Below are 57,303 nucleotides of genomic sequence, written 5' to 3'. Positions count from 1 at the left end.
GGCCGGTGGCGCCGCGGAAGCCACCAGAGCGAGCATAGGTGCGGACGAACTCCGTGGTATCGGCCTGGGTGACGGCCGGGGCGACCACGCCGAAGGACGGGTAGAGGTGGCCGGCGATGAAGTCAGATTCCCTTCCGGTGAAGAGAGTTTCGGGAATCCCGGGGGTCACGAGCGCGCCGATGTACCAGGCGCCACCCTTGGTCACGTCAGCCAGCCGTTCCGCACCGAATCCCGCCAGACCTGTCTCGACACCGGTGAGGCTGAGCACATCCTCGGGGTGAGTGGCCGACAGCCGGAAGACGACGCCGCCGCTGATGTCTTGACCGAGCACGTGCATCGGTCCGACCGCGAGGTGGTCGATCAGATGGTGAAGGGCGTCCGCTGCCAACGCGCCGTTGTAGTCCCCTTCGGCATTGTCCGAATCTCCGAACCCACGCAGGTCAACGGCGTAGACCCGATGTTGTCCGGCCAGTAGCGGAATCAGCTTGTGGAAGGCCCACCACGTCTCGGGGAAGCCGTGGACGAGCAGAATCGGAGAGCCACCCTCGCCGGCGGATACGACGTGTTGCCGGGCGCCGTCGATCTCGACGAGATGGTGGCGGACGACCGGAATGGTGGCTCCGGTGGGCGACGTGAGAGTCATGCAGTCTCCTCAGAGTAGACAACGCGGTTGTCGACAACATAGACAATTAGGTTGTCGACGTCAACTCGTCCGATAGGCTGCGGCGTGTGAGTCGATCCGGTGCTGATCTCGCTTTGCTCCTACTTGGCGGCTTCCGTGTCTTGGCCGATCGTGCGAGTGCCGAACTCGCTGTCCGCGGATACGAGGACGTGCGTCCGGTGCACGACTTTGCGTTGCGGGCGATCATGTCCGGGGCAGACAGTGCCTCCGAGCTGGGACGGCGCATGGCGGTAACGAAGCAGGCGGCCGCCAAGACAATTGCCACGCTCGAGGAACGCAACTACGTACTGCGCGAGGTAGATCCCTTGGACAAACGGTGCATGCGCATCCGGATCACCGACCACGGGCTCGCCCTGCTGCGCACAGGCGAAGAGCTCTTCGATGAAATGCGCGCGCAGTGGGAGGCCGAATCAGGAGCCGACACCATTGCTGCGGTCGAGAACGCGCTTCGTCGCCTGGTCGGTGTCAACGCTATTCGGATCGACATGCCGGGCTGGGACGCGCGCGACCTGTGAGTCACGCCGGCCTGCCCTGGCCCTGGCCTCGTGGGGCCGATGTTCGTCGACACCTCGCAAGCGGGCACCCGTCGATGCTGCGGCATGATCGAATGCGGTAGCAATGCAAAAGGTCGCAGCCTTCCGAGCCCGGCGCCGTGCCACAACGGGTCGTCGAGGTCCGCCTCGGGTGAAACCCTGGTGCGTCGCTTCTGCATCGACATATCGCCGACGTCGGCGGCGCAGGTCCACTACGGGATCTCGACCGAATCCCTAGGTGACTGAGCCTTCGGCGGCGCCATCTGACGCGAGACCGTGAAGGTAGGTGGACAGGATGCGCTTGCAGGTTGCGTCCCAGCCCGGGCCGTGCGATCGCGGTTGAGCGAGCATCGCGCCGAGCGCGACGATGTCACGCGGGCTGACGTCGGCCTTGATCGTGCCGTCTCGACGGCCACGGTCGATCAGGCACTGAACAGTGCGGTGGACTTGGTCGCGAACGGCAATGGTGGCCTCATCCGTGACCGGCGGGCCGCCGTGCAACGGCAGGACGAGCTGATCCCGCAATGCGATCGCGGCCTCGATGAACTGCCGCAGAGCGTCGCTGCCGGTCGATCCGAGATTCTCGGCCGCCGTTGCATTGGCCAGGACCATCTCGAAAGATCGGTGCGTGAGGTAGTTCAACAGGTCCTCGCGGGTTGCGAAGTGTCGGTAGAGGGTCCCGATGCCGACACCGGCGTCTTCCGAGATGGTCGACATTCGCACGCGTAACCCCTCGCGATGTACCGCCGCTATGGCCGCCTGCACCAGGGCGTCACGATTGAGAGCGGCGTCGCTGCGCTGCTCACGCGCGCTCCGTGGGATCGGAAGGTCCATGAGTTCATCTAACCGCCGTTTCTGCTTCCGAGGTCGTGAAGTATGCTCGGCCCGCCCGGAGGAAATCCTCCGGTTAGCAGCCACCTAAGAGGAGCGGCCCGATGCGAGTGCTGACTATCGGTGCGACCGGCCAGTTCGCGGGCCTCGTGGTACCGACGCTCGTTCGCCGAGGCATCCAGGTTCGGGCCTTGATCCATGACCCCGACAAGGCGGGCCGACTCGCGGACACCGGAGCCACAGAAACAGTCTTTGGCGATCTGCGAGATCCGGTCAGCATGGGCGCGGCGCTCGACGGTATGGACGGCCTCTTCCTCGTCTTGCCCGCATTCGCCCCGGATACCGCCGAACTGGGGACCGCCATGGTGGCTGCCGCTCAAGCGGCCGGTGTCCGGCGCGTGGTCTTCTCCGGCGTCTACCATCCCTCGCTATCGCTGGTGAACCACGCAGACACCCGCCGGATCGAGGAAGCTCTCTTCAACTCGGACCTCGAGTTCACCGTGCTGCAACCCGCGATGTTCATGCAGGGCATCGTGTCCGGCTGGAGATCGGCCGTCCGCGACGGCGTATTCGCGATGCCCTACTCGAAGGACTCGGCGATGACATTCGTCGACTACCGCGACGTGGCCGAGGTCGCGGCGATCGCCTTCGCCTCCGACCGCCTCGTCAACGGAACCTTCGAGCTGGCCGCCGGTGGAATGGTCACACGCACCGAGTTGGCCTCGCTCATGAGTCGCCACGCGGGGCGGGACGTCGCGGCCGTCGACGTCGAGCCTGACGTCGCATTGCAGGGCATGCCCGACGGGGCGATGCGCGAGGGACTGGCGGCAATGTTCAGCGCCTACACCGCCCACGGGTTCCACGGCGGCAACAACCTCGTACTGGCCAGCATTCTCGGTCGCGCGCCCCGCACGCTCGACGCATTCTTCGCCGAGCTCGAGCACTGACCGGTGGCACGGTCGCCCATCAACTCCATTCCATCGCCGATCCGCACCACGGCCGATCTGTACCACCGCTGAGGAGAACCGTGACCGATCACGCTGCCCCCGTGCCACCCGACGACCACTCTCGCGCGTTGACCATTGCGCGCCCGGACCAGGATGAACGCCTGCCGCACATCGGATTGGTCGGCGACACGTACACGATCCTCGTCAACGGGAGCGAGACCGCCGGCAAGTACACGCTGATCGACATGCACGTCCCACCAGGTGGAGGTCCCCCACCCCATCGCCATGACTTCGAAGAGATGTTCACCGTCCTCGACGGCGAGGTCGAGGTGACCTTCCGGGGTGAGACTATCGTTGCCCGCCAAGGCGAGACGATCAATGTGCCGGCGAATGCCCCGCACTCGTTCACCAACTCCACCGACGTACCATCGCGGCTGCTCTGCTTGTGTGCACCGGCCGGACAGGAGGAGTTCTTCACCCTCGTCGGCCAAGCCGTCGCCACTCGCACACAGCCCCCGTTGCCACTGAACCCCGACGAGCAGAAAGCGTTCATCGAGAAGGCCCAGGCGCTCGCACCGCAATACAAGACCGAATTGCTTCCGCCCCCCGGCACCACCCAGGAGAAACAACGATGACGTTCTCGATGGATCCCCAAGTCGACGCCGTGCTGGCCGCGGCGTTCGCATCCAACGGCCCGCCGCCGGCGCCACCCGCGGGTGATGTCCAGGGCCGCCGCGCCGCACTGAACCCGATGCTGGATTACTTCAACAACCAGGCCCAGACCGCGCCCGACGGGGTCGAGATCTCCGACCACCAAGTCCTGGCCGCCGACGGCACCGAACTCTTGGCCCGCTGGTATCGCCCGTCGGCGGGCGGCAGCGGCGCGGCCGTGCTCTACCTCCACGGCGGCGGAATGATCCTCGGCTCGGTACCGATCTTCGACGGCCCGGTCGCGCGGTACGTCGCCGGAAGTGGCGTGGCCATGCTGTCCATCCAATACCGGCTCGCTCCCGAGCACCCTCACCCCACACCCGTCGAGGACGCCTACGCCGGGCTGACGTGGCTGGCCAACCACGCACCACAGCTCGGCGTCGACCCGGACCGGCTCGCCGTGATGGGAGACAGCGCGGGCGGCGGTCTGGCCGCCGCCCTGGCGATCCTGACCCGCGACCGCCGCGGCCCCCAACTGACCCACCAACTACTGATCTACCCGATGCTCGACGACCGCAACACAACCCCGGACCCGCAGATCGTCCCCTTCGCCGGCTGGTCCTACGACGACAACATCACCGGCTGGGACGCGCTTCTGGGGGCTGGACACGAACACCGCGACATCGACACATCCGCTGCCCCCGCCCGGATCACGGACGCCACCGGACTCCCACCGGCGTACATCGAGGTCGGGCAGTTGGACATCTTCCGCGACGAAGACGTCCGGTACGCGCTCACCCTCAGCCAGGCCGGCGTCCCCGTCGAGCTGCACCTGCACCCAGGCGTGCCCCACGAATACGACGCAATCGCCTCCACCTCTGACGTGGCCCGCCGGGCACAATCCGACCGCGAGCGGATACTCCGCAGCCTCTGAGCACCTCGATTCACCGGACATCGCAACCTATGCCATCGGAGGAACCCGAGAATGACCGCAGCACCCGGGAATCAGAACGAGCGGATCATCGCCGAATTCCGCGAAAAACAACGGACAGGTCGGCGGCAACTTCGCCGGAGCGCCGCTACTGCTCCTGCACACCGTCGGCGCCCGCAGCGGACAACCGCGCATCAACCCGATGATGTACCTCGAGGACGGCGACGCATTCCTCGTCTTCGCCTCGAAAGCCGGATCGGACCGGAATCCTGACTGGTACTGGAACCTGCGCGCGTCCCCTGACGTCACTATCGAGGTAGGAACCCAAACGATCGAGGTCCACGCCACCGAGCTGGTCGGCCCGGAGCGCGATACGAAGTTCGGCATTCAAGCCGCCCGGTATCCAGGGTTCGCCGGTTATCAGCAGAAGACGAACCGGGTCATCCCAGTCATCAAACTCCAACGGCGAGTTCCCTGACCCCGCAACATCCGAAGGGATCACCGAAGCCGAGACGGCGATCCCGACCGTCATCCACCTGGTCACAGTCCGTTGGCCAGACGCGAAGATCCTTGTGCACCTGAGTGATCGTCAATGATCCGCTTGAGTGTCGGGTGTCGCGACGGGACGAAGCAGGCGCTCGATTGCGGTTCGGATGGTTGCTCGACGTGCAGCCAGTTCCTGGCCCCCCAGTTCCTGGAACACGTCAGCCGGGATCGCCCATGCCAGCAGCAATGCGAACATGAGCGCGAGTAGGTGGTCTGCGGGGAGTCCCGCGGTAGCCGCTGCGCCGGCGGCCTCTACCTGCCGGATCATCTCGCGGTAGGTCGCATCCTCTGAGGCCGGTGTTGCGTTGAGTTCGATATTGCGCCAGGAGAACAGCCGCAACGAGGTTGAGTTCTGCATCCAGTAGTCGAACAGCGCGACCGCGTAGTCAGGCAAGGAGCCCGGCGTGAACGGTACCGCAGCGGCGACCCGCTCGACGTTGTCCGCCAGGACCGCGTCGAACAGGCCTGCCTTGGACGTGAAGTGGTCGTAGATGAGTCTCTTGTTGACGCCCGCCGATGCGGCGATGGCATCGATTCGTCCCCCGGCGAAGCCGTTTCGCTGAAATTCCTCCCGGGCGGCCTCGAGCAGCTTCTGCCTGGTCGCGGCGGCGCGATCGGCACGAATCCCCATCAGAGGATGCCCCGGCAGTTCGGGCTAAGCGGCAAGCTGATCAAGGACGCTCTTGTTATCGACCCGTACATACTCCTCGACAAGACGCCCCTCGTCGTCCATGCGGAAGATGTTGATGAGATCGAAGATCACTCGCTTGCCGTTGGGCGGGAGCGGACCAGCAGGGGACTGGGTGAACTCCCGGACGAAGGTGCCCTCGATCCAGGTTTGGCAGGCGATGTCGTTGCCCTCCACCAGGATGATTCCTCGCCGGATCGAACGGTCATCGAACGCGGCGCGCACCGACTGGAAGTACTCGCTCAAGCCTGCGAAGTCGGACTCGAACCCGCCCGGACCATGGAACCGAAAATCAGGGCTGAAATAGTCCGCCACCTCCTCCGGAGCCTCACCTGAGACCTCGAGCTCTCCCGCTCGCACAAGGCGGGCAACCAGCTCATCACGGCTGTACTGCTGTGTCATTGGTCTTCACTTCTCCTCGGCGGCCGAGCGGCCGTTCGGTAACTGACTGGATACCCAGGACACTACTCCTCCGGTAACCAGATAGTTACCGAAACCCATGGTGTCGACGATCAGATCGACCCTGGACCAGTCAGAGGGCGCTGTGCCACCTCGCTGGGCGCTTCACGCTGGACGAGGTCGCCGACCAGGTGGCGCTCACCTCGGGGACGGCGCACCGGTCCGAACTGGAGCAACTCGCTGTCGGCTTTGGCATCCTCCGACCTGGGCCGCAAGGTGACCTCGAAGGACGGTGAGCTGTTCCTGCATACTCTGCTGGCGACATTCCGGGAATCGAACTCCTAGCGGACTCTGGACCGCCCTCGATCTGGACGCCGACTCCCTCCCCCGACAGCAGGGACCCCGACCATGCGCTTGCTCCTGAACATCATCTGGCTGGTCCTGTGCGGCTTCTGGATGTGGCTGGCCTACATCGTGGCCGGCCTGGTCATGTGCCTGTTCATCGTCACCATTCCGTTCGGTCTCGCCTCCTTCCGGATTGCCAGCTTCGCGCTGTGGCCGTTCGGGCGGACCGCGGTCAACCGGCCCGGCGCCGGCGCCCCGTCGTTCGTCGGCAACGTCATCTGGTTCTTCCTCGCCGGCATCTGGCTGGCCCTCGGGCACGTCATCACGGGGCTGCTACTCATGATCACCATCGTCGGAATCCCCTTGGCCCTGGCCAATTTCAAGCTCATCCCCGTGTCGCTGGCGCCGCTGGGCAAGGAAATCGTTCCAGTCTGAGCGCCGGGCAGCTTCGCCGATCACCACGCACCAATCGTCGCGCTGATCAATCCGTCCCGTTTCCCGGGGTTCCTGTCCGAACCCCGGCCGTGGCGCTTTCAGGCCGCAGACTCACGGTTCCCGAACCACCCCGCGCGATTTCCGAGACACTGCTGCATCCCTGGCCCGAACAGCAACAGAGCCGGTCCCGGACATCCCGGAACCGGCTCTGACCTGCGGTGATGATGGTGGGCGATCGGGGTTTCGAACCCCGGACCTCTTCGGTGTGAACGAAGCGCTCTCCCACTGAGCTAATCGCCCGGGAACCGGTGGGAAGTCCTCGGCTCACGGATGCACCCGCTTCGGTGCAGGAATCACGATACCCGAAGCGCAGGCAGCCCCAAACCCGCCGGTCCAGCGGCCCCAACCGTCGCCTCCCGGGCCCCGAGGGTAGGCCGACCGGGTGAATCTGATAAACCAGCGTGACAGCGCCCAACCGCCTACGTCTCCTTGGCAACGAACCAGAGGAAGAGCAGACCAGCGGATCCCCCCGCCAGCCCGCCGTCCAGATCGACAGGAGCAACAGAATGGCAACCCAGCCGACCGCCATCCGCCACCACTCGGTGATCGCCAGGACTGGCATGACACTGATCGCCGAGGCGGGCGACATCGAGGTCGACGCGGAACTGAGCTTCCACAGCCGCGACCCGTTCGCGATCCGCGTCCTCTTCTCGGTGGCGTCGGCTCCGGCCGTCGAGTGGGTCTTCTCCCGCGATCTGCTGATCGACGGGCTCAGCGTTCCGGCCGGGGCCGGCGACGTCCAAATATTCCCGTGCCACGCCGGCATCGTCTTCGAGCTCAGCTCCCCCAGTGGCCGCGCCCGCCTCCTGGCCGACCCCGAGGTGTTGACCACATTCGTGCAGGACACCCTGGGCGCCGTCCCGCGGGGTGCCGAGTCCAGGTACTTCGACCTCGACCTCGAGATCGCCCTGCTGGCCGACCTGCAACTTCCCGGGACGCCGCAAAGCTGATCGGTTCGGTCGGCGGGTCCTCTGCCGAGGGGTGGACCCGCCGACCGGACCGACCCGAACGAGCCGGTTTGGAACACGCCTCGCGGTCGGCTAGAGTTTCTAACGCGCCCCGAGAGAGCGAAGAGCTTGCGAGAGCAGATCTTCAAGGATCGGGGAACGTGCGAACGTAGCGCAGTTGGTAGCGCATCACCTTGCCAAGGTGAGGGTCGCGGGTTCGAATCCCGTCGTTCGCTCGATGCAGGCCCGCATCCGAAAGATGCGGCAGCCTTGCTCGGTGGGATGGCCGAGAGGCGAGGCAACGGCCTGCAAAGCCGTGTACACGGGTTCGAATCCCGTTCCCACCTCACACCAGCTCCATCCGGTGGATCCGGCCCCGACGGATCCAGCACACCCGGGCGATTAGCTCAGCGGGAGAGCGCTTCCCTGACACGGAAGAGGTCACAGGTTCAATCCCTGTATCGCCCACTCTCTGACCTGCGGAAGCAGGCAAGATTTCGAGTCACGCGGCTCGGAGCGCGTCACGAGGCCTCCCGCGGCGGTCAGATTTCGACCCGCAGACATCCCTCCCCCTGGACACCAGAAGGCCCCCTCACCGACGTGGTGAGGGGCCTTCTGCGTCCCCGGGGCGGGGGTGGTTACGTCAGGTCCGGACGGTCGGCCGGGTCGAAGCTCCGGCCGCGCTCGTCCTGGAAAACGATGTTGTCCGGCGTGTGGGCCTCCGCCCAGGCAAGGACCTCACCGAACGAGGCGAACGTCGGCCCGTGGACCGGTTCCGACTCCCGATCGGCCACGTAGGTCACATGCCAGCCTTTTTGAGGGTCCGGCAGTTGCTCGACGGCGTTGGGTCCCATGATGTTGGTTTCGTCGAGGTACCCGATCCAGGCCCGCGAGCCGGAAAGCACGCATCGGGCGACAGGGGGATCTCGTCGGCGGTCACCGGGGTCACCGCGTCAGATCGTCGGCTCATACACGGCGGTCGTCCCGCCCGCTGCGCCCATCGTCGACGGTACTCAGGCGTGGACGCTGCCGCCCGGTCTGGTTGCCGCCGGTGACGCCTACCACGCCGTACCGCCCGGCGAGGATGCCGACGATTCCCATGATCGGGACGGTACGCCGACGGCCCGCTCCGAGTCCCGCAGCAGGCTGATCGCCATCACCACCGCGCCGATCCCCAACAGCAAGCCACCGGCCAGGACGGCACGGCGCGCACACCGAGCAGGAGCGGCCCGATGATGCCGGCCGGGGATCGGTTTGCACGCCGCATGCTTACCGGAGGCCGATGTTGACGTAGTAGGTCTGTCCGTCGTCCAGGGTGACGCCGACGCGCCAGTAGCTGCCGGCCTGAGTCTTGTCGGTCTTCCAGTTGTATTGGTACTGCGTGCCGTCCCAGGTGTAGGTGCCGCCCACGGTCTCGGTAGCGGTGTACGTCATCTCGTTGACCGCCGCGGTCATGGCGCTGCCCTTGACTGGGTTGAGCCACTTCGGCGCGCTGCCGGCCTGGATGACCGTGCCGGCGGCGTTCTTCAGCTGGAACTTCATCGGGATGGTCTGGCCGGCGTTGAAGACGCTTGTTGACAGGCCGGTCTGGTGGGCGGTGTCGTTGACCGGCTGCAGGAACAGGGTGCTCCCGTAGCCATAGACAACCGTGTAGGTGACTGTGGCCGTGCCCGCATTGCCGGCCTTGTCGGTCGCCGTCGCGGTGTAGGTGAAGGTGCCGACGCCGTTCGCGGTGCCGCCGGTCCGGCTGCCGGTGGCGGGGGCGGCCAGGCCGCTGGTCCCGTCGGTGGCGCTCGCCGTCGCGGTCGGGACCGCTCCGACGGTGTAGACGGCGCCGTCCTTGACCCCGCCGACGGTCACGCTCGGGGCGACCGTGTCGACGTTGATGCTGCCGACGGTGGTGGTGCCCTTGTTGCCGGCGTTGTCGACTGCGGTGCCCGTCGCGTTGTTGGCGCCCTGGGCGGCGAGTGTCGCGTCCGGCTGACAGCTGGCGATCCCGCTGAGCGCGTCCTTGCAGTCGAACTGGATCGTCACCGCGCTGCCGTACCAGCCGGCAGCGTTGGGGCTGGTGGTGGCCTTGCCGGTGATGGTCGGCGCCGTCTTGTCCACCAGGACGGTGGCTGTGCCGGCAGTCTCGGTGTTCCCGGCGTTGTCGACGCTCCAGTAGGCGACGTTGTGGATGCCCTCGGTGGTGATGCTGACCGTCGTGCCGGTCTGCTGCGCTCCGCCATCGAGCGTGTAGTACGTGCTCGCCACGCCCGACAGGTTGTCGGTGGCGCTGAGCTTCACGGAGACGTCGCTGTTCTGCCAGCCGCTGGGGGCGGTGGCGTTGGTGCTCGGGGCGTGCCGGTCGATCTTGACGCCCGTGACGGTCGTGCTGACCGTGTTGCCGGCCTTGTCGCTCACCGAGGCGCTGGTCGACAGGGCGTCGCCCTCGCTGGTGATCGTACTGTCGGCCGGGGTGGCTCCATCGATGCCGGAGAGAGCGTCAGCGGCGGTCCACTTGACGGTGACGTCGGCGCGGTACCAGCCGTTGCTGTTCGGGGCCGCTGCGGCGGCGCCGCTGAGGGTCGGGTCGGTCTTGTCGACGTTGACGCCCGTGATGCTGAAGGCGTCGCTGACGTTGTCAGCCGCGTCGGTGGCGGTGCCGCCGGCGCTCTGGTTCGCGCCCTCCGCGAGGGTCTTGGCGGCGGGACAGGACAGGATTCCGGAGAGTCCGTCCTGGTCGGCGCAGGTGAACGTCGCGGTGACGTCCGCTTTGAACCACTTGTTGGCGTTTGCCTCGGCCGACAAGGTGCCGGTGACCGTGGGTTTGGTCTTGTCGACATTCACTGTTGTCTCATCGGTGGCCGAGTTGCCGGCCTTGTCCGTCGCGGTGCCCTGGACATTCTGCGCGGCGCCCTCGCCCTTGGTGACGGGGGCCGTGCAGCTTGCAAGGCCGGAACCGCTATCGGTGCAGGTGAAGGTGACCGTGACGTCACTGTTGTTCCAGCTCCGGGTGTTCGCGGCCGGCGCCTGGGCGTGACTGATGCCGGGAGCGGTCTTGTCGATCTTGACGGTGACGTTCTTCTGGGCCTCGACGTTGCCCGCGACGTCCACGCTCCACACCTGGAGGGTGTGGGCGCCCTCGCTGTCGATGGTGACGCTGGTGCCGTCCCCGACCGGCTGGCTGTCGAGCTGGTAGTGCGTGGCCGCGACGCCGGAGAGGTTGTCGCTGGCGGTGAGCTGCACGGTGACAGCGCTATTGCTCCAGTCGGAGATGTCGGAGACCGTCGTGGTCGGGGCGGTCCGGTCGATCTTGACCGGGGCGCTCTTCGTGGAGGTCTCGTTGCCGGCCAGGTCACGGACCGAGGTGCCGGCTGTGAGGCCGGTGCCCTCGCCGTCGATGGTGCTGTCTGCCGGCGCCGCGCCGTCAAGGCCCGAGAGGGCGTCAGCGGCGGTCCACCTGACGGTGACGTCGTCGTTGTACCACCCGGCCCCGTTCGGGGCGGTGGTGGGGGCGCTGCTCAGCGTCGGAGCGGTCTTGTCGATGTTGATCGGGCCGACCGTGGCATCCGTGCTGTTGCCGGCGGTGTCGGCCGCGGTGCCGTTGACCGCTTGCGCCGTGCCCTCGCCGAGTGTGGAGGGGGCCGGGCAGCTGGCGATTCCGGACAGCGCGTCGTCACAGCGGAAGCCGACCGTGACGTCGCCGGCGTACCAGTTGTTGCTGTTGGCCGCCCGGTCGGGCGTCCCGGTGATGGTCGGCTTAACGGTGTCGATGCTGATCATGGCGTTGTCCGTGGACGTGTTGCCTGCGTTGTCGACGGCGGTCCCGGGGACAGCCTGATCCTGCCCGTCGGTGCTGACCTTGGCGTCTGGGGAGCAGGTCGTGACGCCGGAGAGCAAATCGTTGCACTGGTAGGCGACGATGACCGGCTGGTTGTTCCAGCCCTTGCCGTTGGGGGCCGGGGTGACCGTGTGGCCGACGGTCGGCTTGGTGAGGTCGATCTTGACGGTGGCCGTCTGCGGGGCCTCGGTGTTGCCGGCCTGGTCGACGCTCCAGTACATCAGGGTGTGGACACCTTCCGTGTCGATCGTCAGCGAGGTGCCCCGGACAGCGGGACCCTTGTCGACCGCGTAGTAGGTCGCGTCGACCCCCGACAGGCCGTCGGCCGGGTGCAGGCTGATCGTGACCGCGCTGTTGTTCCAGCCGCCCGGCGCGTCGGCGCCGGTGGTCGGGGCGGTGCGGTCGATGTTCACCCGGGCACTGTCGGCGGTGGTGCTGTTACCGGCCTTGTCGCTCACCGTCGCCGTGTCCTTCAAGCCGGAGCCCTCACCGGTGATGGTGCTGTTGGCGGGAGCGGAGGCGACGCCGGAGCGGTCGTCGGCGGCCGTCCAGGCAATGGTGACGTCACCGGTGTACCAGCCGTTGCTGTTCGCGGCGACAGTGGGCTTGCCGGTCAGCGTCGGCGCGGTCTCGTCGACGTTGATGCCACCGACGGTGGTGCCGGCCGAGTTGCCGGCCGCGTCGACCGCGGTGCCATCGATCGACTGGTTCGTGCCCTCACCGAAGGTCTTGTCAGCGGTGACCGTGTCGATCCCGGACAGCGTGTCCTGGCCGTCGAAGTGGGCGGTGACGTCGGTGTTGGTCCAGCCGGACCTGTTGGCGGCCGGGGTGCGGCTGCCGGCGATGGTCGGCTTGGTCTTGTCCAGGCTCACCGTGGCCGGGTCGGTCGCGGTGTTGCCGGCGTTGTCCGTCGCGTTGCCGGGGACCGGCTGGTCCTTGCCCTCGGCACTGACCGTCTGCGGTGCGGTGCAGCTCTTCACACCGGACAGACCGGGTTGGTCGGCGCAGGTGAAGGTAACCGTGACGTCGGCGTTGTTCCAACCATTGCCGTTGGCCGCCGGGGCGAGCGTGTGGCTGATGGTCGGTGCCGACTTGTCGATCTGGACCGTGACGGTCTTGGCGATCTCGGCGTTGCCCGCGAGGTCGGTGCTGCCGTAGGAGATGGTGTGTGTCCCCTCGGCGGTCAGCGTGACCGTGGTGCCGACCTGCTGCGCTCCCCCGTCGACGCTGTAGTGCGTCGTGTCGATGCCGGACAGCGCGTCGTGGGCAGTCAGGGTGACGTCGACGCTGCTGTCGACCCAGCCGCTCGGTGCGGAGACGTCAGTGCTGGGCGCTGTCTTGTCGATGTTGACCGGTGCGCTGGTGGCGCTGGTGGTGTTGCCGGCCTTGTCGCTGACCGAGGCGGAGGCCGTCTGGCCCTCACCTTCGGTGGACAGAACCGAGTCGGCCGGCGTGTCCGCGAGGCCCGAGAGCGCGTCGTCAGCGGACCAGGTCTGGGTGACGTCGGTGTTGTACCAGCCGTTCCCGTTCGGGCTGGTGGTCGGGGCAGCGCTAAGGTTCGGTGCGGTCTTGTCCACGTTGATGCCGGTGACGGAGGTGCTGGCGCTGTTGCCGGCGTTGTCGGTGGCGGTGCCGTCGACCTGCTGGCCGGCGCCCTCGCCGAGGTGCTGTGGGCCGGTCACCGTGTCGATACCGGACAGGCTGTCCGTGCCGTCGAAGGAAACGGTGACGTCGTCGGAGTACCAGCCGGCGGTGTTGGCCACCCGGTCGGGTGCGCCGGTGATCGTCGGTGCGGTCTTGTCCAGGTTCACGGTGGCGGTGCCCGTGATGCTGTTGCCGGCGTTGTCGGTGGCGGTGCCGGTGACCTTCTGCGCCTTGCCCTCGGTGGTGACGTTCTGGGGGGCGGTGCAGTCCTTCAGCCCTGACAGCGCGGTCTGGTCGACGCAGGAAAAGCTCACCGCAACGTCGCTGTTGTTCCAGCCGTGCGCGTTCTGCTCCGGCGACTGGCCGGGCGTGATGCCCGGCGAGGTGAGGTCGACCTCCACGGTGAAGCTTTGCGCTGCCTCCCGGTTGCCCGCGTTGTCGATCGAGTAGTAGCTGACGGTGTGGACGCCCTCGACGCCGACCGAGACGGTGTCGCCCTTGGTCGCGGTGGTCGCGCCGTCCACGGCGTAGTAGGTGCTGTCGACGTCCGAGAGGTTGTCGCTGGCCTTCAGGCCGACGGTCACCGGCGCGTTCACCCAGCCGGCGGGGACACCGGTAGCCGCGGTGGTCGGAGCGGTGCGGTCGACCTTGATGCCGTCGACCGTTACGGAGGTGGTGTGGCCGGCCCTGTCGGTGACGCTGGCGGAGGCGGACAGGTCGCTGCCCTCGCCCTTGACAACCGTGTCGAGGGGGCACGCGACGACACCGGACAGGTTGTCGGCGCACGTCCAGTGGATCGTGACATCGCCGGTGAACCAGCCCTTGCCGTTCGGTGTGCCGAGGACCGTGCCCGTGATGGTCGGGGCGGTCTTGTCGACGTTCACCGCCGGGGTGGTCACCGACCCGCTGTTGCCGGCGGCGTCGGTCGCGGTCGCGGTGTCAGTCTGAGCCGCGCCCTCGCCGAAAGTGTGCGCCTTGTCCTGGATCTTGATGCCGGACAGGGCGTCGGACGCAGTGTAGGTAGCTGTGACGTCGTCGCCGTACCAGCCGTTGGCGTTCGGCGCCGGCAGGGGGTCAACGGTGATGATCGGCTTGGTCTTGTCGATGCTCACGGCAGCCGGGTCGGTCGCGGTGTTGCCCGCGTTGTCCTTCACCGTGCCGGTGACGGCCTGGGCCGTGCCCTCCGTGGTCACCGTCTGCGGGCCCGTGCAGCTCGCGACGCCGGACAGTGCGTCGGAGCAGGTGAACGTCACGATGACGTCCCCGTTGTTCCAGCCGTCCACGTTGGCAGCCGGGCTCTCGGTGTGGCCGATGGTCGGCGAGGTCTTGTCGATGCCGAAGCTGACCGTGTGCGCGGCCTCGGTGTTACCAGCGGCGTCCGTGCTCCAGAACGTCAGCGTGTGGTTGCCCTCGGCGGTCACCGGCACGCTGGTGCCGGCGGTTTGCGCGCCGCCGTCGAGCTGGAAATAGGTCTTGTCCACTCCCGAGAGCCCATCGTTGGGGACCAGGGTCAGCGTGACGTCGCTCTTGTTCCAAGCCGGCGGCGCAGTCACGGTGGTGTTCGGGGCGGTCCGGTCGATCTTGACGGCCGCGGACTGCGCGTTCGTCGAGTTGCCGGCCTTGTCGGAGGCGGTGGTGCTCGCGGTCAGCGCTGTGCCCTCACCGGTGATCGTGCTGTTGGCCGGGTTGGTGGTACCCGACAGCGCATCGGCAGCGGTCCACGCGACGATGACGTCGCCGTGGTACCAGCCGGCCGCGTTCGGGTCGGTCGTCGGCTTGCCCGACAGGGTCGGGGCGACCTCGTCGATGCTGATGCCGCCCACCGTGGTGCTCGCGGTGTTGTCGGCGTTGTCGGTGACCGCGCCGGTGACCGACTGGTTCGCGGCACTGGTGCCGAGCGTGGTGGGGTCGCTGGATCTCTTGACACCCGAGGTCGCATCGCTCGGCGCGAAGGACACGGTGACGTCGGTGTTGTTCCAGCCGTTCGCGTTCGCGGTCGGGGTGCGGGAGCCCGTGATGGTCGGAGCGGTCTCGTCGAGCTTGACGGTCACCGGGGCCGCAGTCGCCGTGTTGCCGACGTTGTCGGTCACCGTCGTGGTCCTGGTCGTGATCCCGTCGGCGGTGACGGAGTCCGTGGCCGGGGCGACGCTCCTGACGCCGGAGCCGCCGGTGTCCGCGCCGGTCCACGTGACCGTGACGTCGGCCTTGTTCCAGCCTGCGCCGTTCGGGGCCGGGCTGAGGGCGCCGGTGGCGGAGGGGGCGGTGTTGTCGAGCGTGTAGGCGGCGGACTGGACGCCGAACGTCTCGTTCTGGTTGGCCACGCACTTGCCCTGGCCGTTCACGTTCCGCCACGCCTTGGTTGTGTACTGCACGACACCGCTGCCCGTGCCGGCGGTTAGCCACGGGTAGGCCGAACCGCTGAACGTCCAGTTGCTCTGGCCCTTGGATGCGCTCTGCGTCGCGATGGTGTTGCCGTTGCCGTCGAGGACGTCGACGCATTGGGTGTTGCCGTCCGTGCTGAGGGTCAGCGTGAGGGCGCCGCCCTGTTTGGCGTACACGGTCCCGTTCGCGGCCGTGAAGGTACCCGACCCGCCGCTGAACGCGGCGGAGGTCACCGAGGCGGCCGTGGCCGCTGGGGCCGTCAAGACGCCCGCCGTCAACATCGCCGCGGCAACCATCGCCAGGCCGGGCCATTCAAGCCGCCGACGTCCGAACGGGGCAAACCCGCGAGCACTCAGTGACGAACGGCGATCAAACATCGACATAAAGGGCCCCTAATAGGTGTAAAACGAATCAAACGGGCGCCAGCCTGCGGAGCGTAACCTACACACAGTCACCTCGACGTCCAGCTCGGTTTAATCACCCAAACGGGTCACCGGCCTCGCCCGCCGAAACCACGGCATCAGTGCAGGTAGATCCTCCGACTCATGCCCGGAACCCGATGCGAGGGTTAGCATTTCGTACCCGAGTGTCATGTCACCGACCACCGGGTGATGGATCTCCTTCATGCCGGCGGAGCGTGCGCGGACCGCGTGTCCACCCCACCAGATCTGGAAATCGGACCCGCGGGTGGCAAGTTCGCCGACGACGGCCATCAATTGCGCGGTCGCTTGGGTCCCGGCCGGCCAACAGCGCGTCCCCGACACGGATTCCGGCGCCGCGGCTTCCCCGCCCGGATAGAACGGCCGAGAACGCTCGTACAGGAACATATGTCGAGCCGCGTTCAACGCGGGCACGCCGGCCGGGAACCGGTGCGAGAAGATCGCCACGCTCGCAGTGGAGTTCCGGGGTGAAGGCCAGGGTCTCCCGCCCACCGGTCCGCAGCGCCCAGCTCGAGGTGTCACCGATCGAACCAACGGAACGAAAGAGCGACGGAATTCAGACTCATCCGAAGATCTGGCCGGGCGGTTCCCAAGTAGTCCACCCACGAGGGGGGCCACGTGGTCGAAGTAGCCCCCGGACTCGTCCCAGGTGACCAGGACGAGTGCATCGGGGACGTGGCTGGTGATCTCGTCGACGGTCTGACGGACGAACTGCACGCCCGCGCTGATGGTGTCGCCATGGCCGGGGGTGTTCGCTGTGGTAGCCCAGCCCCTTGACGAAGCTGACCGCGGGCAGCGCATGGGCGGTCACATCGCCAGCCAGCTGGGTGTAGTCGCGGATGTGCGCGGCGTTGTCCGCCTGCCCGGGGATGTACTCGGGGGGCAAGTCGCTTGGGTCGAACACGCACGGGTAGTTCGGGACGTGGGACGGGCAATCCGCGGGCGGCAGCGCGCATCCCCCGGTGCCGTTCGCTGGCTTCATCGCGGTGTAGCCCGCCAACATCCCGGGCCTGGCGGATCGCGCCTCCCCCGGCACTACGCTGGAATCGGCGACGGCGTCGAGCTCTCCGCAAAGGGTCTGTCGGGCCCCCAGCCGCGTGATGCTGCCCCGGTCCGAGAACCGGATCTTCCTGCCCGGCACGACGGTACGAACCAAAGGTGGCGTGAATGCCTTTCGAGTCACGTTCGGAGGAGTCGCGATCACCCGGCAACCCTCAACTTGAGAAGGGACTCACCACAGAGCAGGTCGCTACGCGGGTGGCGCGTGGGCAGGCGAACACCACGGACCAGACGTCCTCGCGGTCGATTCGAGACATCATCCGGACCAACGTGTTCACCCGGTTCAACGCCCTGCTCGGTGCGTTGTTCGTGCTCGTGACAATCACCAAATCGTGGGCCGACGGCCTGTTCGGAGTGGTGCTGGTGGTCAACGCCGCGATCGGCATCACCCAGGAGTACCTGGCCAAGCGGAAACTCGACCGCCTGGCACTCCTCAACGCGCCGACCACCTGGGTCGTGCGTGACGGCCACCTGGCCCAAGTACGGACAGCGCAGGTCGTGATCGACGACCTGATCGAACTGCGGACCGGCGATCAGGTGGCGGCGGACGGGCGTCTGCTCAGCGCTGCGGGTCTGGAGGTCGACGAGTCGACTCTGACCGGGGAATCCGATCCGGTCCCCATGACCGCGGGAGACGACGTCCGTTCCGGCACCACCGTGGTGGCCGGCAGCGGGCATTTCATCGCTGCGGCCGTCGGGGCGAACTCCTATTCGCACCGAATTCTCTCCGAGATGCGCAAATTCACCCGGACGACCTCCGAGATCCAGCGATCGGTGAACACACTCTTGCGGTACATCACCTGGATCATTGTGTTCGCGTTGCCCCTACAGATTTGGTCGCAAACGCGGGCCATCGGAAATCAGGGCTGGCGCGAGGTCGTCATCAGATCGACCGGCGGCCTCGTCGGCCTTGTGCCCGAAGGACTTGTACTGCTGACATCAGTTGCCTTCCTGCTGGCCGCCGTTCGCCTGAGCCGCCAACAAGTTCTCGTCCAAGAGCTGCCCGCCGTCGAAGGGTTGGCCAGAGTCGACGTGGTCTGCCTGGACAAGACCGGCACCCTGACCATCGGCGACATCACCTTCGAGGAGCTCCTGCCGCTTGGCGACGCCACGGCCGACGAGGTACGCCCCCCACTCGGCGCCCTGGCCGACGACCCCAATGCCAACGGCACGCTCAAGGCCGTCGCCCGGGCGGTGGTCGCGCCGCCGGGCTGGCAACGGGAGCACACCACCGCCTTCAACTCGGCCCGCAAATGGAGCGCGGCCGAGTTCACCGGAAGAGGAACCTGGCTGTTGGGAGCACCGGACGTGCTGCTCGCTCCGGACGATCCGATCCGCGATCAGGTCGGCCGACTCACCGCGACCGGCCGCCGGGTCGTGCTGCTGTGCCACTCTCGAAGTCCCTTGCGCCAGTCAGATCTCCCGGCTGACCTACACCCGAGGGCTCTGGTCGTACTGTCCGAGCGCGTGCGGCCGGATGCGGCCGAGACACTCCGGTATTTCAGATCGCAGAACGTCGATATCCGCATCATCTCCGGTGACAACCCGGCGACGGTCGCCGCGATCGCCCAGCGGGTCGGACTGGAATTCACCGACGACGGCGTGATCGACGCCCGGACGATCAGCACTGACCCGGATCAACTGCGCGACGTCGTCCGCCACGCCAGCATCTTCGGTCGGGTGTCACCGGAGCAGAAGCGGTCTCTGGTACAGGCGCTCCAACGCAACGGCCACGTCGTGGCGATGACCGGCGACGGCGTCAACGATGCCCTGGCCCTGAAGGAGGCGGACATCGGCGTGGCCATGGGAAACGGGGCGCAAGCAACCAAGGCAGTGGCGCAGCTGGTCCTCCTGGATGGCCAGTTCGCACACCTGCCATCGGTCCTGGCCGAGGGCCGGCGGGTGATCGGCAACGTCGAGCGGGTGGCCAACCTGTTTGTGGCCAAGAACGTGATGAGTCTGGTCGCCATAGTCACCGCGGCGGCGTTCTCCCTGCCGTTCCCCTTCCTCCCCCGCCATCTGACCCTGGTCTCCACCCTGACCATCGGGATCCCGGCATTCTTCCTGGCGTTGGCGCCCAACCGGAGGCGATACGAACCGGGGTTCCTGCGGCGCGTCCTGCGCTTTGCCGTGCCCTGCGGATTCGTCGCCGGGTCCGTCGTGATCGTCTCGTACCTGCTCGGGCGGCACAGGTACGGCCTCGCCAACGGGTCGAGCTGCGTCATACTCGGCGGCGGCCCAAGTCCGCAGGAGGTTGCCTGCTGGCAACCCGGAACCGGCGCCGCCGTGGCACTTCTGGCCACATCGTTCTGGATTCTGGTGGTGCTGGCCCGGCCGTTCGACTGGCGGAAGACGCTGCTGATCGGATCTCTGGCGGTCATCGCCGCCACCGCCTTCGTTCTGCCGAGCACTCGAACGCTGCTCAACTTCGACCTGCCCAGCGGTCTCCTGGTCCAATCCTTGATCGTCGGAGTCTCGGGCGCCGGCGCCGTAGAGGTTGTCCTTCGACTGGTGTCGCGCCAGGAACGCGACTGACCCGGCACATCTACCGCCCTTTCCATCACGGTTACCCACTGTTATCGTGCAACCACGTACTGTCAGACCCGAACGGTTCCTTGCGTGGAGTCAGTGGCGTGATGAAAGGAACTCGTTGTGGGTATCCACCTCGCACGAAGGGCGGCATCGTCAGGAGTCGCCGTTCTGGCGGTCATGCTCGGGAGCCTGTACTTCGGCCCGGGAGTCGCAAACGCCGCCGCCTCGTGGGTGCACCCGGCATCTGCGGTCGCCTCGACCACCGTCACGCCCGTGGGGATCGACGAACAGATGGAGCGGGCCCGAACCCGTTTCGCCGCGAACGCGCGGACGGCCCATCCAGGCGAACCCGAAGTCCTCAGCCACCCCGTGCTGGAGGGCACGAGACCCGGGGCCGGTCGGTCCGTGAACACCGGTCCCCTGTCGCGGATACCGCGGACCGGGGCGCTGACCACCTCCGGGCCGACCGAACCCGGTGTGGACGTGTCCGGCTACCAGGGCAACGTGTTCTGGAGTCAGGTGGTCGCCGAGGGCGCGACCTTCGCATATGTGAAAGCGACGGAGGGCACCGGCTATCGCAGCGGCTACTTCGCCCAGCAGTACAACGGGTCCTATTCGGCCGGCCTGGAGCGGGGCGCCTACCACTTCGCCATCCCCGACAACTCCACCGGCGCCACGCAAGCGGACTACTTCGTTGCCAACGGCGGGGGTTGGACGGCAGATGGCCGCACCCTGCCCGGGATGCTCGACATCGAGTACAACCCATACGGTGCTGAATGTTTCGGTCTCACCCAGTCGCAGATGGTGAATTGGCTGGCCTCGTTCGACTTCGAATATCGGACGCTGACCGGCCGCTCGCCCGACATCTACACCACCACCGACTGGTGGACGACTTGCACCGGGAACTCCGGGGCTTTCGCGAAGGAAAGCCTGTCCATCGCCAACTACTCCGGATCCCCGTACCCCCTGCCCGCCAGCTGGGGAAGCTACAACTTCTGGCAGTTCGCAGATTCCGGTGTGTTCCCCGGCGATCAGGAGAGGTTCAACGGCGACCATCAAGCGTTGGTCTCTTTCGCCGACGGCGTCCCTATCCCGCCGCTCCAGCAGACGCGGGTGATCAGCCTGCGGGCGGCCGTCAACGGCCGGTTCGTCACCGCGGAATCGGGAGGCGCAGCGGCACTGATTGCCAACCGGACGGCAATCGGCCAGTGGGAACAGTTCGACCTCATCAGCGTCGGCACCACCCAGGTCGCCTTGCGGGCGCACGCCGACAACCGCTTCGTGTGTGCCGATCGGGCCGGCACCGTGCCGCTCATCGCCAACCGGACCGCGGTCGGACTGTGGGAAACCTTCACCATCGTGCCCCAGCCCGACAAAACCGTGGCCCTCCGCGCCGCGGTCAACGGTCGCTACGTCACCGCCGAGCTGGCCGGCACACGGCCGCTGATCGCCAACCGGACCGCTGTCGGAGCGTGGGAGAAGTTCACCATCGTCAGCCCCTGACCTACATCGCCCCTACGGGATCACCCCGCGCCGCTTGTTGCGGCACGGACCGGGGGGGCGGAAGCGACGCCACGTGCACGCCGGTGTGCGCAACGAGTCGACAGAACCCCCTTCTGGTCACTTGGGCGCCGATCGGGCAAAGCCCGTTCCCCGAACCGCTACCGCAGGCCGTCCGTCGGGCGCTCCCCCTTGGGCTTTTCCTTGTACATGGAGTGATCGGCCTGGTCCAGGATGTGCGCGACGTCGCCGCCTTCGATCGGAATCGGCCCGATTCCGATGCTCACCCGCACGCTGACCGAGATGTCCAGGTCGGTGATCGGCTCGGCCACCGCCGCTGCGATCCGTTCGGCCAGAACCTGCGCCTGGATCGGGTCCAGGTCGTTCGCCACGACGACGAACTCGTCGCCGCCCCATCGACCCACCACGTCGGCCTCCCGGACGGTGGCCCGGATGCGTTGCCCGACCGTCACCAGGACGTGATCACCCATCCGATGGCCGTGCTGGTCGTTGATGCGCTTGAAGCCGTCCAGGTCGATGAACAGCGCCGAGCCGACAACGCCGTCTCGGTGGGCCAGGGTAGCCGCCTGGCGCAGCCTCTCCGTCAACACGGATCGATTGGGCAGGTCGGTCAGCGGATCGTGGCGGGCCAGATGTTCGAGCCTTTCCAACGTCGCGCGCCGCGCCGAGATGTCCTCGATCTGCAGCACCGCACACAGGGGGCGGCCCTCGGCCGTGCGCGCGATGGTGGCGGAAACGCTCACCCAGACCGGTTCGTCCATACGGTGCAGGTATCGCTTGTCGCGCTGATACACATCCACTCGACCGGCGATCAGGTCCGAAACCAGGTGCGCGTCCTCCTCTTTATCGTCGGGGTGGGTCACCTCGGCCGGATCCAGCTGAAGCAGCTCCTCGACCGAATAGCCCAGTAGACGGCAGAACGCCGGGTTCACTCTCAGGTACTGGTCCGCCTTGTCCTCCCGGACGTGCAACAACGCCATACCGGTGGCAGTGCGGTCGAAAGCCTCGCGGAAGATTTCCTCGCCGGCCCGCAGGCGTTCGGTCAGCCTCGCATTGTCGACCGCGATGCCGGCCTGGACGGCCAGCAGCTCAAGCAGCTCTCGCTGCGGTGGAGCCGGGCGGCGACCACTGACCGGCAGGTCGACGGACAGGACACCGATCAGCTCGCCGTCGGACGATCGCAGCGGCGCGAAGAGGGCATCCATCGGGTGCCAGGCATCGACATCCGGCGAGACGGGAACCTCTGGCACCCAGCCCAGCGCGTGCGCATCCGGAGCTCGATCCCAGGGCACGAATCGCAAGGAGCCCCAATGATCGGCCACATCGAACTCGGCCTGATAGGTCGACAACGGTCGCTCGACCCCGAGGAGCTCCAATCGTGCCGATGCGCTGCCGGCCACCGCGATCGTGCGCATCCGACCACTTGGGCCGACCACGCTGACCACTGCTACGGCGAAGCCGACCGTCTCGACGACTGCGTCGACCACCGCCTGAACCGTGTCGGTCAGCTCCCGGTGGCTGTGGATACCCGAAATGAGCCTGACGGCCGAACGGAACGGATCGAGGAGCGAGGCCTGCTGAAGATCGTCCACCTGTCCCCGCATCCGACCATCGCTCCCCGTTTGGGTCAGCCTACGGTGTCCATCCCCGGGAATCTTCATCACGATGCCTGACCAGGTCGATATCGCGGTCGACGGTCAGCACCGGCCCGCCCACGCCGAGGCCAAGCGACTCCATGGAGTGATACGCCATCCGGGTAGCCACGCCGAATTGATGAATCCGTTGAACAAATCGGGGAATGTCGGATGGCCTCCGACTACTGCCAGTGACCTCTCCCGGCGATGTGGGGCGAGCAGCACTGTTTCGGAGATTTCGAACCACGCCCGAACGGATCCTTGTCAATGCGTGCTGCCCTGCCTCGCCATGCCACGAGCCCCTCTCCCCGTCGGAGGATCGCCCGACTGACGGCGAGTGCGGCCGCGGTCATCGTCCTGGGACTGACCTTTGTCGTTCCGGCCCGAGCCGCCGCCGACACCACTCCCCCCTCTGTGCCGGGAAGCCTGAACGCCGACTACTTCGGCGGCGTGGGCACCGTGATCAGCTGGGGAAAGGTGTCGACCTCCGATCTGGCCTCGTACGTCGTGTACCGCTCGACGAGCAAGACGATCCTCCCCGGCACCAGCACCATTGCCACCGTCGCCGGAACCACCTTCACCGACCCGTCCGCGACGACCGGCACCACGCTGTACTACGCCGTCGCATCGCAGGACAAGACGGGCAATGTGTCGAAGCCGTCCAGCGTTCAGACCGTCAAGACAGTGGACTCGACCGCACCGAGCACGCCCGCCGGTTTTAAGGCCAGTGCGTCCAGCACGGGGATCCGACCGCCACCAGTTACCAGGCGAACTACACGGCGCAGACCTACCTGGCCGGGGCCGACGGATGGAACCCCGTCAACTGACTCACCGAGGTCGATGGCCGCGGAGCACTTCTCGGCCAAGACAGCATCGGCCCCGAATCCCGTCCGGGATTCGGGGCCGACGGCCTGCCGCAGGTCAGTTGCTGATCTCACCCTTGGTGTGTTCGTGGTAGTGCTGCGCCACTTGTCCTTCCTGCGGGATCTCCAGGGCGCCGGTGATGAAGGCGACGGCGTCGGACATGGTGATCTCCTTGGGATCCACCACACCCACTCGTCGTCCCAGGCGGTGGACGTGGATCCGATCCGCCACCTCGAAGATGGCCGGCATGTCGTGGCTGATCAGGATGACCGGGAGACCACGAGCCGAGATGCGCTTGATCAGATCCAGCACATTCGCGGTTTCCTTGACCCCCAGCGCCGCCGTCGGCTCGTCCAGGATGACCAGTTTCGTCCCGAACATCGCCGCCCGGGCCACCGCAACCGCCTGCCGTTGCCCACCGGAGAGATTCTCCACCGGGACGGTGATGTCCTGAACGGTCGCGATACCCAGCGAGTCGAGCTGGGCCTTGGCCTCGTCTCGCATCGCCTTCTTGTCCAGGAAACGCATCTTGCCCAGGACACCGCCCCGGCGGATCTCCCGTCCGAGGAACAGGTTCGTGGCGATGTCGAGCGCCGGGGCCACCGCGAGGGTCTGGTAGACGGTTTCGATTCCGCGCTTGCGTGCCTCGTTGGGGCTGGAGAACCTGATCTCCTCACCGTCGAGGTAGACGTGTCCGGAATCGGGCAGCACCGCGCCGGTCATCGCCTTGATGATGCTCGACTTGCCGGCGCCGTTGTCGCCCACGACCGCGAGTACCTCCCCCGGGAAGAGGTCGAAATCCGACTCCCGTACCGCGGTGACCTTTCCGTAGCGTTTGACGATCGAGCGGGCCGCCAGGACCGGAACCACGCCGGCCGGCCCTCGGGCCGGGCCGGCCGTCGGCGATTGGGCGATGGTCGTTGCGGCTGCGGGGCTCATGAGCTCCTCCTACGGGTGAGCTGATCGAAGGCGACTGCAGCAATGACCAGCACGCCGGTGGCCAGGTTCTGGTAGTTGGAATCGATCTGCATGGCCGTGAGCCCGTTCCGCAAGACCGAGACGATCAGGGCGCCGACGATGGTCCCGACCACACCGCCGCGTCCGCCGAACAGGGACGTCCCGCCGATGACGACGGCCGTGATGGAGTCCAGGTTGCCGGTCTGGAAGGCGTTGGGATCCGCAGAAGGGCTGCGCCCCAATGCCATCCAGGCGGCAATTCCGTAGATGATCCCGGCCACGACGTAGACCGACAACAGGATCTTCTTGACGTTGATGCCGCACAGACGGGCGGCCTCGGAGTCGTTGCCGACCGCGTAGACGTGCCGACCCCAGCCGGTCTTCCCCAGCACCAGCCACATCACGACGAACAAAATGGCCGCCAGCACCGTGCCGTAGCTGATGTTCACCGAGCCGATGGTGATCTGCTTGCCCAGCAGGGTCAGCGTGCTGTCCCCGCTGACGTCGGTGGTGGTACCGCCGCTATACAGAGCCGAAACGGCCGTGACCACAGCCAGCATGCCCAAGGTGACGATGAACGGTGGGAGCCGCAACCTGGTCACCAGCAGACCCGAGATCGCCGCCACGGCGCCGGCCACGCCGATACCGATCAGCACCGACGGGGACGACGCCATCTGCATCGACAGCTTCGCGATGAGGACCGTGGCGAACACCATGATGGCGCCGTTGGCCAGGTCGATACCGGCCGTCAGAATCACCAGGGTCTGACCCAACGCCAAGGTACTGACCACCACCGTCTGGGCAATGATGGTCGTGAAATTGTCAAGGTTGAGGAACGTGCTGGTGGCAATGGAGAAGAACACCAGCGCGATGATCAACGCGGCCGTCGGCCCCAACGCTGGGGACCGCGCGAAGATTTCCTTCGCGCGATCCCCCGCACTGGCCCTCGGGGGAGCAATGCTTGTCATACCGCCGCCTCCTTTGGCGAACTGCACTCGATCCGAACCGGCTCAGTCACGAACTTCCCGCGCGAACTTCCCGCGGGATCATCCCCAGCAGTTGGCCAGGCCCCAGGCGGAATCCTTCGAGTCGATGCCCGCGATGGGCTTGTCCGTGATCAGCGTGGCGCCGGTGTTGACGACCCCGCTCGGCTTCGTACCGGTCTTGGCAAAAGTCACGATCGCCTTCACCCCGTCCTCGGCCATGATCTTCGGAAACTGCATGACGGTGGCGGCGAACTTACCGTCCTTCACGTACTGGACACCCGAGCAGCTGCCGTCGATCGAACCCACGATCACCTTGCTCTGCAGACCCTTTTCGGTCAAGGCCTGGTAGGCACCACGTCCCGCCGGCTCGTTGATCGAGTAGACGACATTGACATCCGGGTGCGCCTGCAGCAGGTTCTCCATCGCGCTCTGCGCCTTGGTCTGGTCACCGGCGGTCAACGCACTGCCGATCACCTGCGGCGGCGTGCCGTCCGGAAGGCCCATGCCCTCCAGGAACCCGTTGTGCCGCTGGATACCGACACTCGCGCTCGGGTCCAGATCCATGGTGATGATCTTCGGCGCCGTGCTGCCGATCTTGGCCTTGATGTACTTACCGAGGATCACACCGGCCTGCAGGTTGTCGGTGGCAAAAGTGGCCGGAACGGCGTCCACCGGGGTGGTCTCCGAATCCAGCGCGATCACCAGAATGCCCTTGGCCTGGGCCGCCTTGAGCGCGTTCAGGATGCCCGCCGAGTTGCTCGGGGTGATCATGATGCCCTTGACGCCCTGCTGGACCAGGTTCTCGATGGCCGTGACCTGTCCGTCGTTGTCGCCGTCGAACTTGCCGGCCAGGGCGATCACCTCGGCCCCCTGGGTGGCCGCCAAAGCCTTCGCCGACTCACGCAGCTTCACGAAATACGGGTTCGAGTCGGTCTTGGTGACCAACCCGATCTTGATCGTTCCCGTGCTCCCGCCGCCGGAGGCCGCCGACGCCGAGCCGGAGGAACCCGGCCCGGCGGAGGCCGCCGCCGCGGCGCTGGACGTGCTGGAACTCGACGAGTTGTTGTTCTTGGTGCACGCGGCCAACGACACCGAAGTGGTGACCGCGAGCGCGAGTATCGCGGCCCGAGTGACGGTGAGCTTCATTGCTTGTCCTCCTGTGGTGTGGACCTCTCGCGTCCGGATGGGGCGAGGGGACGTGGTGCGCGGAGCCTGGGGAGAAGGCCGCACGGGTGGTACTGCCCGAAGACCTCGGGATTCGTGTGAGTTCCGCCCCGGAACGGTTCGCGCCGGCCCACGAGAGGGAGACCAGGGTGCATTGCTCCTCCTCGAGCGACTGAACCGGTGCCTGCGCTATGACTGCGCTGTGACCATACGGCCTGTTCTTTGAATCACAGCCAGGCTATGATGGCATGCGCAAGCGCTTGCGCAAACGCTTGCTTCGAGGAATTCGCCCGTTTGGCCCATTATCGATGTGGGTTTGATCGGGCCGAGGCGGAGGCAGTCAATGACGACGATGGCGGACGTGGCCCGGCGGGCCGGCGTGTCGGTGTCCACCGTCTCGCACGTGGTGAACCAGACCAGGTTCATCAATCCGGACACCAAGTCCAGGGTTCTCGAGGCAATCGAGGAGACCGGGTTCATGGTGAATCCGGTGGCCCGGGCACTGACCGGGGCCAGCACGGCCACCATCGGGCTCGCCATGTCCGCCGTGTCGAACTTCTACTTCGCCGACATGGTCGCCGGAATCGACAACGCCGTTCGTGCGGCCGGCAACACCCTGCTGCTGGCCGATACGCACGAGGACCCGAAGGAAGAGCTGGCCATTGTTCGGTCGCTGCACCAACGTCGGGTCGACGGAATTCTCCTGGCCCCGGTGACCGGTCGCGACGGTGCCGCCCTGAAGTACCTGCGCGACACCAAAGTCCCGTCCGTCCTCGTCGACCGCTGCGCGGCCGACGATTTCGATCAGATCGGCGTGGAGAACATCCGGTCGACGGCCTTGCTGACCGAACACCTCATCGGACACGGGCACCGGCGGATCGGGTTGATTTCCGGCGTGGCCGGGGTCCAGACGACGATCGAGAGAACCAACGGCTATCGCCGAGCCCTTCGGGCTCACGGAATCCGATTCGACAAGGACCTGTTGGCGCAGGGGAATTCCGACGCTCCGCAGGCCGAGGCGGCCGTCCGACGCCTGTTGGCCTCGGCTCGACCTCCGACCGCTCTGGTCATCGGGAACAACCACATGACGATCGGGGCGTTGCGGGGCCTGCGGCGCGCGGGAATGCGGGTCCCGGAGGACATGGCTCTGGGTGCGTTCGACGATTTCGATTGGGCCGACGTATTCTCCCCCCATCTCACCGCGATCGCGCAGCCGATCGCGCAGATCGCGGAGCGAGCCGTCACGATGCTGCTGGAGCGGATCAACGGAGTCGGGGGTCCGCCGCGAACGGAACGACCGGCCGGGCTGTTCCGCGTCCGGGAATCATGTGGCTGCCCAGCCGTCGACGATCACGAAGACGAACTGGAGCAAGGCGCGGCCCGCTAGCCGGCGCGGGCGCCGGCTCGTCGGTCATTCCGCGGTGAGTTCGGCCAACTGTTCCGCCGCGGCGCGGTTTCCGGCATCGGCCAGGCGCTGCAGCTCGCCGAGATCGCCCAGCTCGGCCGCCGATTCGATCAGCTGGTCGACGGCGTCGGGATAGCCGAGATCAGCCAGCCGGCGGAGTTCGGCGACGTCGCCGCGCTCCGCCGCGAGCTGGACCAGCTCATCGACCGCGTCGGAAGAACCAGCGTCGGCCAGACGCCGGAGCTCAGCCGTGTCACCTTGTTCGGCGGCATGTTCCACCAGCTCGTCGATGGCGTCGCGATCACCCTGATCGGCACGAGCCCGGAGTTCGGCCCGGTCCGCTTCGTCCATGAGAAGTCCTCCAGCTCAGACCAACCGCCCGAGGGCCTCACTGTCCCACCCGGCTCCCCCAGGGACAAGGCCCGGTCGTCCTCGAGGCACGCGCGGGCCTCACGTGGGCCGGGCAGCGACGGCTCGACCCTCGGCCATCAACACCAATCGGCGGAGCGTCTCGGTGTTACGCCAGCCGATCATGAGCTGGCGCAGCGGCTTCGGGATGAACTTCCCGGGCCCGGCGATCACGTCTTCGGCGATGGTGACGGTACAACCGCCGGGACGCGCCGTCGCCTCGATCCGCACCTCGGCCTCGCCGACCGGCCACCCCTTCGCCTGCAGCACCACCAACCGGGGTGGGTCGTACTGCCGGACCACCGTCTCGTCATCCAGCAACAGGGGCCAGGGCCCGATCGAATGGTGGATCCGGCTGCCGGTGAGCGGCCACGCGGCGTCCACGGCCCGGATGCGCGCCGCTCCGACCACCCAGGAGGCATAGAGCCAGCCGTCGGCCAGCACCTCGAACACGTCCTGCGGCGAGGCCGAGCAGTCCCGGCTGATTTTCTCCATGTTTGTTCGGTATCCATCGACGGGGGTATCAATCACGGATGAGAAGAAGTGTTGACGCCGTCGTCATCGGCGCGGGTCCCAACGGGCTGGTCGCGGCCAATCTCCTGGCCGACGCCGGGTGGGGGGTACTGCTGCTCGAGGCGGAGGCCAAGGTGGGCGGAGCGGTGGCGAGCGACAGCGACGTGGCCGACGGATTCGAACACGACACGTTCAGCTCCTTCTACCCGTTGGTGGCCGCGTCGCCGGTGATGCGAGGCCTCGAGTTGGAGCGTCACGGCCTGGCCTGGTCGCACGCGCCGGCGGTGATCGGCACGCCGGACGTCGATGGTCGATGGGCTCTGCTGCACCACGATCCGCAACGGACAGCGGCCGGGCTGGACGAACTGCACGCCGGCGACGGCCAGGGCTGGCTGGATCTGGTGGACCAATGGCAGACACTCGGCGGCCCCCTGATCGACTCGCTGCTCTCCCCGTTCCCGCCGGTCCGAGCCGGACTCCGGCTGGCGGCCACGCTGCCGAAGGTCGGAGGCGCGGCCGGAATCCGTCTGCTCATCGAGTCCGCCCGGTCGCTGACCGAACGTCACCTGGCCGGGGAGACCGCGCGATTGCTGATCGTCGGCAACGCCGCCCACGCCGACCTGTCCCCCGACGCCGCCGGATCCGGGGTCTTCGGTCTGCTGCTGGCCATGATGGGACAGCAGGACGGATTCCCGGTGCCCACCGGCGGGGCCGGTCGGCTGGCCGATGCGCTGGCCGCCCGATTCGTGGCGGCCGGGGGCGAGATCCGTTGCGGGGCCGAGGTGACGGAGGTCGTGGTCGACCGCGGCCGGGCGGTCGGGGTCCGGCTGTCGGATGGAGAATTCGTCCGGGCCAGCTCGGTGGTGGCCGACGTCTCGGCCCCCGCCCTGTACGGAGGCCTGGTGTCCTGGAACGACCTTCCGGCGCGAACCCGCGCCCGGATGGCCGACTTCCAGTGGGACCCGGGCACCATCAAGGTGGACTGGGCACTGTCCGGGACGGTGCCCTGGCTGCAGACGCCGGCCGCCGCCCCTGGCACCGTGCACCTCGCCTCATCGGTCACCGAGGTGTCGACCTGGATGGCCCAGGTCACCGGCGGCACGGTCCCGGCCGACCCGTTCCTGCTGGTAGGGCAGATGACCACCAGCGATCCGACCCGCTCCCCTCCGGGCACCGAGGCACTGTGGTCCTACACCCACGTACCGCAACAGGTTCGCCACGACGAACTCGACCGCATCAGCGGTCGCTGGGACGGCTCCGAGATCAACATCATGGCCGACCGGATGCAGGACCGGATCGAACGCGCCGCTCCCGGCTTCACGTCCCGCATCGTGCAGCGGAGAATCCTCGGACCACGGGAGTTGCAGGGACGCAACCAGAATCTCCACCGGGGGGCATTGGGCGGGGGGACCGCGGCGCTGCACCAGGAACTGATCTTCCGGCCCGTCACCGGATGGGGCCGCGCCGAGACGCCGATCAAGGGCCTGTATCTCGGGTCGGCGTCGGCCCATCCGGGCGGTGGAGTGCACGGAGCCTGCGGCGCCAACGCGGCGCGGGCAGCCCTGTTCCATCGGCGCCTGTCGTTCCGGAACCGTCGGTAGAACCAGCTGCCCTCGTCGGCCGCAGGAAGGGGCACGGCCATGCCTGATCAGTGGAACCTCGGACGGTTCGTCACCGCCCAGGACGCCGACCGGACGTACGAGCGGGCGGCGGCCGAGTTGCGGGCCGGACACAAGACCAGCCACTGGATGTGGTTCGTCTTCCCACAGATCGCCGGGCTTGGCCTCAGTTCGACGTCGCGGCACTACGCGATCTCCGGACTCGACGAGGCCCGGGCCTATCTCGACCACCCGGTGCTGGGACCTCGGCTCTTGGAGGCTTCGGCGATCGTGGCGGCCACCACCGGGCGCAGCGCCGTCGAGATCCTCGGCGGGATCGACGCCCAGAAGCTCAGGTCCTCCATGACGCTGTTCCTGCGGGCGGCTCCTGGCGAACCAGCGTTCGGGCAGGTCCTGGATCGGTTGTTCGACGGCCGGGTCGATCCGGCTACCGATCGGCTCCTGGGCCTGCCGCCGGAAAGCCCGTGACCGATGCCCCGGCAGACGGCGCGGTCCCGCTATTCCCAGCGCGTGAGCGGATTCCAGCGGGCGACGCCCGCGATCAACCCGGTGACCACCGCCAGCACCACCGCGATGATCACCGACGTGACGGCCACCCCCAGGTACCCGTGATGAGACGGATCCATGAAGGGGTAGGGATACCAGTGGGCGAATGGCCCGCGTAAGAGGCTGTAGACCAGATAGGCCAAAGGCAGGACCAACCAGACGAGAGCGCGGCGCAGCGGGATGGGACGAATGCGACCAGCGATCAGCCAGTCAACCATGATCACGATCGGCATGATGTAGTGCAGCACGGTGTTGTCCCACGGCACCGCAGTGAGTTCCGATGCCGGGTAGCCCGAGAGCAGGACGATGAAGATTGCGATGGTCGTCGTCATGCAGAGGGTGACCGCCCCCCGGAAGAAGTCCAGTCCGCGCCCGGTCGCTCCGGCGGCCAGGGCAAAGGCACCGACGGTCAGGCTGATCACCGCGAGGGCGTTGGACTCCACCGTGAAGTAGCTGAAGAAGTCGGCCGCCCGAAATCGCTGCCGGGTGGTCAGCGTGGCGATCTCGGTGACGATGGCACTGAATCCCAGGAAGGCGAAGAACATCTTCGCGACGATCAACCACCGGAGCGGGACCGACCCCCGTCGTGAGGCGGTCGACCCGGCGACGACGGCAGTGCGGCCCGGACCGGACACCGAAGCTCCTCTGGATGGCAGTGGGTCGAGTGGGATATCGATCGAGTGGGATCCGGCCGACGGGGCGCCGCTCAGCGAGCATAGTCCGCACGCCCGGTTCGTCGCGGGGACGTCCCGGCCCCTCCAGGACGGGCTCCCGGATCGGGCCCGGCAGCCGAATTGTGACGCCCGCTGGTGTTTGCGCCGAGGGCGGGATGGTAATAAGGGGCCATGTCAGCCATCACGCCACCGGGGCGTCGGCGAAGGACCCCGGCCCCCAGCACCCGGCCGCGCCGGCCGGACGTGAAGACCGGACGGTTTCACCCCACTGGCCAGGAGGCGTCAAGATGACCGCGGATGACTACAGCGAGACCGATCTGAGCATTCATCCCCAGAAGCACCAGGCCGCCGGGATGCCGGCCGTCGCGGTGACGATGAAACGGGCGATCGGCCACATGGGGGTCAAGCGCACGGCGCAGACCCTGCGGAAGCTGAACCAGGCCGAGGGCTTCGACTGCATGAGCTGCGCCTGGCCCGACCCGGACCCGGGGCACCGGCACGTCGCCGAATTCTGCGAGAACGGCGCCAAGGCCGTGGCCGAGGAGGCCACCACCGCCCGCGTGACGCCAGACTTCTTCGCGGCCAACAGCATCGCCGACCTGGACGCCCACTCCGAGTACTGGCTGGGCCAGCAGGGGCGGATCACCCACCCGATGATCAAACGTCCCGGAGCCGACCACTACACACCGCTGGACTGGGACGAGGCGTACCGGCTGATCGCCCGCGAACTGGATGGGTTGGAGAGCCCGGACGAGGCGGTCTTCTACACGTCGGGCCGGGCCTCGAACGAGGTGGCGTTCCTCTACCAGCTGTTCGTGCGGGCCTTCGGCACCAACAACCTGCCCGACTGCTCCAACATGTGCCACGAGTCGACCAGCATCGCGCTGGCCGAATCGATCGGGATCGGCAAGGCCAGCGTGAGCCTGGACGACGTGCACCACGCCGAGCTGATCGTGCTGGCCGGCCAGAATCCGGGCACGAATCACCCGCGGATGCTCTCGGCCCTGGAGATCGCGAAGCAGAACGGCGCCAAGATCCTGTCGATCAACCCGTTGAACGAGGCGGGTCTGACCCGATTCCGCAACCCGCAGACTCCGCGGGGCATCGCCGGCCCCGGCACGAAACTCTCGGACCTGCACCTGCCGATCAAGCTCAACGGCGACCTCGCCCTTTTCCAGGCGATGTCCTCCCTGCTGCTGGAATGGGACGCCGTCGACCACGACTTCATCGCCGCCTGCACCAACGGTTTCGTCGAATGGTCGGAGTTCGTCGCCGAGGTCGACTGGGACGTCGTCACCGAGCTCACCGGACTGACCAAAGCGCAGATCGTCGAGGCCACGCAACTACTGCGGGATTCGCACAAGACCGTCTTCTGCTGGGCCATGGGACTGACCCAGCACCGCAACGCGGTCGGCACCATCAAGGAGATCACCAACCTGGCCCTGCTGCAGGGCAACATCGGGAAGCCTGGGGCCGGGCTGTTGCCGGTCCGGGGCCATTCCAACGTCCAGGGCGACCGGACCATGGGCATCTGGGAGCGGCCGCCGGTGGCCTTCCTGGACGCCCTCCAGAAGGAGTTCGGCTTCAACCCGCCTCGGGAGAACGGGCTAGACACGGTCGACGCCATCCGCGCCATGCGGGACGGGAAGGCCCACTTCTTCCTGGGCCTGGGCGGCAACTTCGTCCAGGCCGCGCCGGACACCGAGGTGGTGGCGGCGGCCCTGCGGAATACCCGGATGACGGTGCACATCTCGACCAAGCTCAACCGGTCGCACCTCGTCTGCGGGGAAACCGCCCTGATCCTGCCGACCCTGGGTCGTACCGAGAAGGACGCACAGGCGTCCGGACCGCAGTGGATCTCGGTCGAGGATTCGACCTGCTCGGTCCACGCGTCCCGCGGGCCCCTCGCCCCGGCCGGTCCGCACCTGCGATCGGAAGTGCACATCATCAGCCGGATCGCCGAGGAGACCCTTGGGGATCGGTATGGAATCGACTGGAAGGACATGCGGGACAACTACAGTCACATCCGGCACCACATCGCCAAGGTGGTGCCCGGCTGCGAGAGCTACGAGGTGAACGCCCGCCGTCCCGGCGGTTTCATCCTGCCGCACCCGCCCCGTGACTCCCGCACCTTCCCGACCGCATCGGGCCTGGCCGAATTCGCCATCACCCCGATCGAGGCGCTGCAGGTGCCGGACCGTCATCTGATCCTGCAGACCATCCGGAGCCACGACCAGTTCAACACCACGATCTACGGGTTGTCCGATCGGTATCGCGGCATCGAGGGTGGCCGGCGCGTGGTGTTCATGCATCGTCTCGACATCGCCGAACTCGGCCTCGAGAACGGTGACCTGGTCGACCTGATGACCTACTGGGACCAGGACGACCGCGAGCGTCGGGCCGACCGGTTCCGGGTGGTCGAGTACGACACGCCCCGCGGGTGCGCCGCAGCCTACTATCCGGAGACGAACCCGTTGGTGCCGTTGGATTCGACTGCGCTGTCGAGCAACTGCCCGACCTCGAAGTCGATCATCGTCACGGCGCGACGCAGTCCCGCGGTCGGGATGGCGACGAACCACGGTGACGGTGGGCAGGACGAGGTCGGCAGCGACTGGGACCACAAGTCGACCCCGCAGCCGGTGCACCTGAGCTGACCGCGGTCGGTCCCCGGGGCCGGCCACCCGCGAGACCGACCGAGACCGCCGATCGGTCAGACTGTTCTCGTGCCCGAACTCCCCGAGGTCGAATCCGCCCGGTCCGTGATCGCCCGAGTCGCGCTCGGGCGCGTCATCGTCGATGTGGACGACACCGACACGTACGAATGCCGTCCGCATCGCCCGGGTGAGATCCGCACCGCGTTGCTCGGTCGCACCCTCACCGACGCCCACCGCCGGGGCAAGAGCATGTGGTGCGACACCTCCCCGGTCAACGGGTCCGCCGTGGCCGGACCGCCCCTGGGCATCCACCTGGGGATGTCCGGCAAGATCGTCGTCGCCGCATCGGACGGCACCGAGACCGACGGCGGCGACTACTGGGACCGCGGCCGCCAGCCCGGCGACCGACGCTACCTACGCTTCTCGTTGACCTTCGACGACGGTGGTTCGATGGCGCTCATCGATCCGCGCCGGCTCGGGCGCGTTCGGCTCGATCCGCTCATCGACCGTCTCGGCCCGGACGCCGGACTCATCACCCCGAGCCAGTTCCGGGCCGCGCTGGCCCGCGGGAGCGCGCCCGTCAAGGCTCGCCTGCTCGACCAGGAATCCATTGCCGGCATCGGGAACCTGCTGGCCGACCAGATCCTGTGGCAGGCCCGGATCAGCCCGGGGCGTTCGGTCCAGGACCTGTCGGCGGATGACATCAGCCGGCTGCTGCGGGCAGTACGGCAGGCGATCCGGGCCGCCGTCGCGGGCGGCGGCGTGCACACCCTGTCGGTGGTCCCGTTCCGCAAGCCGGGCGGTCGCTGCCCCCGGGACAACGCCCCGATGGTGCGCAGCACGGTCGGCGGCCGCACCACCTGGCGCTGTTCCCGCGAACAACCCTGATCCGCCGACCCCAGGCACCATGGAGTCATGGTGCAGTCGGTGGAGCTTCTGCTGGACCCGGCCTCCGAGGCCGCGGTCCGGGCCGAGTGGGATCGGCTGCTGGACGCGTCCCTGCCCAGCCTGGGCCGGCACACCGGTCCCGGCAACCGCCCCCACGTCACCCTGGCCGTCGCGAAAGTCATTGCTCCGCCTCAGGAGTCGGCGCTATCCGGAGTGGCCCAACCGATGCCGCTACCCGTCCTGCTCGGCGCGCCCCTGGTGTTCGGGGCCGGCCCGTTCGTGCTGGCCCGGTCGGTGGTGCCGTCGGTCGACCTGCTGACGTTCCAGGCCAGGGTGGTGACCTCGCTGGGCGACGCGGCCCGCCCGTTCGCGCACCAGCAAGGTCCCGGCCGGTGGACCGGCCACGTCACGCTGGCCCGGAAGCTCAGCGCGTCAGACTTGATGCTGGCGCTGGGCGTTCTCCGCCCGTTGCCCGTCATCGAGGCCACCGCGGTCAGCCTGCGCCGGTGGGACGGCGACGCCCGGATCGAGTGGACCGTTCGACCCGGCGCACCGAGTCAGGAGGCGACTCAGGCGCGCTTGGGGAACTGATCGAAGTCCGGTTTCCGCTTGGCCTTGAACGCTTCCCGGCCCTCCTGCGCCTCCGGTGAGCCGTAGAAGAGCAGGTTCGTGTCATGCGCGAGCTGCTGGATGCCCAGGTAGCCGTCCTCGGCCGCATGGAAGCTGGCCTTCATCAACCGGAGCGCGAACGGCGAGAGGGCCAGCATCTCCCGGCACCACTTCACCGTCTGCGTCTCCAACTCGGCCAACGGGACGACCGCGTTGATCAGGCCCATCTCCAGCGCCTGCTGCGCGTCGTACTGCCGGCACAGGAACCAGATCTCCTTGGCCTTCTTCAGCCCGACCAGTTGGGACAGGGAGCTGGCGCCCAGGCCTCCGTCGAACGATCCGACCTTCGGCCCGACCTGGCCGAAACGGGCGTTGTCGGCCGCGATCGTGAGATCGCAGACGACATGTAGGACGTGGCCGCCGCCGATCGCGTACCCGGCCACCATCGCGATGATCGGCTTCGGCAGGCGGCGCATCTGCACGTGCAGGTCGGTGACGTGGAAGCGGCCGACCGACTTGTTCTCCTCCAGGTAGCCGGTGTCACCACGGACCCGCTGGTCGCCGCCGGAACAGAAGGCCCGGGTGCCCTGCCCGGTGAGGATGATGACGCCGACCCGCTCGTCCTCCCTGGCCTCCACCAGGGCGGCGGAGATCTCGATCAGCGTCTGCGGCCGAAAAGCGTTGTGCACCTCGGGCCGGCAGATGGTGATCTTGGCGATACCGTCGGCCGTCGTCTCGTAGCTGATGTCCTCGTACGAGCCGGACGCCGACCAGATCGTCGGTTCTTCGGCCGGGTCCACCGGGACCGCTGGATTCTCTGATGCCATGTCGCGTCGTCCTTCCGACCGTATCGCCGTTGTCGGCTGCCTGCACATTAACGGCCTCCGGCCCGGGCGCCGGACGGACTCGGTTCCCACACCGGACGCGCGTCCCGAACTTCGCCCGATTGGGTCCCCGGGTGCGGTGCGCTCGAGGGCCCGCGCGCGTCATAATTCCTGTGTGACACCCGAGGAGCTGACCGACGATCCCAGTACTGCGCCGTTCGACGATCCCCTGGACGCGGCGCAGTGGTTCTCCAACACCGCCCGTGTGTTGACCGAGACCCGCGGCCGCGAGGCGACCCTCCAGCGGGTGGTGGAACTGGCCCGGGACGTGGTGGGGGTCGACCTGGCCGCCGTGGTGACCCTCGATCGGGAGAATCGCCCCACGCTGCTGGCCGCGACCGACGACTGCGTCGCCGAGAAGATCGTCCATGCCCAACGTGTGGCCGGCGCCGGGCCGACCTGGGAGGCGTTGCTGGGCAACAAGACCGTGGTCGCCGACGACCTGACGCTCGACCAGCGGTGGCCGGTGTACCGCGACGCCCTCCTGGCCGATACCGAGGTGCGGAGCGTCATGACCTTCTGCCTGCTGGTCGGCGATCGGCCGCATGGCGCGCTGGCCCTGTACAGCAAGCACCCGAACGCCTTCGGCGAACGGGAACAGCGGCTCGGCGCCATCTACGCCGACCACGCCGCGTTCGCGCTCAGTGAGGCGTCAGAGGCCGACCACGCGGCGAACCTGCAGACGGCGCTGAGCACCAGCCGGACGATCGGCGCTGCCCTCGGCATCCTGATGGAGCGTCACCACGTCACCGCGGACGAGGCGTTCGCCATGCTCCGACGGGAATCCCAGCACAGCAACCGCAAGTTGTCCGACGTGGCCGAGACGGTCGTCCAGACCGGGGAATTCCCGCCTCCGGCGTCCTAGCCGTCCCCGGGGCTCACACCTTCTGGCGCGCAACGACCTTCCGATGGACGATGCGCTCGGCCACGAACGAGACACCGGGGATCACGCCGGCCAGCAGGACGCCGAGCGTGCCGACCAGTGACCAGCGGTCCTTGTAGGCGAGGTCGAAGGCCAGGAGCACGTAGCCGATGTACAAGACACCGTGGATCGGCCCCCAGATCGCGACTGCCTGGTCGACCCCGAATCCGTAGCGCAGCACGATGGCGATGCACAGCACGATCAGCGCGTAGCCGACGATGAAGGCGGCGATCCGGTAGCGGGCGAGGGCGCCGGCCACCTTCGGCGGCATGGCCGGTGCAGCCGGATTTGCGGATACGGGTTCAGCGGGCACGTCTTCGGTCCTTTTCGGCCAGGTCGGCCAGCGCACGGTTGTACGCGGCCAGTTCCGGATCTTGTTCTGGGTTCTCGTCGCCGACCGTCGAGACGGCCACCGTCCGGCCGCGGGACGGCGTACGCCGTGCGGACGCGACCGGAGCCGCCGGGATGGCGGAGGCGACGGGCGGGACATCGTCGTCCGGCGCGGCCGAGCCTACGTCGGACGGTGTGTGGTCGGTCTGCGTGGCCGGCGTGGCCTCAAAGGAATCGTCCGGCGTTCCGGTCGTCCGGGGCTCGCCGCCGGCGGCGATCCGGGTCAGCTCGGCGTCGTCCTCTTCGTCCTTGAGCACTTCCAACTGCAGGAACCGCACCCACATGTAGATGAAGGCGGCGGCGAAGATCGGCCACAGCACGGCGTAGCCGAGATTCTGGACGGTCCCGGTCGCTTCGTGTGTCCGATCCCACTGCCACCAGCCGAGGCGTAGACACACCAGAACGGCCAGGAACACCAGGAGATGCCCGACGAACCAGCCAGGTCGCAGGAATCTCCGGTACACGCTCCGACGGTAACACCGCACCGGTCGGACGGCACCGAGCCGGCTTCTCAGTCCGGCTCGCCGACCAGGGCCATCCGGCGAAGCACGTCGCGCGTCCGCGGACCGGGCGTGCCGGAGAGGTCGGCCGCGGTGTCCACGTCCATGCGCAGGCCGGACGTCGGCGGCAGCTCGATCGGCACGGCGCCGGCCCGCAGGTGCCGGTGGTAGGAGTCGGTCCCGTAGGCGGGCGTCAAGGACGTGGGATCGAACGCGGCCAGCAGCGTGGTGCCGATCCCTTCGTGGTCGGCGACCACGGCGAACCGATGGGCGGCCGACAATCGCAGCGCCTCCGACAATTCCTCGGTCCGCAATGCGGGCAGGTCGCCCGGCAGCACCGCCACCGGCGCTCGCTTGTCCGCACCGAGCAGGACGCCGAGGCCGTCGAGGATGGATTCGTTGAGGCCGCGGACCTGTGTCACGTGGACGGTGACGCCGGACAGGTCGGCCAGCGCGGCCCCGTCGACCGGGTCCTCGACGACGGCCAGCACGGTCCCGCACCCTCGCGCCGCGTCGACCGTGTCCTGGGCCATGGCCAGGGCCAGATCGCGCCGGTCGGACGCCGGCACGTCGATCCGGCTCTTGCCGCGGGCGGACGCCTTGAGCGGCACGATGATTCTCCAGCGAGGCGATGTCACCGATGCATTGTGCCGCGACCGTCCGGCGCGCCGGAGGGCGGTCACGACTCGGCCAGAAGCCGCCTCTCGGTGTCGATGTCGAAATCGGCCGGCGGGTACTGGGGGTCGAGTTCGCGAAGGGCCTCCAGCAGCAGCGAGGCGATGGCCCAGTTCCGGTACCACTTGCGATCGGACGGGATGACAAACCACGGTGCGCCGACCGTGTTGCACCGCCGCAGGGCATCCGCGTATGCCTCCTGGTAGGACACCCAGAAGGCTCGCTCGACCAGGTCACCCGGGTTGTACTTCCAGTACTTGGTCGGGTCGTCGAGCCGGGCGGCCAGTCGTTCCCGCTGGGTGTCCTTGGAGATGTGCAGGAAGCACTTGACGATCACGGTTCCCTCGCGGACCAGCTTCCGCTCGAAGGCGTTGATCTGCGCGTACCGCTTCGACCAGACCTCCTTGGGCACCAGGTCGTGCACCCGGACGACCAGCACGTCCTCGTACTGCGATCGATTGAACACGCCGATCTGGCCGGCCAGCGGGACCTGGTTGTGGATCCGCCACAGGAAGTCGTGGCCGCGCTCGACGGCGGTCGGCTTCTTGAACGAGGTGAGATGCACCCCGGCCGGATTGACCAGCCCGAGAACGTGTTTGACCACGCCGTCCTTGCCGGAGGTGTCCATGCCCTGCAGGATCAGCAGGATCCGACGACGGCCGCCCCGAATGGACTCGGCGACCAGGCGTTCCTGCAGTCCGGCCAGTTCGGGGGCCAGTTCGGCCATCATCGCGGCGGCTTCCCGCTTGTTGCGCGGCCCGACCGGGGTGCCTCCCGTCTTGATCGCCGTCAGGTCGACCGTCCCGCTCGGCAGCGACAATGCCTTGCCGGTGCTGTCCTGCGGGACCGTCATGTGTTCGACGACGTCGGTTCGGCCGACCGGCTGGCGCCCCCGGCCCTTCTTGGCCGTGGCCTTGGCGGACTTCTGGGCGGAGTTCCGGCGCCGGATCGGATCGGGCCCGTCCGGCTTGCTCTTCTTGTCGGCCTTGCGATCAGAGTGCTTGTCCCTCGCCATGAACCACCTTCCCATGGAGGACGCCGGATCGCCGGTCAGCCACACCGTCACGGTCAGTCTCTTGCGTGGACGCACAACGTTGTGCTCGGTGAGCGGGCGAACCTGCATGAATCCGGGCGGACGGCGGTCAGCCGCCCCCTGATGCGACCGACGCGCCGCCCGTAGTCTTGGTCCACCCCGAACCCGACAGAAGAGAGCATCACCGTGAGCAGCGCCCCCACCAGTCGTGATCCCGAGTTCTACCTGGACCTGGACAACACCTGGTGCACCCACAACTACCACCCGCTGCCCGTCGTCATCGCCGAGGCGAAGGGTGCGTGGGTCGTCGACGTGACCGGCCGCCGATACCTGGACATGCTGGCCGGGTACTCGGCGTTGAACTTCGGGCACGGGCATCCGGCCCTGATCGCCGCGGCCAAGGAGCAACTGGATCGGGTCACCCTGACCTCCCGTGCGTTTCACCACGACCAGCTGGGCCTGTTCTGCAAGGAACTCGCCGAACTGACCGGCACCGAGATGGTGCTACCGATGAACTCCGGCGCCGAGGCCGTCGAGGCCGCCCTGAAGGTCGCCCGCAAGTGGGCTTACACCGTCAAGGGGGTGCCCGAGAACCAGGCCCAGATCATCACGGCGGGCGGCAACTTCCACGGCCGGACCATTTCCATCATCTCCTTCTCCGACGATCCGGTGGCCACCGCCGACTACGGCCCCTACACCCCCGGTTTCGTCGGCGTGAAGTACGGGGATCTGGAGGCCCTGACCGCGGCGATCACGCCCCACACGGCCGCGATCCTGCTCGAACCGATCCAGGGCGAGGCCGGGGTGCTGGTCCCGCCGCCGGGCTACCTGGCCGAGGTGCGGCGGCTCTGCGACGAGCACAACGTGCTGTTCATCGCCGACGAGATCCAGTCCGGCCTTGGGCGCACCGGGGCCCTGCTGGCTCTCGATCACGAGGGGGTCCGCGCCGACCTCTACACGCTGGGCAAGGCGCTCGGCGGCGGCATCATGCCGGTGTCGGCGGTGGTCGGGAAGAAGTCGGTCCTCGGCGTCCTGCAGCCGGGCCAGCACGGCTCGACGTTCGGCGGCAACCCGCTCGCCTGCGCCATCGGCCGAGCCGTGATCAAGCTGCTGTCCACCGGCGAGATGCAGGCAAGGGCAGCCGAACTGGGAGCCCACCTGCACGAGCGGTTGAACGCGATGGTCGGGCACGGCGTGGCCGAAGTGCGCGGCCGCGGTCTGTGGGCCGGCGTCCAGCTGTCCCCGGAGGTCGGGGCGGGCCGGGCGATCAGCGAGGAGATGGCCCGCCGCGGCATCCTGATCAAGGAAACCCACGAGACCACACTGCGTTTCGCGCCGCCGATCGTGATCACCCGGGAGGAACTGGACCACGCCGTCGACACCCTGGCCGCCGTCATCGGCGAGATGCGCTCGGCCTGACGCCGCCGGCTACCGTTCCGCTCCGGCTGCCGTTCCGCTCCGGCTACCGTTCCGCTCCGGCTGCCGTTCCGCGCATACCGAACTGCCCGGCGCTGATCAGATTGCCCATTGGCCGGCCGCACCGGTCGGAAATGGTCACCAATGTCTGCGCCGGGCAGTTTTGTATGCGCCGGGCGTGGTGGCCGTGGCCGAACGTCAGGCGCGACCGTCGCGGGCCAGGGCGAGCAGGCGGGACGTGGCCCGCAGGTACTTCTTGCGGTAGCCCCCGCGCAGCATCTCCGGGGTGAACAGCTCGTCGAGCGGCACCCCCGACGAACGGACCGGGATGCTGCGGTCGTAGAGGCGGTCGATCAGCACCACCCACCGCAGCGCGGCGCTCTGGTCGGCCAGCGGACGGACCCCGGAGACATGCACGGCGGCCACCCCTTCCACCAGCGCGCCGTAGGTCGACGGATGCAGAGTGGCGAGCTTGGCGGTGAGCGCGTCGAAGGAGTCGAGGGTCGCGCCCGCCGTGTGGCCGGCGACCGCCAGCAACGCCGTGTCCGACGAGGGCTTCGGCGCTTCCGCCAACCCGGTATGACGGAAGTCAGGACCCTCCACCCGCAACGTGGTGAACCGGTCCGACAGTTTGGAGATCTCCCGCTTGAAGTCCTCGGCCGCGAACCGGCCCTCCCCCAGCTTGTCGGGCAGCGTGTTCGACGTGGCGGCCAGGAAGACGCCGGCGTCGGACAGCTCGCCGAGCAACCTGGTCATCAACATGGTGTCGCCCGGGTCGTCGAGTTCGAACTCGTCGACGGCCAGCAGCCGGTGACCGGACAGCCGCTTCACCGCCTCGGCGAACCCGAGGGCGCCGACCAGGTTCGTGTACTCGACGAACGTCCCGTAGGCCTTGGGCCCGGGGACGGCGTGCCAGAGCGAGGCGAGCAGGTGGGTCTTGCCGACGCCGAATCCGCCATCGAGGTAAACCCCGGCCGAGACCGGGTCGGCCGACCGCCGGAAGCGGCCCTTCTTCGGCGGATTGGTGATCGACCCGGCCATCGTCTCGAGGGCGGACAGCGCCGCCGCCTGTGACTTCTCGGACGGATCGGGCCGGTAGGTGCTGAATCGGACGTCGCCGAAACGCGGTGGCGGCACCAGTCCCTCGATGAGCTGACCGGGGCTGACGAACGGCGTCGCGTCGACGAGATGATCCAGGGACACACCAGCACAGTAGGTGCTGGATCGGCGCTCACCCGGCCCACGAAGGGCAACCGTGCTGGTGGTCACAGGCGGCGGTCACCGGCCAGCAAGGATCCGGGTTACCGGGTCCGTCGCCGGACCGGCCGCCGTCCGCCGTCCCCTACCATCGGGCGCATGGCCGCACCCGAGGACCCGCGCCGGTCCACCGTCGTCGTGGCCGGAGGGACCGGCTTCATCGGACGGATCATCACCCGCGCCCTGCTGGCCGACGGACACGATGTCGTCGTCCCGTCCCGCTCCGCTGGCTCTCTGCAGGCCCTGGCGCTTGACGACGCCGACGGCCGGCTGTCGACGTTGCTGGTCACCGGTGATCACCCGCACCACGAAGCCGGCCGCCGGCTCCTCGCGGACGGCCGGCGGGTCGACGCGGTGGTGGCCGCGTTGGGCGGCTGGTCGATCGGCGGACCCTTGATCGAGGCGACCGATGCACAGTGGGCGGCCGCCCTGCGGGACCACCTGACCAGCCACTTCGAAGCGATGCAGGCCTATGTCCCGCTGCTGCAGGACGCGGCCGACCCGACCTACGTCACCCTCAACGGCGCCGCGGCCGTCACCCCGATGGCCGGTTCCGGGGCGATCTCGGTGACCGGCGCGGCCCAGCACATGCTGACCGCGGTGATGCGGGCCGAACCGATCGGCCGCCGGGTCCGCTTCCACGAACTGAGCCTGTTGGCCGCCGTCGCCGGCGACGATCGCAACCTCGACCCCGAGTCACAGATCAGTCCGGCCCAGATCGCGACGGCCGTGCACGGATTGCTCGCCGACCCCGCCAGCGAGCCGTACGTGAGCATCGGCGCGGACGGCGCATGAGACGCGTCCGGCCCCACCGACCGGCCGCCCGACGTCGAACGGCCGTCCTGGCCCTGACCGCCGCGGTCACCACGTTGGTCGCCGGATGCACCGTCGGGCCGTCCACCCGCCCGCCGCTGGCCACCTCCGGTGCCGACGGCGCAGCCGCGGTGCCGCAGTCGACGGCCAGCACCATGCCGACGGGGCCGGGCGGACCCGGCCGGGCCTCTGACCCGATCAGCTGGTCGTCGTGCGACCCGCAGATCCAGACCCGATCCAGCGGGAGGACCTTTCATCTGTCCTGCGCCCAGGTCCAGGTACCGAAGTCGTACTCGGCGGCCGACTCGGGCACGTTCGTGGTCTCGGTGGCCCGCGCTACGACCGACTCCACCCCGGCCGCCGCGCCGCCGCTGGTCGTCATCGAGGACGAAGCCGGCCGGAACGGCACGCATCAGATCGCTACCGTGGCCGGTCAACTGCCGGCCGAGATCCTTCAGCACTTCGCGGTGATCGTGGTGGACATCCGTGGAACCGGGGATTCGGTTCCGATCGACTGCGTCAGCGGAGCCAACTCGGCCGACCTGCTCTCCCTCGGAGCGGACCCGACGACGTCGGTGGCGGGAACGTTGCTGGCGGATCTGTCCCGTCAGCTCACCTTCGACTGCGGGGACCTGGTCGGGCCTGATCTGTCGGACTACTCGAGCATCTCGGCGGCCGACGACCTGGACACGGTGCGGGCCGCCCTCGGAGCCGACAAGATCGCCCTGCTCGGTCGTGGCTTCGGCGCGACCCTGGGCGCGGTGTACGCCAACCGGTATCCCGGCCGGGTCGGCGCGGCCGTGCTGGACGGTCCGTCCGATCCGTCGCTGACCCCGGACAAGCAGGCGACGCTCCAGGCCGCGGCCCTGCAGCAGGCCCTCACGTCCTTCACCTCCGCCTGCGCCACGTTCACCGGGGGCTGTCCCCTCGGATCCGATCCGGCGAAGGCCGTCACGTCGCTGGTAGCCGACCTGGGCGACGTCGGCGCTCCCACGTCCGACCATCAGGAGATCACCGGGGGCAGCGTCCTGCTGCTGCTCACCCAACAGCTCGGCGACCCGTCCGGCTGGCCGGCGCTGGCCAGCGCGTTGGCGGACGCGAGGAAGCAGCAGTACGACGCGATCGCCGAGTTGTTGCTGGCCCCGCTCGGGGCCGACAACCCGCAGGAACAGCAGGCCGGCCGCCTGGTCTACCAGTGCAACGACACCGCGCAACGGCTGAGTGGGGCCGCCCTGACGACGGCGGCCAACGCCGCGAGGGCGGCGGCGCCGCTTTTCGGTCCGTTCCTGACCGGTCTGGTCGGAGTCTGCGGGTCGTGGCCGGCCCCGGATACCGCCCTCGGCCCGGTCACGGCCACCGGGGCGGCGCCGATCCTGATCGTCGGGTCGGTCGACGACCCGGTCTCCCCGTTCACCGGAGTCCGCTCGCTCACCGCACAGATGGACTCGGCGACCCTGCTGACCTGGCAGTCCGGCACCCACGGGGGCTATCTGGCCAGCAAGTGCGTCACATCCGCGGCCGACGCCTACCTGCTCCGGGGAACGATGCCGGCCACCGGCATGCTCTGCCCGCCGTGACCGCCGATGCCCTGGCCGTCATGGATCGGTAATGCCAGGTCCGGACGCCAGAACGTGCGCCGAAGGTACCGTTGCAGGCATGAGTGCACCGCAGAAAGTGACCAAGTCCGACGCACAGTGGAAGGCCGAGCTCACCCCGGCCGAGTATCGCGTACTTCGTGAGTCCGGCACCGAGCGCGCCTTCACCGGCGAGTACACCGACACCACGACTACGGGCGTGTACTCGTGCCGCGCCTGCGGCGCCGAGTTGTTCCGTTCCGACGCGAAGTTCCCGTCGCACTGCGGCTGGCCGAGCTTCTACGCACCGACCGATGCCGACCACGTCCGCCTGGTGACCGACCGCAGTTTCGGGACGGTCCGTACCGAAGCCCGCTGCGCGAGTTGCGATTCACACCTCGGGCACGTCTTCACCGGCGAGGGTTACCCGACGCCGACCGACGAGCGGTGGTGCATCAACTCGATCGCCCTGCGGTTGGAACCGACCGGGCCGGAACCCGCCGGCCGGTGACCGCAACCGGCGGGTGACCGAGCCATGGGCCGGACAACCTCCTGGTCTCAAGTTGGCCACGCAGCGGCGTGGGAGCCGGAGGCCTGTCGGTGCCCGGTCGTAGGGTCCCGACCATGACCACCTCGGCCGATCCGACGCCCACCGAAGCGATAGACCCGGCGCCGACCGCACCGGCCGCGTTCCGGGCCGCGCTGGAGTCGCTGGCCCTGGTGGCCACCCGCCCGGAGATCGAGATCGGCGAACTGCCGGCTCCGACCAGACTTGCACCCTGGAGTCACGCACTGTCGGCGGAGGTTGTGTGGGGTGGCGACCGACCGGAGTCTGCTTCTGGGCGTTTGGTACTGCTGCATAACCCGGATGGCGTAGCTGCCTGGGATGGCACGCTTCGGATCGTAATCTTCCTTACGGCCGAAGTTGACGACGAGATCGCCCGTGATCCCCTGTTACCCGACGTCGCGTGGAGTTGGCTCACCGACTGTCTCGAACTCTCCGGCGCCGGTTACACCGCTCTGGGCGGGACCGTCACGTCCACCTCGTCGACTCGGTTCGGCGACATCGCGGGGCCCGGCCGGACCGATGACCTGGAGATACGTGCTTCGTGGACGGCGACCGACACCCAGACCGGACTCCATTTGGTGGCCTTCACGGAGCTGCTGGCCATCGCTGCGGGACTGCCGCCGGAGGGGGTGGCGTCCATCGGACGGCCCGGTTCCACGAACGTACGCTAGCCTTGATTACTGATCGTCAACATTGAGCACATCGTGTGCTTGACCATCAGCCGACGTTGGGCAGAGACTGGAGCTGTGCCGAGCGCGCGGCCGACGATCAGCCGGACGCCACCGCCAACGGCCGATGACCGACCTCTCGAGGTCTCGACGACAGGGTGATATGTGCAGTTCAGAACCGATCCATCCGACTCGGGAGGCAGCCAAGTGAATTCGTCAACGCTCAGTGCCGATCAGAATTCGATGCGCCGCGCCGACGAACTGCCCATTGGGGCGGGCCCTCTGCCCACCCAACGGTCACCTCTCCGCGACTCGATGACTAGTTCGCTCCGCACGGCCACAGTGTTACTTGTCGACCCGGACCGCGCGACGCGTGAGGCGCTGCAGGCCGGATTGATCGAGGTGGGCATCGGACGAGTCATCCCGGCCACCTCCCTCGCGGCTGTCGAAGAACTGGCCGAACGTGGCGTCGTGGGCGATCTTGCCCTGATCAGCCTGCTCACCGGACACGACGCCGGTCGCATCATCAACATCCTGCGGACGTCAGGCTGGGCCCGCGTGCTGGCCCTCGCTCCGACGGCCGACATCGGCCCGGTGATCGACGCGGTCGGCGCCGGTGTCAACGGTGTCCTGATCGGACGGCGGGCCAATCCGGCCGCCGCCAACATCCCGAGTTCGATCCATGACCTGTCCTCCCGGGAGATCGAAGTGATCCGGCTGGTCGCCGATGGACGATCGAACAAGTGGATCGGCGACGAGTTGAACCTGTCGGCACTCACGGTGAAGAGCCATCTGGCCCGGATCGGCCGGAAGCTGGGCACCGGGGACCGGGCGCACATGGTGGCCCTGGCCATGCGCGCCGGCGTCATCTCCTGACCCGAGGCCGCGCGTCCTGAAGAACCACTGGCTGAACACGACCCGCCCGACGACCCCGGTGCGCTCCACGATGGCGCCGGTGTTGTCGGGCGGCGTGTCGTTGTCGGGCAGACTGGTGCCGTGACCACCACCTCTGCCGCCGACGGCGTCGCTCTCGACCGCGAGCCCGACGATGCCCCCGACGACGGAGCCACACCCGTCGACACGCCCGTCATCACCCCGTTGCTGGTCCCGCGGGACGGGCATATCGAACCGGTGGTCGACCCGCTCCGGCTGGCCGAGTGGGCCCGCAGGCTCAGCCTCACCTCCTCTCCGGTCGCGCTCGACGCCGAACGGGCTTCCGGCTATCGGTACGGCTCCCGGGCGTACCTGGTCCAGCTGCGGCGCCCCGACGTCGGCACCATCCTGTTCGACCCCATCGCGCTGGGCGATCTCGCCGTTCTCGACCAGCCGCTGGCCGGCTCGGAATGGGTCCTGCACGCGGCCAGCCAGGATCTGCCCTGCCTGGCCGAGATCGGCATGCGCCCCCGGACGCTGTTCGACACCGAACTGGCCGGACGCCTCGCCGGGCTGCCCCGGGTCGGACTCGGACCGCTGGTCGAGCAGATGCTCGGGCTCGGCCTGGCCAAGGGACACGGTGCGGCCGACTGGTCGACCCGGCCGTTGCCGGCAGCCTGGCTCACCTACGCGGCCCTGGACGTCGAGGTCCTGATCGAACTGCGTGACGCGATGGAACAGTTGCTGGCCTCGCAGGGCAAGCTCGAGTGGGCCCGCGAAGAGTTCGCGGCCATCGTCGCCGCTCCGCCGACCCCGCCCCGCGTCGATCCCTGGCGCCGGACGTCGGGCATCCACAAGCTGCGCGACCCGAGGGTGCTGGCCATCGTCCGCGAACTCTGGATCACTCGGGACACTCTGGCCCGCCGCCGCGACCTGGCGCCGCATCGGGTCCTGCCGGACACCGCCATCGTGGCGGCGGCCTCGGCCAAGCCGACGTCGATCGACGCTCTGGTCGCCATGCCGGTCTTCACCGGCCGGGTGCAGCGTCGGCAGGCTGGTACGTGGTGGGATGCCATCCGGCGGGCGATGGCTCTCCCCGCCTCCGAGCTGCCACCGCCCGTCCTCGCCGGTGACGGCCCCCCGCCGCCGGCGAAGTGGGCGCTCAAGGACCCGAAGGCGGCCGCCCGCCTGACCGCCGCGCGCACGGCCCTGGCCGGCATCGCCGAGCGGGTGTCCATGCCGGTCGAGAACCTGATCTCCCCGGACCTGGTCCGCCGGACCATGTGGTCCCCCCCGGCCGGCGAGGAAGTCGCCGAAGCGCTGCGGGCCGGTGGGGCGCGGCCGTGGCAGATCGAGTTGACCGGCGCCGCGCTCCGCACCGCGCTGGACGCTCCGACCGCCTGACCAGCGGGCCTGACCTGGGCAATCGACCTCGGTGGACGCTACCCGGACGGTCCGACCCCATAAGTTACCGGCCAGTAGGGTTTCCGGTAGCATGCTGGAACCGACACCGGCGCCGCTCACATCGCACCTGCACTCGCCCTGACGAGCCGCCGCCGCGTCGACCGACCGCGCAGTCGGCGGCCCCGCCCCGGCGGGTCGCCCCTGAGCCGAATGACAGGGAGCACTGGTGGCAGCACAACAGTCAACGGCAGGAAGGCAACGGACCTTGCGGGACGTCGTCTTCGTCGAGGGCGTTCGCACTCCGTTCGGCCGCGCCGGCGAGAAGGGCCAGTACGCCCAAACCCGGGCCGACGACATGGTCGTGAAGGTGATTCGCGAGCTGATGCGACGTCACCCTGAGCTGCCGCCCGAGCGCGTCGACGAGGTGGCCATCGCCGCCGCGACCCAGACCGGTGACCAGGGCCTGACCATCGGCCGCACCACGGCCATGCTGGCCGGCCTGCCCCGTTCGGTCCCCGGATTCGCCATCGACCGGATGTGCGCCGGCGCGATGACCGCGGTCACCGCCATGGCCGGCGGAATCGTCGCCGGTGGGTACGACGTGGTGATCGCGGGCGGCGTCGAGCACATGGGTCATCACCCGATGGGCGCCGGCGCCGACCCGAACCCGCGGTTCGTGGCCGACCGGCTGGTCGACCCGTCCGCGCTGAACATGGGCAACACCGCCGAGAACCTGCACGACAAGTACCCGCAGCTGACCAAGGACCGGGCCGACGCCTACGCCGTGCACAGCCAGGACAAGTACGCCGCGGCATTGGCCGCCGGAAACATCACGCCCGACCTGGTGCCGGTGGCCACCCGGTCGGTCGAGCTGGGCTGGGGTCTGGCCACGGCCGACGAGCTCGCCCGGCCCGGCACCACACTCGAGGCCCTGGACGCCCTGCGCACGCCGTTCCGTCCCCACGGGCGGGTCAGCGCCGGCAACTCCTCCGGATTGACCGACGGCGCCACCGCCTGCCTGCTGGTCGCGTCCGACGTGGCAGAAGAACTCGGCCTGCCGGTGCGGATGCGGATGGTCTCCTTCGCGTTCGCCGGCGTACCGGCCGAGACGATGGGTGACGGGCCGATCCCGGCGACCGAGAAGGCCCTGCACAAAGCAGGTCTGAGCATCGACGACATCGGCATCATCGAGATCAACGAAGCCTTCGCCGTCCAGGTGCTGGCCTTCACCGATCACTTCGGACTGCCCGACGACGACCCGAGGATCAACCCCTACGGCGGCGCCATCGCCATGGGTCATCCACTGGCATCCTCGGGGGTGCGGCTGATGACCCAGCTGGCACGGGAGTTCGCGCAACGTCCCGACGTGCAGTACGGACTCACCACCATGTGCGTCGGGCTGGGCATGGGCGGCACCGTCATCTGGGAGAACCCGCACTACCGGGCCGAGAACACCTCGCCAACAGGAGAGACGAACTGATGAGCAGCGTCGTGTCCGAGAAGACTTCGTCCGAACGGCGCCCCGCGTCGGCGGTACCGGAAGAAGTGGTCACCCACGCCCACCTGCGGCTGATCGCGGTGCCCGACGTCGCCGGGACGGTCGCCGTGATCACCCTGGACAACGGACTGGATCACACGCGCCCGTCCACCTTCGGCCCGCAGGGCATCGCCTCCCTGAACGCTGCCCTGGACGGCGCGTTTGCGGCGCAGCCGTCGGCCGTCGTCGTCACCGGCAAACCGTTCGTCTTCGCCGTCGGGGCCGATCTGTCCCAGATCGCCACCATCACCGATCGCGAGACAGCCCGCCAGACCGGCATTCTCGGACACTCCACGTTCAAGCGGCTGCGCGACTCAACGGTTCCGACCTTCGCGTTCGTCAACGGGGCATCGATCGGTGGTGGCGTGGAACTCGCCCTGGCCTGCCACTACCGCACCATGGCGGCCAACGCACCGATGATGGCCCTGTCCGAGTGTTTTCTGGGCATCCTGCCCGGGTGGGGCGGCACGCAGTTCCTCCCGCGGATCGTCGGGCCGGAGAACGCCGTCACCGTGATCGTCGACAACGCGTTGAACCAGAACCACATGATGCGTCCGAAGGAGGCCCTTTCCCTCGGTGTGGTCGACGTGGTGCTGGACGCCGCGGACTATCTCGAGCAGTCCTTCAACTGGATGGCCGACGTCCTGGCCGGCCGGGTCGTGGTGCCGCGCAAGGACTATTCCCGTCCGGAGTTCGACGCCGAGTGGACGTCGGCCCTGGAGAGAGGACGGATGATCGCCGACCTGCGGACCCATGGGGCCGCGCCGGCGCCGTACCGGGCCCTCGAGCTGATCGCGTTGTCCCGCACCACGGATCTGGCCACCGGCCTCGCCGCGGAGGCCGAAGGTCTGGCCGATCTGGTGGTATCGCAGGAATTCCGGGCCGGCCTCTACTCGTTCAACCTGACCCAGAAGCGGGCGCGCAAACCGGCCGGCGCTCCCGACCCGAGCCTGGCCCGGGCCGTCACGAAGGTCGGGGTGATCGGGGCGGGCCTGATGGCCGGCCAGATCGCCCTCCTGTTCGCTCAGCGTCTGCACGTGCCGGTGGTGCTCACCGACGTCGACCAGGCACGGCTGGACAAGGGCGTCGCCGGCGTGCACCGCAAGATCGCCGACCGGGCCGCCCAGCGCAAGATGACCCCGGACGAGGCCAACCGATTGACCGCGTTGGTCACCGGGTCCCTTGACTACCAAGCATTCTCGGATGCCGATTTCGTCATCGAGGCGGTCTTCGAGGAACTCGGCGCGAAGAAGGAGGTCTTCGCCCGCCTGGAGCAGGTGATCCCCGCCGACGCGGTGCTGGCCACCAACACCTCGTCGCTGTCGATCACCGCGATGTCGGCCGACCTGCAGCACCCGGAGCGGGTGATCGGTTTCCACTTCTTCAACCCGATCTCGGTGATGCCGCTGCTGGAGATCGTCCGGACCGCCGCGACGTCGGACGGCACCGCGGCGACCGCCCTGTCGGTGGCCAAGACGCTGAAGAAGGGCCCGATCTTCACCTCCGACTCCCCCGCCTTCGTCGTGAACCGGCTGCTGACCCGCTTCATGGGCGAGATCATCGCGGCCATCGACGAAGGCACCGACCCGGCGGTCGCCGACGCCGCGCTGGCCCCGCTCGGGCTGCCGATGACCCCGATCATGCTGCTGCAACTGGTCGGCCCGGCGGTGGCCCTGCACGTCACCGAGACTCTGCACGAGGCCTTTCCCGACCGGTTCACCGTCAGCGAGAACCTGCGGCGCATCGTCGACGCGGGCGCCCGTACGTTGGTGTCCTGGACCGAGACCGGCCAGCAGATCCTGGATCCGGACATCGCCGCACTCTGGCAACAGGGTTCCTCGCCCTCGACCGGCGAGCAGGTGCGGGACCGGGCGTTGGCCGCACTGGCCCAGGAGGCCCGGCTGATGCTGGACGGGAAGGTCGTCGCGGCAGCCGCTGACGTCGATCTGGCCCTGCTCACCGGAGCCGGCTGGCCGTTCTGGCTCGGCGGGATCACGCCCTACCTGGACCGGGAGGGGGTGTCGGACAAGGTGACCGGGCGACGATTCAACCCGCCGGGGGTGTCCACCCTCCCGTAAGGTCCACCCGCACCGCTACCTCCGCCAGGAGTGTGGTCAACTCGGATCTCCGGTCGGTCGGCCACCGTCGCCGGCCCCGACCGGCAGCAACTCAGCGACAGCCCGCACGAGAAGACAAAGGAGTCGGATGTGCCGCAGGATGTAGTGCCACCGGACCCCGCAGCAGTTCCGCGTCGGCTGGCCGGGCGGGTCGCCGTGATCACCGGGGCCAGCCGCGGCATCGGCCTCGCCGTCGCCCGTCGGCTGGTGGCCGAGGGCGCCCGGGTCGCGATCACGGCGCGCGGGGCCGACGCACTGGAGGAGGCGGTGGCCCAACTGGGTGGCCCCGAGGTCGCCGTCGGCTTCGCCGGGAAGGCCGACGATCCGGAACACCAACAGGCCACGCTGCGGGGTGTCGCGGCCGCATTCGGGCCGGTCGACATCCTGATCAACAACGCCGGGATCAACCCGGCGTACGGGCCCCTGGTCGACGTGCCGCTCGCGGCCGCTCGAAAGATCATGGAGGTCAACGTGATCGGTACGTTGGCCTGGGTGCAGGCCGTGTGCGCGGCGGGTATGGGTGAGCGTGGGGGCGCCATCGTCAATCTGGCCTCGGTGGCCGGCGTCAAGCCCGCCCCCGGAATCGGCTTCTACGGCGTCAGCAAGGCCGCCGTCATCCACCTCACGGCCGGCCTGGCCGTGGAACTGGGCCCCCGGATCCGGGTCAACGCGGTGGCCCCGGCGGTGGTGAAGACGAAGTTCGCCGAAGCGCTCTACGTCGGCCGGGAGGCACAGGTGTCGTCCCAGTACCCGCTCGGACGTCTGGGTGTGCCGGATGATGTCGCCGGTGCGGTGTCGTTCCTGGTGTCCGACGACGCTTCCTGGATGACCGGCCAGACCATCGTGCTCGACGGCGGCGTCACGTTGATCGGAGGGGTCGGATGAGGGCGTGGCTGGTCCCGCGTCTCGGCGAGGCGGAGCAGGTGATGGCCCAGGGTGACGGGCCGATACCGGAACCCGCTTCCGGTCAGCTGCGGCTCCGGGTGCAGGCGGTGGCCCTGAACTTCCCCGACGCCCTGATGGTGCGCGGCGAGTACCAGGAGAGGCCGGCGCTGCCGTTCACCCCCGGTGTCGAGTTGTGCGGGGTGGTGGACGGGCCGCAGGATTCGGCGATCCCGGCCGGCACCCGGGTGATGGGGGTGGCCTCGATGCCGCACGGCGCCCTGGCCGAGTACTGCATCGTCGATCGCGCAGCCGTCAGCGTGGTCCCGGCCGGCCTGGACGACATCCACGCAGCCGGGTTCACCATCGCCTACCAGACCGGATGGGTGGCGCTGCATCGGCGGGCGCAGTTGCGGGCCGGCGAGACGCTGGTGGTCCACGCGGCCGCCGGCGGGGTGGGCTCGGCCGCCGTGCAGCTGGGCAAGGCGGCCGGAGCCAGGGTGGTCGCGGTGGTTGGCTCGGCGAGCGGAACGGCGGGACGTGGGTCCGCTCCGGAGAAGGTCGAGGTGGCCCGTCGGTGCGGGGCCGACGTCGTGATCGACAGGTCGACGCTGGACGCCGACGGCCTGATCGACGCGTTGAGATCGGCCTGCGGCCGCGGCGGCGCCGACGTGATCTACGACCCGGTCGGCGGTGACGCCTTCACCGCCTCGACCAAGGTGGTGGCGTTCGAAGGTCGGATCCTCGTCGTCGGATTCGCCTCCGGCAACATCCCGAAGGCCGCCGTCAACCACGCGTTGGTGAAGAACTACGGGATCCTCGGCGTCTACTGGGGGCTCTACCATCAGCGCCGCCCGGAGGTGGTAGCGCAAGCGACACAGGCACTCTCGCAACTGGTAGCACAGGGACAGGTATCCCCCGAGGTGTCATCGGTGCTGCCGTTCGAGCAGGCTCCGGCCGGGCTGGCCGCCCTGGCCGCTGGCCGGTCGACCGGGCGGATCGTGGTGCGCGGACCGGAGCGCGGGGGCGACCCCCGATGACCGGTCTGACACCGGCCGGCGCCTCGGTCGTCGTGACCGGCGCCGGCTCCGGCATCGGCGCCGCACTGGCCCGGGCCCTGTCCGCGGCCGGGGCGCACGTCACCGTCAACGACCTCGACGCCGCGGCGGCGGCCGCGGTGGCCGACGAGATCGGTGGGCTGGCCCACCCGGCCGACGTCGCCGACCTGGAGCAGGTGCGCGGTCTGGTCGATGCCGCGCGGGCCCGGTTCGGGCCGGTGGATCTGTTCTGCGCCAACGCAGGGGTGGCGGTCGGCGGTTCGATCGGAATTCCGGCGGCCGACTGGGATCTGGCCTGGCGGGTCAACGTCCTGCAGCACGTGCACGCGGCCGAGGTCCTGCTGCCGGGCTGGCTGGAACGTGGCGCGGGCCGCCTGCTGACCACGGTCTCCGCCGCCGGCATCCTCACCATGCTCGGGTCGGCCCCGTACTCGGTCACCAAACATGCGGCCCTGGCCTACTCCGAGTGGCTGCGCGCCACCTACGCCCACCGTGGGATCGTGGTGCAGAGCCTGTGCCCGCAGGGGGTGCGCACGCCCCTGTTCGAGTCCACCGGCGATCTCGGCGAGACCGTGCTCGGGGCCACCGCGCTGTCGGCCGATGAGGTCGCGCAGGTGGTGCTGGCGGCTCTGGGCACCGACCGGTTCCTGATCCTGCCGCACCCCGAGGTGGCCGACTTCGCCGTTCGGCGGGCCACCGATCCCGACCGGTGGTTGGCCGGGATGAACCGTCTCCAGCAGTCGATGGAACAGGCGGACGTCCTGTGAGCACTGGTACCGGGACCGGTTTGGACCTCGTGCGGTTGTCCTCCTACCTGAACCACCATCGGCCCGACCTTTTCCGCGGCCCGTTGACCGCGACGCTGCTGCCCGGCGGCCGATCGAACCTGACCTTCGCCGTCACCGACGGGCGACGGGAACTGGTGCTGCGGCGTCCCCCGTTGGCCCATGTGCAGGCGGGCGCCCACGACATGAGCCGCGAGTACCGGGTGATCTCGGCACTCGGGCCGAGTGCGGTCCCGGTGCCGGTCACCGAGTTGATCTGCCCGGACCCGGCCGTCATCGGCGCACCGTTCTACCTGATGCGACGGTGCCCGGGAGTCGCCTACCGGCGCCGCTCGGAAGTACGCGCACTGGGGTCGGAGGCGTTGCGGCGCCTGATCTTCGACCTGGTCGACACCCTGGTCGACCTGCACGCGGTCGACCCGGCGGCGGTGGGCCTGGCCGACCTGGGCAAGGCCGCCGGGTTCAACGCCCGGCAGCTGCGCACCTGGCGTCGGCAACTGGACGGCCTGCGCAGCCGCGACCTGCCTGGGATCGACGATCTGGCCGGGCGGCTGGCCGACGGCATCCCGGAACCTGGGACCGGGTCGCTGGTGCACGGCGACTACCGGCTGGACAACGTGCTGGTCCGCGACGGCCGGATCACCGCCGTCCTGGACTGGGAGATGTCGACCCTCGGCGACCCCTTGAGCGACCTGGCCCTGTTGCTGCTCTATGCCGATCAGCCGATGCTGGCCGGCGACGGTCCGGACGACCCACCGAGCGCGATCAGTTCGATCGATGGGTATCCGGCCGCCTCCGAGGTGGTCGCGCGGTACGCGGAGCGTTCCGGACGCGATGTGTCTCACCTCCGTTGGTACCGGGCGTTCGCCTCGTTCAAGCTGGCCGTCGTCCTGGAGGGGGTCCACTTCCGGCATCAGCACGGGGCGACACTGGGCCCTGGCTTCGAGGGCATCGCCGAGATGGTGCAACCGCTGATCGACTCCGGGCTGGAGATCCTCTCCGCCCCCGAGGATTCGGAGATCTGATGGACTTCGGTTACGACTCGACGACGATCGAGTACTCCGACCGTCTCCTGGCCTTCATGGACGAGTTCGTCCACCCGGCCGAGGCCACGTTCGCCGAGCAACAGGCGGCGCGGCCCGGCGAGTGGGGGCCGCCCCCGGTGGTGGCCGATCTGCAGGCCAGGGCTCGCGAACGCGGCCTGTGGAACCTGTTCCTGCCCGGCGACCGGGGGGCCGGGTTGAGCAACCTGCAGTACGCGCCGCTGGCCGAGATCACCGGCCGCAGCCCGCATCTCGCGCCGATCGCGTTGAACTGCGCGGCGCCGGACACCGGGAACATGGAGGTCCTGGCCCAGTTCGGCACGCCGGAGCAGCAGGCGATGTGGCTGGAACCGTTGCTGGACAGCCGGATCCGATCCGCCTTCGCCATGACCGAGCCCGATGTCGCGTCGTCGGACGCCACCAACATCGAGACGGCCATCGTCCGGGACGGTGACGACTACGTCATCAACGGTCGCAAGTGGTACATCTCCGGCGCGATGGACCCCCGCTGCGCGATCCTGATCGTCATGGGCAAGACCGATCCGACCGCGCCGAGACACCAGCAGCAGAGCCAGATCCTGGTT

The 57,303-nt window shown here is 68.3% G+C and carries 52 protein-coding genes, 4 tRNA genes and 1 pseudogene (2 of these 57 running past the window's edge); 34 read left to right on the top strand and 23 right to left on the bottom strand.

The features are described 5' to 3' along the window. Positions 1–643, bottom strand: partial view of an alpha/beta fold hydrolase gene (locus BLS97_RS15600; protein ID WP_090477379.1) — the 5' portion only. 248 nt of this gene lie to the left of the window's left edge; only the first 643 of its 891 coding nucleotides appear in the window; its start codon is at positions 641–643; its stop codon lies beyond the left edge, outside the window. Between the two features lie 86 nt (positions 644–729). On the opposite strand from BLS97_RS15600, the gene BLS97_RS15595 reads away from it, so the two are divergent. Together BLS97_RS15595 and BLS97_RS24525 are read left to right on the top strand one after the other, a co-directional pair. Beyond that, entirely contained in the window at positions 730–1,197 is a 468-nt protein-coding gene (locus BLS97_RS15595) for a MarR family winged helix-turn-helix transcriptional regulator (RefSeq protein WP_090477377.1), read from the top strand. Between the two features lie 39 nt (positions 1,198–1,236). Further along, positions 1,237–1,461, top strand: coding sequence for a CGNR zinc finger domain-containing protein (locus BLS97_RS24525; RefSeq protein ID WP_157695463.1), 225 nt, complete (start codon positions 1,237–1,239; stop codon positions 1,459–1,461). Here the strand turns inward: BLS97_RS24525 and BLS97_RS15590 are convergent. After that, a complete protein-coding gene (locus BLS97_RS15590) occupies positions 1,450–2,049 on the bottom strand; it encodes a TetR/AcrR family transcriptional regulator (RefSeq protein ID WP_090477375.1) in 600 nt (199 codons plus the stop codon). The genes BLS97_RS24525 and BLS97_RS15590 overlap by 12 nt on opposite strands. 101 nt (positions 2,050–2,150) lie before the next feature. On the opposite strand from BLS97_RS15590, the gene BLS97_RS15585 reads away from it, so the two are divergent. From BLS97_RS15585 to BLS97_RS15570, 4 genes and pseudogenes are all read left to right on the top strand, one after another. Then, positions 2,151–2,993 carry an SDR family oxidoreductase gene (locus BLS97_RS15585; RefSeq protein WP_090477373.1) on the top strand — a complete coding sequence of 281 codons (843 nt, stop codon included), beginning with the start codon at positions 2,151–2,153 and terminating at the stop codon, positions 2,991–2,993. A gap of 80 nt (positions 2,994–3,073) precedes the next feature. Continuing rightward, entirely contained in the window at positions 3,074–3,628 is a 555-nt protein-coding gene (locus BLS97_RS15580) for a cupin domain-containing protein (protein WP_197676202.1), read from the top strand. Continuing rightward, positions 3,625–4,578 (top strand): alpha/beta hydrolase, encoded by a 954-nt coding sequence (locus BLS97_RS15575; protein WP_090477371.1) that lies wholly within the window; start codon positions 3,625–3,627, stop codon positions 4,576–4,578. The genes BLS97_RS15580 and BLS97_RS15575 overlap by 4 nt, the downstream gene beginning before the upstream one ends. Before the next feature lie 51 nt (positions 4,579–4,629). After that, positions 4,630–5,053, top strand: a pseudogene (locus BLS97_RS15570) (nitroreductase family deazaflavin-dependent oxidoreductase). Positions 5,054–5,164: 111 nt separating this feature from the next. On the opposite strand, the gene BLS97_RS15565 reads toward BLS97_RS15570, so the two are convergent. Both BLS97_RS15565 and BLS97_RS15560 read right to left on the bottom strand, forming a co-directional pair. After that, complete coding sequence (locus BLS97_RS15565; RefSeq protein ID WP_090477369.1) at positions 5,165–5,752, bottom strand: TetR/AcrR family transcriptional regulator; 588 nt, start codon at positions 5,750–5,752, stop codon at positions 5,165–5,167. A gap of 24 nt (positions 5,753–5,776) precedes the next feature. Further along, positions 5,777–6,211 (bottom strand): ester cyclase, encoded by a 435-nt coding sequence (locus tag BLS97_RS15560; protein WP_090477367.1) that lies wholly within the window; start codon positions 6,209–6,211, stop codon positions 5,777–5,779. 405 nt (positions 6,212–6,616) lie between these two features. On the opposite strand from BLS97_RS15560, the gene BLS97_RS15555 reads away from it, so the two are divergent. Continuing rightward, entirely contained in the window at positions 6,617–6,988 is a 372-nt protein-coding gene (locus tag BLS97_RS15555) for a YccF domain-containing protein (protein ID WP_090477365.1), read from the top strand. Positions 6,989–7,213: 225 nt separating this feature from the next. Here BLS97_RS15555 and BLS97_RS15550 read toward each other — a convergent pair. Further along, a tRNA-Val gene (locus BLS97_RS15550) sits at positions 7,214–7,288 on the bottom strand. A 266-nt stretch (positions 7,289–7,554) separates the two neighbouring features. Between BLS97_RS15550 and BLS97_RS15545 the strand changes: the two genes are divergently transcribed. From BLS97_RS15545 to BLS97_RS15530, 4 genes are all read left to right on the top strand, one after another. After that, entirely contained in the window at positions 7,555–7,998 is a 444-nt protein-coding gene (locus BLS97_RS15545; protein ID WP_090477363.1) for an SsgA family sporulation/cell division regulator, read from the top strand. 160 nt (positions 7,999–8,158) lie between these two features. Further along, a tRNA-Gly gene (locus BLS97_RS15540) sits at positions 8,159–8,231 on the top strand. 40 nt (positions 8,232–8,271) lie between these two features. Beyond that, positions 8,272–8,342, top strand: a tRNA-Cys gene (locus BLS97_RS15535). A 49-nt stretch (positions 8,343–8,391) separates the two neighbouring features. Continuing rightward, a tRNA-Val gene (locus BLS97_RS15530) sits at positions 8,392–8,463 on the top strand. Positions 8,464–8,633: 170 nt separating this feature from the next. On the opposite strand, the gene BLS97_RS15525 is transcribed toward BLS97_RS15530, so the two are convergent. From BLS97_RS15525 to BLS97_RS24520, 4 genes are all read right to left on the bottom strand, one after another. Then, entirely contained in the window at positions 8,634–8,900 is a 267-nt protein-coding gene (locus BLS97_RS15525) for a hypothetical protein (protein ID WP_090477361.1), read from the bottom strand. Positions 8,901–8,961: 61 nt separating this feature from the next. Beyond that, positions 8,962–9,096, bottom strand: coding sequence for a hypothetical protein (locus BLS97_RS24255; protein WP_269457448.1), 135 nt, complete (start codon positions 9,094–9,096; stop codon positions 8,962–8,964). Between the two features lie 168 nt (positions 9,097–9,264). Next, complete coding sequence (locus tag BLS97_RS15520; RefSeq protein WP_157695462.1) at positions 9,265–16,110, bottom strand: OmpL47-type beta-barrel domain-containing protein; 6,846 nt, start codon at positions 16,108–16,110, stop codon at positions 9,265–9,267. Positions 16,111–16,320: 210 nt separating this feature from the next. Next, positions 16,321–17,088 carry an MmyB family transcriptional regulator gene (locus BLS97_RS24520; protein ID WP_407938021.1) on the bottom strand — a complete coding sequence of 256 codons (768 nt, stop codon included), beginning with the start codon at positions 17,086–17,088 and terminating at the stop codon, positions 16,321–16,323. Positions 17,089–17,616: 528 nt separating this feature from the next. Here BLS97_RS24520 and BLS97_RS15510 point away from each other — a divergent pair. Then, the gene (locus tag BLS97_RS15510) at positions 17,617–19,881 is read left to right on the top strand and encodes an HAD-IC family P-type ATPase (RefSeq protein ID WP_231988135.1); all 2,265 of its coding nucleotides are present in this window, start codon (positions 17,617–17,619) and stop codon (positions 19,879–19,881) included. Between the two features lie 117 nt (positions 19,882–19,998). Next, on the top strand, positions 19,999–21,381 hold the full coding sequence (locus BLS97_RS15505) for a GH25 family lysozyme (RefSeq protein WP_231988134.1): 1,383 nt from the start codon (positions 19,999–20,001) through the stop codon (positions 21,379–21,381). Between the two features lie 158 nt (positions 21,382–21,539). Here the strand turns inward: BLS97_RS15505 and BLS97_RS15500 are convergent, their stop codons facing one another. The 5 genes from BLS97_RS15500 to BLS97_RS15485 all read right to left on the bottom strand — a co-directional run bounded on the left by BLS97_RS15500 (position 21,540) and on the right by BLS97_RS15485 (position 26,986). Further along, a complete protein-coding gene (locus BLS97_RS15500; protein ID WP_172832286.1) occupies positions 21,540–22,991 on the bottom strand; it encodes a diguanylate cyclase in 1,452 nt (483 codons plus the stop codon). A gap of 479 nt (positions 22,992–23,470) precedes the next feature. Then, positions 23,471–23,638 (bottom strand): hypothetical protein, encoded by a 168-nt coding sequence (locus BLS97_RS22955; protein ID WP_157695459.1) that lies wholly within the window; start codon positions 23,636–23,638, stop codon positions 23,471–23,473. 316 nt (positions 23,639–23,954) lie between these two features. Next, complete coding sequence (locus tag BLS97_RS15495; protein ID WP_090477350.1) at positions 23,955–24,836, bottom strand: ATP-binding cassette domain-containing protein; 882 nt, start codon at positions 24,834–24,836, stop codon at positions 23,955–23,957. Then, positions 24,833–25,822, bottom strand: coding sequence for an ABC transporter permease (locus BLS97_RS15490; RefSeq protein ID WP_090477348.1), 990 nt, complete (start codon positions 25,820–25,822; stop codon positions 24,833–24,835). Before BLS97_RS15490 ends, BLS97_RS15495 begins: the two co-directional genes overlap by 4 nt. Before the next feature lie 78 nt (positions 25,823–25,900). Next, complete coding sequence (locus tag BLS97_RS15485; protein WP_090477346.1) at positions 25,901–26,986, bottom strand: substrate-binding domain-containing protein; 1,086 nt, start codon at positions 26,984–26,986, stop codon at positions 25,901–25,903. A gap of 361 nt (positions 26,987–27,347) precedes the next feature. On the opposite strand from BLS97_RS15485, the gene BLS97_RS15480 reads away from it, so the two are divergent. Beyond that, positions 27,348–28,391 (top strand): LacI family DNA-binding transcriptional regulator, encoded by a 1,044-nt coding sequence (locus BLS97_RS15480; RefSeq protein WP_090477344.1) that lies wholly within the window; start codon positions 27,348–27,350, stop codon positions 28,389–28,391. 24 nt (positions 28,392–28,415) lie between these two features. Here BLS97_RS15480 and BLS97_RS15475 read toward each other — a convergent pair whose 3' ends face one another. After that, the gene (locus BLS97_RS15475; protein ID WP_197676201.1) at positions 28,416–28,760 is read right to left on the bottom strand and encodes a hypothetical protein; all 345 of its coding nucleotides are present in this window, start codon (positions 28,758–28,760) and stop codon (positions 28,416–28,418) included. Positions 28,761–28,859: 99 nt separating this feature from the next. Then, a complete protein-coding gene (locus tag BLS97_RS15470; RefSeq protein WP_090477342.1) occupies positions 28,860–29,312 on the bottom strand; it encodes an SRPBCC family protein in 453 nt (150 codons plus the stop codon). Positions 29,313–29,350: 38 nt separating this feature from the next. On the opposite strand from BLS97_RS15470, the gene BLS97_RS15465 reads away from it, so the two are divergent. After that, positions 29,351–30,931 (top strand): phytoene desaturase family protein, encoded by a 1,581-nt coding sequence (locus tag BLS97_RS15465; RefSeq protein WP_090477340.1) that lies wholly within the window; start codon positions 29,351–29,353, stop codon positions 30,929–30,931. 39 nt (positions 30,932–30,970) lie between these two features. Continuing rightward, positions 30,971–31,417, top strand: coding sequence for a DUF1810 domain-containing protein (locus tag BLS97_RS15460; RefSeq protein WP_090477338.1), 447 nt, complete (start codon positions 30,971–30,973; stop codon positions 31,415–31,417). Positions 31,418–31,446: 29 nt separating this feature from the next. On the opposite strand, the gene BLS97_RS15455 is transcribed toward BLS97_RS15460, so the two are convergent. Continuing rightward, a complete protein-coding gene (locus BLS97_RS15455) occupies positions 31,447–32,130 on the bottom strand; it encodes a Pr6Pr family membrane protein (protein ID WP_090477336.1) in 684 nt (227 codons plus the stop codon). A 326-nt stretch (positions 32,131–32,456) separates the two neighbouring features. Between BLS97_RS15455 and BLS97_RS15450 the strand changes: the two genes are divergently transcribed. The 3 genes from BLS97_RS15450 (at position 32,457) to BLS97_RS15440 (ending at position 36,302) form a co-directional block, all read left to right on the top strand. After that, complete coding sequence (locus BLS97_RS15450) at positions 32,457–34,823, top strand: FdhF/YdeP family oxidoreductase (RefSeq protein WP_090477334.1); 2,367 nt, start codon at positions 32,457–32,459, stop codon at positions 34,821–34,823. 69 nt (positions 34,824–34,892) lie between these two features. Next, complete coding sequence (locus BLS97_RS15445; protein WP_090477332.1) at positions 34,893–35,711, top strand: Fpg/Nei family DNA glycosylase; 819 nt, start codon at positions 34,893–34,895, stop codon at positions 35,709–35,711. Between the two features lie 27 nt (positions 35,712–35,738). Next, positions 35,739–36,302 (top strand): 2'-5' RNA ligase family protein, encoded by a 564-nt coding sequence (locus BLS97_RS15440; protein WP_090477330.1) that lies wholly within the window; start codon positions 35,739–35,741, stop codon positions 36,300–36,302. Here the strand turns inward: BLS97_RS15440 and menB are convergent. Further along, on the bottom strand, positions 36,281–37,147 hold the full coding sequence (gene menB / locus BLS97_RS15435) for a 1,4-dihydroxy-2-naphthoyl-CoA synthase (RefSeq protein ID WP_090477328.1): 867 nt from the start codon (positions 37,145–37,147) through the stop codon (positions 36,281–36,283). The two genes, BLS97_RS15440 and menB, sit on opposite strands and share 22 nt — an antisense overlap. A 172-nt stretch (positions 37,148–37,319) precedes the next feature. Here menB and BLS97_RS22950 point away from each other — a divergent pair, with 172 nt between their 5' ends. Beyond that, positions 37,320–38,069, top strand: coding sequence for a GAF and ANTAR domain-containing protein (locus tag BLS97_RS22950; RefSeq protein WP_172832285.1), 750 nt, complete (start codon positions 37,320–37,322; stop codon positions 38,067–38,069). Between the two features lie 13 nt (positions 38,070–38,082). Here the strand turns inward: BLS97_RS22950 and BLS97_RS15420 are convergent, their stop codons facing one another. The 4 genes from BLS97_RS15420 to BLS97_RS15405 are packed head-to-tail and all read right to left on the bottom strand — an operon-like array spanning position 38,083 to position 40,706. Beyond that, positions 38,083–38,439, bottom strand: coding sequence for a DUF3817 domain-containing protein (locus tag BLS97_RS15420; protein ID WP_197676200.1), 357 nt, complete (start codon positions 38,437–38,439; stop codon positions 38,083–38,085). Then, positions 38,429–38,980, bottom strand: coding sequence for a hypothetical protein (locus BLS97_RS15415; RefSeq protein ID WP_090477322.1), 552 nt, complete (start codon positions 38,978–38,980; stop codon positions 38,429–38,431). The genes BLS97_RS15420 and BLS97_RS15415 overlap by 11 nt, the downstream gene beginning before the upstream one ends. Before the next feature lie 47 nt (positions 38,981–39,027). Beyond that, positions 39,028–39,654, bottom strand: coding sequence for a 2-phospho-L-lactate guanylyltransferase (gene cofC / locus BLS97_RS15410; RefSeq protein ID WP_157695457.1), 627 nt, complete (start codon positions 39,652–39,654; stop codon positions 39,028–39,030). A gap of 41 nt (positions 39,655–39,695) precedes the next feature. Further along, positions 39,696–40,706 (bottom strand): PPK2 family polyphosphate kinase, encoded by a 1,011-nt coding sequence (locus BLS97_RS15405; protein ID WP_231988133.1) that lies wholly within the window; start codon positions 40,704–40,706, stop codon positions 39,696–39,698. A 198-nt stretch (positions 40,707–40,904) separates the two neighbouring features. Here BLS97_RS15405 and rocD point away from each other — a divergent pair, with 198 nt between their 5' ends. After that, entirely contained in the window at positions 40,905–42,143 is a 1,239-nt protein-coding gene (gene rocD / locus BLS97_RS15400) for an ornithine--oxo-acid transaminase (RefSeq protein WP_090477318.1), read from the top strand. Between the two features lie 195 nt (positions 42,144–42,338). Here the strand turns inward: rocD and zapE are convergent, their stop codons facing one another. Further along, positions 42,339–43,343 (bottom strand): cell division protein ZapE, encoded by a 1,005-nt coding sequence (zapE, locus tag BLS97_RS15395; RefSeq protein ID WP_090477316.1) that lies wholly within the window; start codon positions 43,341–43,343, stop codon positions 42,339–42,341. Between the two features lie 153 nt (positions 43,344–43,496). Between zapE and BLS97_RS15390 the strand changes: the two genes are divergently transcribed. The 13 genes from BLS97_RS15390 to BLS97_RS15330 all read left to right on the top strand — a co-directional run. Next, complete coding sequence (locus BLS97_RS15390) at positions 43,497–44,192, top strand: SDR family oxidoreductase (protein ID WP_157695456.1); 696 nt, start codon at positions 43,497–43,499, stop codon at positions 44,190–44,192. Beyond that, positions 44,189–45,787, top strand: a complete 1,599-nt coding sequence (locus tag BLS97_RS15385) for an alpha/beta hydrolase (protein WP_090477313.1) — start codon at positions 44,189–44,191, stop codon at positions 45,785–45,787. Before BLS97_RS15390 ends, BLS97_RS15385 begins: the two co-directional genes overlap by 4 nt. A 79-nt stretch (positions 45,788–45,866) precedes the next feature. Beyond that, positions 45,867–46,295 (top strand): peptide-methionine (R)-S-oxide reductase MsrB, encoded by a 429-nt coding sequence (gene msrB, locus BLS97_RS15380; RefSeq protein WP_090477311.1) that lies wholly within the window; start codon positions 45,867–45,869, stop codon positions 46,293–46,295. A 113-nt stretch (positions 46,296–46,408) separates the two neighbouring features. Continuing rightward, the gene (locus BLS97_RS15375) at positions 46,409–47,023 is read left to right on the top strand and encodes a DUF3000 domain-containing protein (RefSeq protein ID WP_172832283.1); all 615 of its coding nucleotides are present in this window, start codon (positions 46,409–46,411) and stop codon (positions 47,021–47,023) included. Positions 47,024–47,335: 312 nt separating this feature from the next. After that, a complete protein-coding gene (locus tag BLS97_RS15370; RefSeq protein WP_090482332.1) occupies positions 47,336–47,896 on the top strand; it encodes a helix-turn-helix transcriptional regulator in 561 nt (186 codons plus the stop codon). A gap of 120 nt (positions 47,897–48,016) precedes the next feature. Continuing rightward, a complete protein-coding gene (locus BLS97_RS15365; RefSeq protein ID WP_090477308.1) occupies positions 48,017–49,297 on the top strand; it encodes a ribonuclease D in 1,281 nt (426 codons plus the stop codon). A 226-nt stretch (positions 49,298–49,523) separates the two neighbouring features. Further along, positions 49,524–50,777, top strand: a complete 1,254-nt coding sequence (locus BLS97_RS15360) for a thiolase family protein (protein WP_090477306.1) — start codon at positions 49,524–49,526, stop codon at positions 50,775–50,777. Further along, positions 50,777–52,912: a 3-hydroxyacyl-CoA dehydrogenase NAD-binding domain-containing protein gene (locus tag BLS97_RS15355; protein WP_090477304.1), complete on the top strand. Its 2,136-nt coding sequence runs from the start codon at positions 50,777–50,779 to the stop codon at positions 52,910–52,912. Before BLS97_RS15360 ends, BLS97_RS15355 begins: the two co-directional genes overlap by 1 nt. 129 nt (positions 52,913–53,041) lie before the next feature. Then, on the top strand, positions 53,042–53,836 hold the full coding sequence (locus BLS97_RS15350; protein ID WP_231988131.1) for an SDR family oxidoreductase: 795 nt from the start codon (positions 53,042–53,044) through the stop codon (positions 53,834–53,836). Continuing rightward, positions 53,833–54,873, top strand: a complete 1,041-nt coding sequence (locus tag BLS97_RS15345) for an NADPH:quinone oxidoreductase family protein (protein ID WP_090477302.1) — start codon at positions 53,833–53,835, stop codon at positions 54,871–54,873. Before BLS97_RS15350 ends, BLS97_RS15345 begins: the two co-directional genes overlap by 4 nt. Then, positions 54,870–55,658, top strand: coding sequence for an SDR family oxidoreductase (locus tag BLS97_RS15340; protein ID WP_090477300.1), 789 nt, complete (start codon positions 54,870–54,872; stop codon positions 55,656–55,658). The genes BLS97_RS15345 and BLS97_RS15340 overlap by 4 nt, the downstream gene beginning before the upstream one ends. Further along, on the top strand, positions 55,655–56,701 hold the full coding sequence (locus BLS97_RS15335) for a phosphotransferase family protein (RefSeq protein ID WP_090477298.1): 1,047 nt from the start codon (positions 55,655–55,657) through the stop codon (positions 56,699–56,701). Before BLS97_RS15340 ends, BLS97_RS15335 begins: the two co-directional genes overlap by 4 nt. Beyond that, on the top strand, positions 56,701–57,303 hold the 5' portion of the coding sequence (locus BLS97_RS15330) for an acyl-CoA dehydrogenase family protein (protein WP_090477296.1). It continues 606 nt past the right edge of the window; 603 of the gene's 1,209 nt are visible here — the first part of the coding sequence; its start codon is at positions 56,701–56,703; its stop codon lies beyond the right edge, outside the window. The genes BLS97_RS15335 and BLS97_RS15330 overlap by 1 nt, the downstream gene beginning before the upstream one ends.

The organism is Nakamurella panacisegetis (assembly GCF_900104535.1).
GTDB lineage: Bacteria > Actinomycetota > Actinomycetes > Mycobacteriales > Nakamurellaceae > Nakamurella > Nakamurella panacisegetis.
The sequence above is the reverse complement of the archived record's forward strand: the minus strand, read 5'-3'. Positions and strand labels throughout refer to the sequence as shown.

What these genes read in the sequence shown, in the direction of transcription:
- BLS97_RS24525 (WP_157695463.1), top strand. Translation starts at nt 1,237, where the DNA reads ATGTTCGTCGACACCTCGCAAGCGGGCACCCGTCGATGCTGCGGCATG.
- BLS97_RS15590 (WP_090477375.1), bottom strand. Translation starts at nt 2,049, where the DNA reads ATGGACCTTCCGATCCCACGGAGCGCGCGTGAGCAGCGCAGCGACGCC.
- BLS97_RS15585 (WP_090477373.1), top strand. Translation starts at nt 2,151, where the DNA reads ATGCGAGTGCTGACTATCGGTGCGACCGGCCAGTTCGCGGGCCTCGTG.
- BLS97_RS15575 (WP_090477371.1), top strand. Translation starts at nt 3,625, where the DNA reads ATGACGTTCTCGATGGATCCCCAAGTCGACGCCGTGCTGGCCGCGGCG.
- BLS97_RS15565 (WP_090477369.1), bottom strand. Translation starts at nt 5,752, where the DNA reads ATGGGGATTCGTGCCGATCGCGCCGCCGCGACCAGGCAGAAGCTGCTC.
- BLS97_RS15560 (WP_090477367.1), bottom strand. Translation starts at nt 6,211, where the DNA reads ATGACACAGCAGTACAGCCGTGATGAGCTGGTTGCCCGCCTTGTGCGA.
- BLS97_RS15555 (WP_090477365.1), top strand. Translation starts at nt 6,617, where the DNA reads ATGCGCTTGCTCCTGAACATCATCTGGCTGGTCCTGTGCGGCTTCTGG.
- BLS97_RS15545 (WP_090477363.1), top strand. Translation starts at nt 7,555, where the DNA reads ATGGCAACCCAGCCGACCGCCATCCGCCACCACTCGGTGATCGCCAGG.
- BLS97_RS24255 (WP_269457448.1), bottom strand. Translation starts at nt 9,096, where the DNA reads ATGGGAATCGTCGGCATCCTCGCCGGGCGGTACGGCGTGGTAGGCGTC.
- BLS97_RS24520 (WP_407938021.1), bottom strand. Translation starts at nt 17,088, where the DNA reads ATGCGCTGCCCGCGGTCAGCTTCGTCAAGGGGCTGGGCTACCACAGCG.
- BLS97_RS15495 (WP_090477350.1), bottom strand. Translation starts at nt 24,836, where the DNA reads ATGAGCCCCGCAGCCGCAACGACCATCGCCCAATCGCCGACGGCCGGC.
- BLS97_RS15490 (WP_090477348.1), bottom strand. Translation starts at nt 25,822, where the DNA reads ATGACAAGCATTGCTCCCCCGAGGGCCAGTGCGGGGGATCGCGCGAAG.
- BLS97_RS15485 (WP_090477346.1), bottom strand. Translation starts at nt 26,986, where the DNA reads ATGAAGCTCACCGTCACTCGGGCCGCGATACTCGCGCTCGCGGTCACC.
- BLS97_RS15480 (WP_090477344.1), top strand. Translation starts at nt 27,348, where the DNA reads ATGACGACGATGGCGGACGTGGCCCGGCGGGCCGGCGTGTCGGTGTCC.
- BLS97_RS15475 (WP_197676201.1), bottom strand. Translation starts at nt 28,760, where the DNA reads ATGGACGAAGCGGACCGGGCCGAACTCCGGGCTCGTGCCGATCAGGGT.
- BLS97_RS15470 (WP_090477342.1), bottom strand. Translation starts at nt 29,312, where the DNA reads ATGGAGAAAATCAGCCGGGACTGCTCGGCCTCGCCGCAGGACGTGTTC.
- BLS97_RS15465 (WP_090477340.1), top strand. Translation starts at nt 29,351, where the DNA reads ATGAGAAGAAGTGTTGACGCCGTCGTCATCGGCGCGGGTCCCAACGGG.
- BLS97_RS15460 (WP_090477338.1), top strand. Translation starts at nt 30,971, where the DNA reads ATGCCTGATCAGTGGAACCTCGGACGGTTCGTCACCGCCCAGGACGCC.
- BLS97_RS15450 (WP_090477334.1), top strand. Translation starts at nt 32,457, where the DNA reads ATGACCGCGGATGACTACAGCGAGACCGATCTGAGCATTCATCCCCAG.
- BLS97_RS15440 (WP_090477330.1), top strand. Translation starts at nt 35,739, where the DNA reads ATGGTGCAGTCGGTGGAGCTTCTGCTGGACCCGGCCTCCGAGGCCGCG.
- menB (WP_090477328.1), bottom strand. Translation starts at nt 37,147, where the DNA reads ATGGCATCAGAGAATCCAGCGGTCCCGGTGGACCCGGCCGAAGAACCG.
- BLS97_RS15405 (WP_231988133.1), bottom strand. Translation starts at nt 40,706, where the DNA reads ATGGCGAGGGACAAGCACTCTGATCGCAAGGCCGACAAGAAGAGCAAG.
- BLS97_RS15390 (WP_157695456.1), top strand. Translation starts at nt 43,497, where the DNA reads ATGGCCGCACCCGAGGACCCGCGCCGGTCCACCGTCGTCGTGGCCGGA.
- BLS97_RS15385 (WP_090477313.1), top strand. Translation starts at nt 44,189, where the DNA reads ATGAGACGCGTCCGGCCCCACCGACCGGCCGCCCGACGTCGAACGGCC.
- msrB (WP_090477311.1), top strand. Translation starts at nt 45,867, where the DNA reads ATGAGTGCACCGCAGAAAGTGACCAAGTCCGACGCACAGTGGAAGGCC.
- BLS97_RS15375 (WP_172832283.1), top strand. Translation starts at nt 46,409, where the DNA reads ATGACCACCTCGGCCGATCCGACGCCCACCGAAGCGATAGACCCGGCG.
- BLS97_RS15370 (WP_090482332.1), top strand. Translation starts at nt 47,336, where the DNA reads ATGACTAGTTCGCTCCGCACGGCCACAGTGTTACTTGTCGACCCGGAC.
- BLS97_RS15355 (WP_090477304.1), top strand. Translation starts at nt 50,777, where the DNA reads ATGAGCAGCGTCGTGTCCGAGAAGACTTCGTCCGAACGGCGCCCCGCG.
- BLS97_RS15345 (WP_090477302.1), top strand. Translation starts at nt 53,833, where the DNA reads ATGAGGGCGTGGCTGGTCCCGCGTCTCGGCGAGGCGGAGCAGGTGATG.
- BLS97_RS15340 (WP_090477300.1), top strand. Translation starts at nt 54,870, where the DNA reads ATGACCGGTCTGACACCGGCCGGCGCCTCGGTCGTCGTGACCGGCGCC.